The following is a 57,671-nucleotide window of genomic DNA, read 5'->3' as shown; positions in this document are numbered from 1 at the left end:
TGCGGCGAGTCGCCCACATGCGACACCTGGTGCCAGGTGGACAGAAGCCGCGCTTCCCATTCCAGCGTCCCGCGTTCGATAGACCGGCGCAGGCAGCGGGTCTCGATGTCGATGCGGACCTCGGTCAGGTCTGTCAGGTCGTCCTGCGAGATGGGCGCCACCAGAAAGCCCCGCTGCGGCAGGGCTTCGACCAGGCGATCCGAGGTCAGGCGCGACAGCGATTCACGCACCGCGCCAGGCGAGACGCCAAAGCGCAGCGCCAGCGCCTCGATGGCGAGCTTCGATCCCGGCGCGTGGTCGCCGTTCAGAAGCTCTTCCTTCAGCGCCTCGTAGACCTCGGCTGTCCGGCTGCCCGCCATGCTCCCCTCGCGCGACTCGCTTCGGGATCATAGGCGAATCTCTACTTTGAGCAAGAAAAGATATTTTCCAGCCAAAATGGATATTCCGCCCCCATACCCTTCCCTACCGCCCGGGCCCTTTCCGCGATGTGAACATTGCTCCGAAAGCCCCCTTGCCCTTTGGGCGCCCCTGCCGAAGCTGGCCCTTCAAAGGCCCCCGTGGGAGGAAAGATATGACCAGCGCCGACCATCGCGACTATCTGCTGCCGGCGACCGAGCCGCGGATCGCCCGGTCGCACGGGCTGGACCCGCTGAGCTATTCGCAGCCGATCCTGGCCACGGCGCGCGCCACGGCGCTGAAGGCCGAATGGACGCGGCTTTACGAGGAACCCTATCGCGGCATCACCCAGGACGGCACGGTTGAGACCGGGCTTTACCGGCTGGCCGACGAGGGATTTGACGTGGCCCAGGCCGTGGCGGCGGCCGAGACCTTCCTGGCGACCCTGACAGAAGACCAGCGCACCCGCGTCTGCCACCCGGTCGACGCGCCGCAATGGCGCGGCTGGTACAATCCGGAAATCGTCTTCAACACCGAAGGGGTGAGACTTGAAGACATGGCGGAGCAGTCGCGTTCGGCCTTCATGGCGCTTCTGGCGGCCTGCACCTCGGACCGTGGGTTCCGGAAGCTGCGGCAGCTGATGCTGGCCAACCTGTACCTGGGCGAGCTGTACGACCTTCGCAACATCATGAACGAATGGTCATATCACGTCCTCGTCTACGGCACGCCCTCGCTGACGGCGCCCTGGGGCTTCAACCTTTACGGCCATCACATCGGCTACAACTGCCTGATCGTCGGTCGGCAAATGGTGATCTCGCCCACCTTCATGGGGACCGAGCCGAACGAGATCGCGCTGCAAAGCGGAGAGCGTTTCGCGCTGTTCAAGGAGGAAGAGCGCAAGGGCCTGGCGCTGATGCAATCGCTGCCAGAAGCGCTGCAGGACAGGGCCACGATCTTCAAGCTGATGGAAGACCCGGCCATGCCGGCCTGGCGCTTCAACTTTGCGGACCAGCGACACTTGGGCGGAGCCTTCCAGGACAACCGCGTGATCCCCCTGGAAGGGGTTTGCGTGGCCGAGTTTTCCAAAGCGCAGAAGGCCGCTCTGCTGGACCTGTGCGAGACCTTCCACGAACACTGGCCCGATGGCCCGCGCGCCGCGCATATGGCCCGGATCTCGGCTCATTTGGACCGCACCTGGTTCAGCTGGATCGGCGGGCATGGCGACGACGATCCGTTCTACTTCCACATCCACTCGCCCGTAGTGATGATCGAGTTTGACCATCATTCGGGGATGTGGCTGTCGAACACCGACCCGGCCAAGTTCCACATCCACATCATCACCCGCCTGCCGAACGGCAACGATTACGGCAAGGCGCTGGTGGCCGAGTGGATGGCACGCCAAGCCGGTTGACCCCTGCCGATACGGATCCTTCCATGACCGAGCTTCACCGTTTCGACCTGCGCGCCCGCCTGTCCGATGCCTCGCTGTTGCGCGAGGCCGCGCTGGTCGGTTCGCGGTGGATCGCGGCCAGCAAGAGCGGCCTTGCCGTGACCAACCCCTCGACCGGCGCCGTGATCGGCCATGTGCCCGACCTGACGCCGGCCGATGCGGAAGAGGCGATTGCCGCCGCGGCACTGGCGCAAAAGGCTTGGGCTGCGCGAACGGCCAAGGATCGCGGGCAGGTGCTGCGGCGCTGGTACGATCTGATGATGGCGCATCAGGACGACCTCGCCGCCATCCTGACCGCCGAACAGGGCAAGCCGCTGCCCGAGGCGAAGGGCGAGATTGCCTATGGAGCCAGCTTCATCGACTGGTTCGCCGAAGAGGCGCGCCGCGCCTATGGCGACATCGTGCCGGGCCATGCGCCCGACAAGCGCATCCTTGTGCTGAAACAGCCGATCGGTGTGGTGGCCGCCATCACACCCTGGAACTTTCCCAATGCGATGATCACCCGCAAGGCAGGCCCGGCCTTCGCGGCGGGCTGCGCAATGGTGCTGAAACCCGCCTCGCAGACCCCGTTCTCGGCCATCGCGCTGGCGGTGCTGGCCGAACGCGCGGGCCTGCCCGCCGGGCTGTTTTCGGTGCTGACGGGCTCGGCCCGCGTGCTTGGGGCGGTGCTGACCGCCAGCCCGGTGGTGCGCAAACTGACCTTCACAGGCAGCACCGAGGTGGGCGCGCAGCTTTACGCGCAATGCGCACCGACGATCAAGAGACTGGGGCTGGAACTGGGCGGCAACGCGCCCTTCATCGTGTTTGACGATGCCGATGTGGATGCCGCCGTCGAAGGCGCGATCATAGCCAAGTTCCGCAACAACGGCCAGACCTGCGTCTGCGCCAACCGCATCTATGTGCAGGCCGGGGTCTATGACGTCTTTGCCGAAAAGCTGGCGGCGCGTCTTTCCACGCTGCAAACCGGGGACGGTTTTGCCCCCGGCGTGACCTTCGGCCCGCTGATCGACGGCAAGGCGGTTCAGAAGGTCGCCGAACACATCGCGGATGCCACGGCCAAAGGGGCCAGTGTCAGGCTTGGCGGCCGCCCCCATGCCCTTGGCGGCACCTTCTGGGAGCCCACCGTCTTGACCGGCGTCACCGCCGACATGGCGGTGGCCCGCGAGGAAACCTTCGGCCCGGTCGCGCCGCTCTTCCGGTTCGAAACGGAGGCCGAGGTCGTGGCCGCCGCCAATGATACCGAATTCGGTCTGGCTTCATACCTCTACACCCGCGATCTGGCCTGCAGCTTCCGTGTGTCCGAGGCGCTGGAGTACGGCATGGTCGGGGTGAACACCGGCCTTGTCAGCACCGCCGAGGCACCCTTCGGCGGCGTCAAGTCCTCGGGCCTCGGGCGCGAAGGGTCGCGCCACGGGCTCGATGACTTCCTGGAACTGAAATACCTTTGCCTTGGGGGCATCGAATGAACCTCGTGACCTTCACCGCCGCGGGTGCCCAATTCTGGGGCGTCGGCGCGCGAGGCGGCGTGATCGCGCTTTCGCCCGGGTTTCCGCAGTGGAAGACCCTGCGCGACGTGATCGCCGCTCAGGCGATCCCGCAGGTTCTGGACGCAGCCGCCGGGCGGGACGTGACCCATGCCGAAGGATCGTTCACATATGAGATCCCGGTGCCCGACCCGGAAAAGATCATCTGCGTCGGCGTGAACTTCCCCGACCGCAACGCTGAATACAAGGACGGTCAGGAAGCCCCGGCCAACATGTCGCTGTTCCCGCGCTTTGCGCGCAGCTTCACGGGCGCGGGCCAGCCGTTGATCCGCCCGCCGGAAAGCCGGCAGCTGGATTATGAAGGCGAAATCGCCATTGTCATCGGCAAAGGCGGCCGCCGCATCCTCGAGGCCGAGGCTTTGGGTCATATCGCCGGGCTGACACTCTGCAACGAAGGCACAATCCGCGATTGGGTGCGCCACGCGAAATTCAACGTCACGCAAGGCAAGAACTGGGATACCTCCGGCTCCATCGGCCCCTGGCTCGTGCCCTTCACCGACCCGGCGCAGATCATGGATGTGGAGCTGACCACGCGCGTGAATGGTGAAGTCCGCCAGCACGACCGCACCGGGCGCATGCTGTTCCCGGTGGCGCGGCAGATCGCCTATATCTCCACCTTCACCACGCTGGTTCCGGGCGACATCATCGTGACCGGCACCCCCACCGGCGCCGGCGCGAGGTTCGATCCGCCGATCTGGCTGAAACCCGGCGATGTGATCGAGGTCGAAGTGCCGGGCATCGGCATCCTGCGCAACGGGGTAGCCGACGAATGACCCCGGACCAGATCGAAGCCGCCGCCGAAACGCTGTTTCAGGCCGAACGGACTGGCCGGCAATGCGGGCTGCTCAGCCTGCAGTATCCTGGCATGACACTGGACGATGCCTATGCGGTGCAGGCCGCATTGGTGGCGAAAAAGCAGGCGCAGGGTGTGGGGGTGATCGGCTGGAAGATCGGCCTGACCAGCCGGGCCATGCAGCAGGCACTGAACATCACCACGCCGGATTCAGGGGTGCTGCTGGAGGATATGCTCTTCGCCGACGGGTCAACGATCCCTGCGGGCCGCTTCATCCAGCCTCGGATCGAGGCCGAGATTGCCTTTGTGATGAGGGCGCCGCTGCAGGGGGCCTCGGTCACACGGGAAGAGGTTCTGGCCGCCACCGATTACGTCGCGCCCAGTCTGGAAATCCTCGACACCCGCATCCTCCGCGCCGATCCGGCCACCGGCAAGGCGCGGGTGATCTATGACACCGTGTCAGACAACGCCGCCAACGCGGGCATCGTGCTTGGGGCGCAGCGGCACGCAGCGGATGCCTTCGATCTGCGCTGGATCGGGGCGATCGTGGCGCGGGACGGGGTGGTTGAGGAAACCGGGCTCGGGGCGGGAGTTCTGAACGATCCTGTCACCGGCATTCTGTGGCTCGTGCATCGGCTGGCCCAATATGGGCAGGGAATCGAGGCCGGGCAGGTGCTGCTCTCGGGCAGCTTCATCCGCCCCGTCGAGGCCCCGCCGGGCAGCCGGTTCGATGCCGACTTCGGTGCCTTCGGGCGCGTCACCTTGAACTTCTGAGGTTCCCATGCCCGCCCCCATCAACACCCTGAAACAGCGGCTGGCCCGGGAAGAGGTGCTGCACGGCATCTGGCTTGGGCTGGCCGACCCTTACGCCGCCGAAATTGCGGCGACGGCGGGGTTTGACTGGCTGTTGATCGATGGAGAGCATGCGCCCAATGATATCCGGTCGATTTCGGCGCAGCTGGCGGTGATCGCGGGGAAGGGGCCGGCGCCGGTGGTGCGGCTGCGGAACGATGATCCGGCCGGGATCAAGCAGGCGCTGGATATCGGGGCGCAGACACTTCTCATCCCGATGATCGAGGATGCCGGCCAAGCAGAGCGGGCGTTGCGGGCGACGCGGTACCCGCCTGAGGGGATCCGCGGGGTGGGGTCTGCGCTGGCACGGGCTTCGGGCTTTGCGGCGATCCCGGATTACCTGACCACGGCAAACGACCAGATCAGCCTGATCCTGCAAGTCGAGAGCCGGGCGGGGATGGCAGCCTTGGACGATATCCTGGCGGTAGAGGGGGTGGACGGGGTGTTCATCGGGCCGTCTGACCTGGCGGCCGACATGGGCTTTCTTGGGCAGGCCGGGCATCCGGAGGTGAAGGCCGCGGTGCTGGACGGGCTGCGCCGCATCCGGGCGGCAGGTCGCGCGGCGGGCGTTCTGGTCATCGACCCGGCCTTTCTGGCCGAGTGCCGGGCCGCGGGGGCCAATTTTCTGGGGGTCGGGATCGACGTCACGCTGTACGCCCAAGCCCTGCGGCGGCTGGCGTCCGAGGTCGGACGCCAGATCGGGGCCATATAAAACAATAGCTTGCAGATGCATCTTTACGATTCGTTCGCCTTATCGTGGGTGTGGCGGGCGCCATGAAACTGGGCATCCTTGTCCACACCCGGAGGGCGGGAATGGCCTCAGAACGGGTTCTCGATGGTCACGCCGGTGGGCCGGAAGTCATCCACCTTGTCGGTGACGAGGGTGGCACCCCGCACCAGCGCACTCGCAGCGATCATCAGATCCGCGCCGCCATGGCCGATCTCCTGCGAGAGGCGCCCCCAGACCCGCGCCTCCTCGGCGCCAAAGGGCAGAAGCCGGTCCGAGAACAGCCGGACGGTCCGGTCAGCCCAGGCCCGCATGTCGGCGGCAAAGGCCGGGTTCTGCCGATCCTCCGCCCGGATGCCGCGCTCGATCGCGCCCAAGGTGATCACGCTCAGGAACAGGGCCGCCTCCAGCTTACCCTGCAGCCAGGCGGCCACCTTCGGGGCGCGATCCGCCCAACGCACCGCCGAAAGGGCATTTGCGCCAAGGACATAGATCACAGGGTCACGTCCCGCGGCCTGGCCTGCAGTCGGTCGAGATCGCCGCCCGGGAAGTGCAGAAGGGGGGTCGGCGAAGCTCTCCCGCTGTGACGCGGCGCCAGCCACCAGCCGTTGGTATCCCTCGACGGCCAGCACCACGACCGCCGGATGCCCGCGCCGCGTCACCTCCTGCGGCCGCCCGGCCAGCGCCGCGTCAACCACCACCGAGACGCGGGACTTGGCGTCCTGCACGGTCCACATCTCTCACAACCTATCTAACCATTTGGCCAGTCATGTCATGTCTCCTCAAGCAGAGGACAATGCTCGCCACCTGCGACGACAGCCATCGCGGCATCCGCGATCGGGCGATGCTGATGCTCGCCTTGGCCTCCGGGGGGACGGCGCCGGTCTGAGGTCTCGCGGCTGAACGTCGAGGACATTTGCAAGGACGGCTTCAAAGCCAATAGGCTCATCTGGGTTCGCCTTCGGGAAACCAAGACCACGAGGAGAGAACAGGCGCTGAAACTGCCCATGAGGGCAACACGCTCAAGCGGCGTGGCAATCTGGTCACACATGTCTATGGATTGGCCTGCGAACGGATGCAACAAGGGCAAGAAAAGGGGCCGCCCGACCAAGCGGGCGGCCAGTGATGTCCTGATCACGAAGGGACGCAGCCAGGACGCAGCCAGCGAGATGTGGGTCCCGCTGGAAGGGGGTCAGCGCTTCGGCGCGCTAGTCATCCGGGCGTCGGACTGCATCTCAAGCCACATGGCGTTGATGACGGCGAACATCGCGGCGACAGGGAGGCCAAGCAGCCAGGCGAAGTACCACATGGGTTTCTCCTCAATAGGCGTTGGGGTTGCTGGTGACTTCGGCGGCATCGACCTTGCCCCAGAGCACTTTGTAGACCCAGGCGGTGTAGCCAAGCACGATGGGCAGGAAGATCACCGTGCAGACCAGCATGATGAACAGGGTCAGGTGCGACGACGATGCGTTCCAGACCGTAAGCGAGGCGCCGGGCTGGACCGACGACGGCAGGATGAAGGGAAACATCGTCAGCCCGACTGTCGAGATCACACCGAAGATGCCCAGCAGGGAGGCCAGAAGCGCCCAGCCGGCACGCTCCTTGCGCAGTCCAAGCGTAGCGAGCGCGATGCCCAGCACGCCCAAGACCGGAGCGATGGCGATCCATGGCCGCAGGCTATAAGCGGTCAGCCATGACCCTTCGCGGACAACCTCGCCGAGAAGCGGGTTGGACGGGCTGCCCGCGGGAAGTTCCGCAACGTAGTGATAGGCCGGGATACCAAAGGCTAGCCAGACCCCCGCCAGAAGGAAGGTCATGATCGCAACCGGTCCCGTAACCGAGCCGATGGCGCGAGCGCGCTCGGCCACGACGCCCTCGGCCTTGAATGACAGCCAGGTCGCACCGTGGGTCAGCAGCATGGTCAGCGACACCACGCCCACCAGCAGTGCGAAAGGGTTCAGAAGGCCAAGAAGCTTCATCACCGCATTGCCCTGATACAGCGGCATCAGGCTGTCGGTGAGCTCGAACGGCACGCCTTGCAGCGCATTTCCGACCGCCACGCCAAACACTAGCGCCGGCACTGCACCGCCGACGAACAGCGCCCAGTCCCACCGTTTGCGCCAGGCAGCGTCAGGTCGCTTGTTGCGATACTTGAAGCCCACGGGCCGCAGGATCAGCGCTGCCAGCACCAGGAACATGGCGAGGTAGAAGCCCGAGAAGCTGACGGCATACAGCGGCGGCCAGGCAGCAAAGATCGCGCCGCCTCCAAGTATCAGCCAGACCTGATTGCCTTCCCAGACCGGCCCGACCGTATTGATGGCGATGCGGCGTTCTTCATCGGTCTTGCCCACGAAGGGCAGAAGCGCGCCCACGCCCATGTCGAAGCCGTCGGTCAGGGCAAAGCCGATCAGAAGCACCCCCAGAAGCACCCACCAGATCAGGCGCAAGAGGTCGTAACTCAGAAGTTCATGCAGGATCATGGCCCGTCACTCCGCAGGTTGGGCAAGGGTTTGGGACGAAGGCGTGGCCAGCCGTGTCACATGCGCAGCCATCCAGGCGTCGGTCAGGTCGACGTCCTGCACCGGTCCCTTGCGGATCGCCGCCAGCATCAGCCGCATCTCGATCACCAGAAGCACAGTGTAGAAGGTTACGAACCCGGCCAGCGTCAACAGAAGGTCCAGGACCGACAGGTGACTTGCCGAGATGACCGTGGGCAGGATGCCATCCACCGTCCACGGCTGACGACCAAATTCGGCCACGAACCAGCCCAGTTCGCAGGCCAGCCACGGCAACGGGATCAGAACGACGGCCAGTTTCAGGAACCAGTCCGGATAGGTGCCGCCGCGGAAGCTGGTGCGCCAGAAGGCGAAGGCCAGGAAAACCAGCATCACGAAGCTCGCGCCCACCATGGCACGGAAGGACCAGAACATGGGCCCGACGCTCGGCACGGTATCCCAGGCCGCCGCTGCGATCTGCGCCTCGGTCGCGGCGCGCGGATCCTCGACATAGCGCATCAGCAACATGGCATAGCCAAGGTTGGCACCATTGCCCTCGAACGCAGCGAGGACCTCTGGCGCTGTTGCGGCGCGGTCCTGCCGGATCGTCTGCAGCGCGTCGTAAGCAATCAGGCCCGACCTGATCCGCTTCTCGGCTTCGGCCACCAGATCGGTGATCCCGGGGATTTCCTCGGTCAGGGATCGGGTGCCGATCAAGCCCATCACGGCCGGAATCCTGATGGCAAAATGCGTCTCGCGCGCTTCGGTATCGGGCAGGCCGAAGAGGGTGAAGGCGGCGGGGGCGGGCTCGGTCTCCCACATCGCTTCCATCGCGGCCAGCTTCATGCGCTGGTTCAGCGTGGCCTCATATCCGGACTCGTCGCCCAGCACGATGACCGACAGCGCCGAAGCAAGACCAAAGGCCGAAGCTACCGCGATCGAGCGCCGCGCCATTTCCGTATGACGACCGCGCAGCAAATACCAGGCCGAGACACCGATCACGAACACCGACGCCGTCACATAGCCGGCACTGACGGTATGGACGAACTTCGCCTGCGCCACCTCGTTGAACAAGACGGCGCTGAAATCCTCCAGCTCCATCCGCATCGTTTCGGGGTTGAACACCGCGCCCACCGGGTTCTGCATCCAGCCATTGGCGATCAGGATCCACAGCGCCGAGAAATTCGACCCAAGCGCCACGCACCAGCCCACGATCAGATGGGCCCGGGCAGAGAGTTTTTCCCAGCCGAAAAACCAAAGTCCGACGAAGGTGGCTTCCAGGAAGAAGGCCATCAGCCCTTCGATGGCCAAGGGGGCGCCGAAGATGTCGCCGACGTAGTGGCTATAGTAGCTCCAGTTCATGCCAAACTGGAATTCCATGGTGATGCCGGTGGCAACACCAAGGACGAAGTTGATCCCGAACAGCGTGCCCCAGAACTTGGTCATCTGCCGCCAGATCGGGCGGCCGGTCATGACGTAGACCGTCTCCATGATCGCGATGAGGATCGACAGACCCAGCGTCAGCGGCACGAAGAGGAAGTGATACATTGCCGTCGCCGCAAACTGCAGGCGCGACAGGTCGACGACGTCGAACTCCATGCGAAAACTCCTTTCCCGCACCCGGTAAGGGACCGGGCTTGCCTTTGGCATGCGGGGAGATGCGGGAATTCGGCTTGATCTGGATCAGGTTGCGCGGCTGGACCCGGGCGAAATCCGCTTGGCTTGGACAATTTGTCCAACCCCGGCGCAATCCTCGGCGCGATGCGACACGATCACGACCGCCGCCTGGGGCAAAGCCGTGCGCAGGCCCGACAGGACGGCGTGGGCGGTCGCGCTGTCCAGCCCTTCGGTCGGTTCGTCCAGAAGAAGGACCGCAGGCCGCCGAAGGATGGCCCGCGCCAGCGCGAGCCGCCGCGCCTCGCCCCCGGATAACCCTGCGCCCTGCGCACCCAAGGGCGCGCGCAGCCCGCCGCGCCCGGACAGGGGGTACCACAAGGCTACGGCCCGCAACGCGGCCTCCATCTCGGCGGAGGTCGTGGCGGTCGCGGCCAGCGCAAGGTTGTCCTCCACCGTCCCGCCGATCAGCGCGGGGCGCTGCGGAACAAGGCACAGCCGAGCGCGCAGCGCATCCTCGGGCCAGTCCTGCAGCCGGTGGCCTAACAGGTAAACCTCCCCGCCTGACGTGGGCAGCAGCCCTGCGATGGTCTGTAGAAGCGTCGATTTGCCCGCGCCTGAAGGCCCGACCAGCGCCGCCCATTCCCCTTGACGCAAGGTCAGGTCGACCGGGCGCAACAGCGCCGCCCGCCCGGCCTGCTGCGCCGAAAGCCCCGCCAGCACCAAGGGCGGCGCATTCAAGTCTGCGACGCAGGCGGAGTTGACTTCCGCGCCCGATGCGCCGCACTCCATGCGCGCTGCTGCAAGCTGCATGCGCCCCAGTTCGGCAAGTCCGCGCCACAAGCCCCTCGCGCCTTCGGCCATCGCAACAGCGACCAGCATCGCGGCAAGCGTGAAGGCTGCATCGGCGCGGCTAAGCACCAGGACGCCCGCCGCCGCCACTCCGGGCAGAAGGGACAGGACAAAGGTGGCGTGCCGTTCGCCCCGGTCCATCGCGGCGCGCGCGTCCTCCATCGCGGTTGCGGCCTCCAGCACCCGTGCCAGCGCCGTGGGAAGCTGCCCGTGAAGCGCCGTATCCGACCGCAGGCGCATCTCTTCGGCCATGCGGCTGCGGATCTGTTGGAATGCCGCTTCCTGCCGCATCGCGCCCCCGCGCCCGGCGGCGGCGATCCATCCAAGCAGGGCCAACACCGCAACATGGCACCCCAGCGCCAAAGCCGCGGCCCGGGGGCCGGCCAAGAGCGCAATCGCCGTGCCGCCAAGGATCAGCGTCACCGGCACCGCCAGCGCGGGCAGCACCAGTCGGATCAGAAGCCCCTCGATGGCATCAAGATCAGCCGTCAGGCGGTTCAGACCCTCGGCTGAGCGCAAGCGCGCCACGTCTGCCGCATTGCGCCGCGACAATGCCGCGAACAGGCGCAGGCGAAGGTCCATCAACGCGCGCAGCGTGGCGTCATGGCCCGTCACCCGTTCGCCATAGCGGGCAAGCGCGCGCAGCGGCGTGGTCAGCCGGATGATGGCCGAGGGGCGGAAGAAATCGAACACCAGCCCCAGCCCGGTCAGCCCCGCAAGGGCCGAAGCCGCGACGAACCAGCCGGACAGGCCCAGAAGCAGAAGCCCCGTCAGATGCACCGCAACCACCAGCGCAGCGGCCATGGCAAAGCGGCGCGGGGCGACCGCCATAAGGTCATGCACCAGCCGGGACAGGGTCATGCGCCTGCCTCCAGCCGGATCGCCCGGTCCATCCGCGCGATCAGTGCGGTGTCGTGCGTCGCCACCAGAAGCGCCGTCCCCTGTCCCCGCAGGGAGAAAAGCGCACCTGTCACGGCTGCGGCTGTGTCCGCGTCCAGATCGGCCGTCGGCTCATCGGCCAGAACGATCGCGGGCTGCGCGATCAGCGCGCGGGCGACAAGCAGCCGCCGCGCTTCTCCGCCCGACACGCCGCCGCCGGTTTCGCCCAGCCGTGTCTGCAATCCATCCGGCAGGGCCGCGACAGCCGCATCGACCCCGAGCATGCACAGCGCCGCCGCCACTGCGGACGGGTCCGCCCGGCCGCCAGGGTCGAGCCATTCAGACAGCGGCAGATCGGGAAAGCGCGGCACCTGCGGGATCAGGCACAAGCCCGCGCGAAAGGTGTCGGCCGTCGCGTCGTCAAGCGACCGGTCGCCTTGGCGAACCTCTCCGCCCGCGCGCAGCAGGCCGGCCAGCGCCAGCAGAAGCGTGGTCTTGCCCGTGCCGCTGGCGCCGGTCAGGGCCACGGCCTCACCCGGGGCAAGGGTGCCGTCCGGAAAGCCGATGCGCTGGTCCGCCCGGGTGACGCCAAGGCCGCGCCAGACCAGACTGCCCGCCACAGGCGCGCCAGCGCCGCCCGCGCCAAGGATCAGATCGCCACGGGCCAGTTCACGGTCCACCGCAGCCGCCGCGGCCTCGGCATTGGCGCGGTCGTGCCAGGTGGCGGCGAGGTCGCGCAGCGGCTGATAGAAATCCGGTGCGATCAGCAGGACGAAGATGCCGCCAAAGGGCGAAAGCCCCGCCCCCCAGGCGCCCCAGTCGATCAGCCCCAGCAGCGACAGGCCGACATGCACCGCGACCAGCGCCACACCCAGAGCTGCAAAGAACTCCAGCACCGCCGAGGACAGGAAGGCCAGCCGCAGCACCGCCATGCTGTGCTGGTGCAGATCGGCCGACTGCCGCGCCAGATCATCCCGCGCGCGCGCCACGGCCCCCAGCAGGCGCAGGTCGATCAGCGCGGCGATCCGGTCGAGGAGCAGGCGGTTCAGCGCCCCCTGTTTCACCAGATGGCGGCGCGATGCCGCCTCGGCGGCCCAGCCCACCAGCGCCATGAACACCGGGATCAGCGGGCCCGTCAGCGCCAGCGCCAGCCCCGCCGCCCAGGACTGCGTCAGCGTCAGGACCAGGATCAGAGGCGACAGCACCATGACCCGCAGGCGGGCCGGGCGATAGCGTTCGACCCAGGGGCCGATCTGCGCAATCCCCTCGCCCGCAAGGCTTGCAAGCCCCGCGTGATCCTCGTCCTGTCCGGCAGGCGACAGACGCAGGACATGGGCGGCAAGCCGCGCACGCAAGCCCTGCCCGACCCGCGCCGACAGGGATTGGGTCAGGCGCTGCGCCACAGCCTCGACCCCCGCCCGCAGCGCGGCAAGACCGAACAGCAGGATGGCTGCCGGCAGTGGCGCAAGCCCCCCCTGCCCCATCAGTTGCACGATAGCTGCGGCGATCACCGCCGCCTGCGCGATCCACAGCGCCGATCCTGCGACCGAAAGGACCGCCGCCCCCCGCGACAGCCGGGCCTCGCGCGACAGGATCAGGGCAAGCGCCCCCTGCGCCTCAGCTGCCCGCATGAATGACCCGGGGCAGCAGGACGCTGACCTCGGCCCCGCCTTCGGGCCGGTTCGACAGCCGCAAGGCGCCGCCCATCCGACGCAGGGCCGAGCGGACGAGGAACAGCCCCAACCCGTGCGACCCGTCCGGCGCGGCCCTGTCAGGCACCGGCGGGACGATGCCTTGCAAGACCGTGTCGGGAAAGCCCGACCCGTCATCGCGGATGCGCAGCACGATGCCTGCTCCGTCATCCTCGGCAATCAGCGTGATGGTGCGGGCCCCTGCCTCGCGCGCGTTGTCCAGAAGGTTCGCGAGCGACCTTGTCAACAGAAGGTCGGCAAGAATCATGCCCGATCCCGTCCTCTGGTTGCGGTAGGTGATGCCGATCTCGGGGTAGCGGGCCTGCCAGGCGCCGCCCACCTCGCGGACAAGCGCCATTGGATCGGCCGCATGGGCAGCCTCGATCCGGCCGCGTCCTCCCATCGCCAGCATCTGCGTCAGGCTTTCGCGGCAGGTCGAGACGGCCTCTTGCATCAGCGCGATCTGGCGCCTTTGCTCGGCTTCATCGGGCAGGCCAAGGTCCAGCCAGTCGTCAAGGATCACCGCCAGATTGGTCAGCGGCGTGCTGATGTCATGCGCGGCCGTTCCGGCCAGAAGGCCAAGCCGCATCACGACCTTTTCCTCCTCGATCTGCCGGGCAATCCGGTCCAGCCGCGCGTCCCGCTGGCGCAGGTTGTCGCGGATGCCAAGGATGAACAGCACCGCCAGCGCCGCACTGAAGAAGAAGCTGAGGAACATCCCCTGCAAGTGGATGTCGGACATGGTCGGCCCGGCATGGCTGTGCGACATGGGGATGTCGATGGGCAGGCCGTGGCCCAGAAGCCAAAGCTGCGCCGCGACCGTTGCGACGAAGATGATCCCGGCCTGCAGGGGCGGCAACAGGAAGGCCGCGACGATGGCCTGCAGGATGAACATGCCCGTAAACGGGTTCTGCGCACCTCCGGTCAGATAGAGAAGGATGGTCAAGGCGCCGACATCGACCAGAAGATCTGCCAGCACCGCCCGTGCCAGACCACCCCGCGGCCGACGGAGACGCCACGCCGCAACCAGATTCAGCGCGACCAGAAAGGCAAGCAGGACGCCGATCTCCCAAAGGGGAAGCGTGATCTTCAACAGGACATGCGCGAAGAAGACCGCCGTCAGCATGCCCGCAACGGCAAACCATCGCAGCCAGACCAAGAGTTGAAGGTTCAGAACCTCGGCGCGTCTGCGGATGGATTGGGTCTGGCTTTCGGGCATAAAGCGGTCCTTCTCACCGTGCAGCGCGCGGGGGCTGCACCCGGCCATTCCTGCCGTCCGCACCTCGCACCGCCATGATCGGGATCAAGCTGCCCCGCGCGCCAGATCCGCCGCGCCTCGCGGCCATGCGAACAACCCCGCTCATCGGATAGGCTGCTTGGCCAGCTTGCGCGCAAGGGTCCGGCGGTGCATGCCCAGCCTGCGGGCTGCCTCCGAGATGTTGAAATCCGTCGCGGCCAGCGTCTGCTGGATCATCTCCCATTCCTGGGTCTTCAGCGCCGAGACACGCGGCCCTCCATCGATCTGCGGCATCTCGCGCCCGGCGACATGGTCGAATGCGGCCTCGATCTCACGCACGGTGGCGGGTTTGGCGAGGTAATGAACCGCCCCTAGCTTGATCGCCTCGACCGTGGTGGCGATCGAGGCAAAGCCCGTCAGCACCACGATCCGGGGGGGCGGTTGCAGGGCCGCCAGATGCGCCACCACATCCAGCCCACTGCCCTCGGCCAGTTTCAGATCGACCACCGCATGGCTGGGCATGGCGCCGCGCGCGCGGCGCAGCGCCTCGTCCACGCTGGCCGCCGTGGTGACCCGATGGCCGCGCCGGGCAAAGCTTTCGGCCAGCGTCTGAAGAAGCCTCGGGTCGTCCTCGACGATCAGGATATGTCGGGCCTCAGTCATGCGGTGGACCCGACGGCAAAGCCGGGCGGCAGGTCGACCCCGGGCAGCCAGGGTTTGATGTCGATCAGCGGCGTGCCGTCGAAGGCATCGCAGGAGTCGATCGTCAGGACACCCGCCGCCGCATCGATGGCCAAAAGCCTGACAACCGCCAGGGCAATCGGGTTCGGCCGGGCGGGCGAGCGCAGCGCGAAGGTTCCCGTCGGGGCGGGCTTGTGCGCGGGGGCCTGCAGGATCAGGTCCCGCCGCGCCGATCCCATCCAGTAAAGAAGGATGACCGGCGCCCCCACGCCAAGCCCCGCCAGCCCGTCGCGATAGGCTTGCTTGACATGAGCATGGAACGGCCCGCCCAGACTGCGCGCCTCGGTCAGGTTCTTGGGGCAGTGCCCTTGCTGCCAGGGTGTCGACAGATGGCCGATGAAGGCGACGGTCCCGTCCAAGACATGGCCCGGGTCGAAGGTCAGGGCGACGTCGCCCTCGCGTTTGCGTTCATCTGTCATGGGCTTTGCTCAGGCGGGGCGGGCAAGGTGCCCGTCAAACGGAACTGCTCGAAATCAGTGACCAGAAGCGTGATCCGCACCTCCCACGGGCCGGGCGTCGGCAGTGTCATCGGTTCAACCTCCCACAGCCCCGGACCCATCCGGACAGCCGGGGCAGACAGCGGTCCGATCCCAGCCTCCTTATCCGTCAGGCTGAGGGTGACTTCCTGCGGATCGAAAGGGATGAAATCGGCATCAGCGATGCCAAGGCGGAACCCCGTCGTGCCGGGAAAGGGTGCGGTCGCGGCCAGATCCACCATCGCCTGGACAGTGTGGATGTGGATCGCCACCGGATCGGGCAAGGTCGCGGCTGCCGACGGCGGGGGCGCAAGGCGGAAGCCCATGGCCAGCATCAGGACGGCCATCCCCAACCCCGCCTCGACCGCCACGCTGCGCCGCACGGGAACCTCGGTTCCCGACGCAAGGCGCGGCATCGCGCGCAGGCGGTGCCACAGCGCTAGCGCCAGCATCCCCGCCACCAGCGCAAGCTTTACCGCCAGAAGCCGCGCCCAGTCAGACGACAGAAGCCCCGCACTGCCCCGATGCAGCAGCGCCAGCGCAACGCCGGACCCGATCAGGACCACCACGGCCGGGAGGGCCACGCCCGAGAACCGGCGCAGAACCATCAGGCGATCCGCTCCCTGCACTGCAAAAGCCAGAGGCCAAAGGCCCCCCACCCACAGGATGATCGCGCCAGCATGCAGGGCCGTCAGCAACGGCGCCACCCCGCCCGGGGCGGAAAGGGCATGGCCCGAGACGGCGAAAGACAGGGCCGCAAGTCCCAGCGCCAAGGCGGCGGCCCATTGCGATCCGGCCTGCAGCGCCCCGTAGACAAGAGGGGCTGCAAGGGCCGCAAGAATGACCGTGAAGAGGACAGGGCTTTGCAACCCTGCCGTCATCGCAGCTGCAGAAAAGATGGCTTCAGTCCCTCTCCCCAACCGCTCTGCCCCCTCGACAGCGATCCAGAGCCCACCCAGCGGCAATACGAGACCTGCGATCAAGGACTGCAGATGCGCGAACCGTGCAGAAAGCGGTGCCACCGCATGATGAAACACCGCCGCCCCGACCGACAGCACAAGCGCCAGCACAAAGGCCGCACGCGCCAGAACCGCCGGGACCGACCCCGGCTCTGACTGCACGTCCGGCGCAGCGCCTGTGACCTCGCCGACCGAGAAGACAAGCGACCCGCCCACCGGATGCCCGTCGGCCGAGGCGACGCGCCAGCGCAGCACATAGGTGCCGCGCCCCGCGTCCTGCGGCGGCTGAACCGTCAGCACGTCGGCGCCCGCCTCGCCTGTGGCGGGGTGCAGGCTGCCATCCGGCAGACGCCATTCCAGCACCAGAACCCCGACCTGTTCCGAAAATCGCAGGCTGACCGCGGCAGGCATGGCGACCAGCACACTGTCCTGCGCCGGCTCACTGCCGCGAAACTCGGCATGGGCAAGCGCTGGCATGCTGAAGAGAAGGGACAAAAGGAACGCGGCCAAGGCGAGACGACCGACAGATCGGATCATCGTGGACATGCGAGCCCTTCCCACATCACTTTCTTTCAAAAGGGCTCCTGCCGGTAGGTAAGCCCGGCAGGAGGAGTCAACCTAAACCCCCCGGAATGAAGGGCCAAGGCGCGGCCTTGCAGGATAGCAGGACGCCTCTCCACTCAAGGCCGCGGGAAACCTCAATGCTCGTGGCCAGCCTCGATGACCTTCACGCCCGGAGCGGGGCCTTCCAGTTCATCAGGGTCCTGACCTTCGGCCGGAATCTCGATCCAGCGCTCGGCACCACTGGCGCATTCCTGCACGGTCGGGAAATAGACCATCGAGCCCACGGCAAAGGCGTCGGTGATATTGGCACGGAAGACGAACTCGTCATAGAACTCGTCGGGCAGCTCGCCCGTCCAGACGATCTCCTTGACGCCTTCCTTCAGCTTCGAGCCGTAGTAGTCGTATTCCTTCTCGTAGGGACCCTTCACGGTTTCCAGCGTCCAGCCCGCCTTGGGCATCGGCTTCACCGCGATCACGCCTTCGGGGATCTGGATCCGGACCTTCAGCGTAGCCTCGCCGTTGCAGCCGTGCGGCACGCGGAGGACGGCCTTGTAGGCCGCGCCCTGCTGCGCTTCGCCCTTCTCGAACGTGGCATGGGCGAAGGCCCCGGTCGTGGTCATGGACAGCACGGCCGCAGTGATAAGTGAGAGTTTCATTCGCGTTCCCTTTCCTGTGGGTCTTCAGGGCATCTGTCGTGGTGCCCGGGCCGGGTGCCCTTCCGGCCAGGGGTCTGAAAGGCTGGGATCGGTGAGGAACCCCTCATCCGTCGGGCCTTCCAGAAAGGCGATCAGGTCGGCGATTTCGGCATCGCTGACGCGAAAGCCCTGAATCATGCCGTCCTTCATGGGATGGTCCGCGCGGCCCGCGCTGGCGTAATGCCCGATCGCGCCGCTCAGATCGGGGATCGACCCGTCATGCATGCAGGGGGCCGTCACCGCCACATTGCGCAGATCGGGTGTGCGGAAGTGGCCCGCGTCCTGAGGCCGCCCGGTGATCCCGATCAGCCCCGGCGCGCTGGCGGAATAGTCGGCATGAAGCCCGGTGTTGTGATAGCCGACCTCACCCTCGGGCATCAGGGCCGTCTGGATGGTGTCGGTGAATTGCACGCCGGAATGGCAGTGACAACATTCGAACCGGTGGCGGCCACGCTCCACTTTCTCCGCCGACATCGGGTTGTCGGCGGGCACGGGCGGGCGCGGCATCCAGTCGGGCAGCGGCCAGATGTAACTGGCATCAAGGGCAAAGTCCGCCCCGGCCGGCAGGCAGGCCGCCGCCCTGATCACGGAGCATCGCATGGCCTAGCGCATCGCGACGAGGGGCTGCGTCCCTGCGGGCAGGTCCATCATGGCGCTCGGCACCAGATCGATGCTCGTGAACGTGTAGCCGTTCTGCCAGTTCCAGAGCATCGCAGTGATATTCAGGGGCGAGGGCAGAACGGTCGGGTCGCCATGGTTCTGAGCAAAGGGCTCACCGATGGTGAATACAAGCCTGGTATAGTCGCCATCAGGCACCGCGCCGCGCAGCGCGGTGTTGATGCCCGCTGTGCCGTTGACGCAGTTGCCGCTGGCGTCCTCGAACTCCAGTAGGGTGAGGCCTTCAAGCTGCCACTGCCCATCCTGCTCCAGCGCGATCGGCTGCAGGGTACCGTCAGCCTTTACCAGCGCGGCTTCGGAAACGAACAGGCGGAAGTCGACCGCCTGTGCCTTGGCGGCCGTGCTGCCGAGATCGGCAAAGGTTTCGGCGCAGGAAAACGGCTTGCCTCCGATCTCCGCCGCGAAGGGGATGGTCACAGCCATATCGGCCGGCGCCGGTGTGGCGACATGTGCGGAGACGGCCGCGATTGCGAAACGGGCCATGATTTGCCTCTGAGCTATGGCGCGGTCACGCGCCGGGATTGATCGGTTTGAAGAACGCGATCAGGTCAGAGGGGGCGCGCGCATCCCGCGCGCAGGATCAAGAACCGTCCGCAAGGCACGGCTCTCGCCTGGGGCGATGACCTTGGCAACAAATGCCAGGTCCACATCATTTAGGGTCAGGTTAGCGTCCGGCAATTCAGCCGAAGCGACAATGTGACAGGCCGGGCAGTCACCGTGGTCGGGCAAGCCGTTGCCGTCGGTATCACCGCAAAGATCGGCGAGTGATCCGCCGGACAACAGAAAAGCGTCAATCATGCTGTCGTTCGCCGAAGGCATGCGGTGCCCAAAACCCGTCGCAATCAGTGCAGCGGTCAGGATAAACATCAGCACCAGCCGACGAAAAAGGGGGGCGGCGTTTCGCATGGCCATCACGTTATGCTGTAACAGCGCCGAAGACTCAAGCTCGTGTAGGACGGAGCCGTGCGACGGATCGCGCGATGTCCCTTCGGGCAAACCCTCTGGGTGAACCGTGTCTTCGGGGTGGCTTGTCGTCAGCGCGACGCAGGAAAGAGTTGCGTTGCTTGGCGCTCGACGGCCCCACCAAGGTCGAACGTCATATCTTGTCGCTTCCCTTCAGCCGAAGAGAGACGCGGCTTTCCTGGCTGAACCGATCAGTGGCGCTGTATCCGCTGGCATTCGGGCAGCCGCGTCAGGATGATCTTCTCGCTTTGCTGGATCAGGTTCGGGACGAGATCGCGCCTGAAGCGCTTGCCCAACTGCAGATCAGCCTTCCTTCCGAGTGAGCGCGCTTTTCTGCGGTTTTCGCGCGTTCGCGATCCCGTCGACCTACTATGCCCCTGATTTTGCACGCGGAATTCGTCCGTTTGTTGACCTATTGTTGACCCGCGGTTCGGACAGCAAAAAGCCGCCCGAGAAGGCGTCTGCTAACGTCTTGATCTAGCTAGGTATTTTTGGTTGCGGGGGCGCGCAACCGCCGTCAGTTGCCTGCACCTCGATGCGAAATCTAAGGTGCGTCGAAGCGAATTGAACCGCTTCTTGTCGAATTGTAAGGGGCTTAACCACCCTGACTAACCGGCTGGATTCGTGGGATGAATCCTATTTGGCCTTTGCGCGATAACGCGGCGTCGAACGACTTTAAGGCACAGGCAGCCCTGATCGGGAGGCTGCGCAAGCAGTTGGCCGGGCCTCGCCCATATCGTCCGCCGCCGCGCCCGGGACGGCGAAACCACTCCAGTTGGTGCTGGAGACCAACGAGATCGCCACCGTCGCTATGACGGTACGGATGACGCGACCGCAAATGGAGGAGCAAAACACGCTAAGTCGCCGTCCAATCCCGGAACACATTCCGCGGATGGAAGTCGAACTGACCTCGGGTATCTAGAGCTCTGCTTGTCTCGGGCGCCTGCGCCAAAACAGGGGGGCGTCACTGAAGAGTTCGTGGATGTCCACGGGCGCCTCAGCTTGAACCGCAGTGTCTGCCCGAATCTGGGCCGCGCCAGCCGCCGACACTTCGTGCAGGCCGCCACAGCCCTCGCATCCCATCGAAGGCGGCCACTTTGGGTCGGGTCTCGCGGCCGAAATGCTGATCAGCATATGAGTTGACCATTCTCCGATAGAACAAAGGAGAAAGATCCGCCCGGGCTTACCGCGTCTCCACCGCTAGCCGCTCGGCCACCAGTTCGTTGACGATCAGCACCGTCGGGCGCAGCAGCTTCAGCGCGGCGCGGATCACGGTCAGCTTGTGCCAGCCGCCCGAGGCCAGCACGATCTGTCGCGTGCCGCGCAAGGAGAGAGGGTTCAGCGCCAGCACCCGCTCGTTCACCGGGTGGTCGATGACGTTGCCCTCGGCGTCGATGAAATGGCAGAGCAGGTCGCCCACCGCGCCAGCGGCTTCCAGCGAGGCGATCTCGTCGCGGGTGAGAAGGCCGTATTCGGAAAAGACCGAATGGGGCGTCAGGTCGCCCACCGAGACCACGGCCATATCGAGCGATTGCGCGCGGGCGAAGACCTCGGCGATGCCGGGATGGCCCATCAGCGCGTCGCGGGTGCGCTTGTCGGGGGCATAGACCGGCGCGGCCAGCATGTAGCATTCGGCGGACAGCCGGTCAGCCACACGCCAGGCGAATTCCGACGGGTTTATCGAGGAGACGCGGGTCAGGCCGCCCAGCATAGCCAGCACCTTCACGCCATCGGCGGCGCGCGGTTCGATGGCCGGCACGCCCGAGGTGAGCGTCTTGCCCCAGCCAAGGCCGATGGTCATGTTCGCGGCCACGGTCTGCGACATGTAGGCGCCGACCTCGGCCCCGATGATGGCGCGCAGGGCGTTCGGGTCTTGCGGTTCCGGCACCACGATGGCGCGGGTCAGGTTCCAGCGGTCTTCCAGCATCCGCTCCAGTTCCACGCAGCGCGACATGCGCGTGGTCACGCGGATCTGCACCGTGCCGTCCTGGCGCGCAGCAGCGAGGATGCGCAGCACGCGCGAGCGGTTCATGCCGACGAGGTTCGCCACCTCGTCCTGCGTCATGCCCTCGACATAATAGAGCCAGGCGATCCGGGTCTTCACATCGTCGTTCACGTCAACAACCGTCACTCGTGCCCCCATGCGTCACGGTTAGCCGGGTCGGGCCCGACATTTGTGGCAGAATGGGTGGATATGTGCTGCGCTTCAAGCCCTGGACGGGCGGATCAGGCCGCCTTGACCGAGCAGGCACGCATGAACGCCAGCGTATCGGGCAGCGAGACGACACCTGCCTGGCTGCCAAGCCCGGTGGCGTTTAGCGCCGAGGAGGCCTGGGCAAGGCGCACCGAATCCTGCGGCGACATGCCGTTCAGAAGGCCAGCGGCAAAGCCCGCGTTGAACACGTCGCCGCAGCCGCAGGTGCAGACCACGTCGATCGAGAAGGCGGGGATGCGGAAGGTCAGCCCGTTGCGGTCGCGGTAATAGGCACCGTCGCCCCCCAAAGTGAAGACGCAGGCCTGTGCGCCGCGGTTCATGAAGAAGGCGGCCATGTCGTCAAGATCGGTCATGCCGGTCAGGGCATGGGCTTCCTCGACCGATGGGATGAAGTAATCGGTGTAGGGTAGCACGGCATCCACATCCGGCAGGTCGGCGGCAGAGCCGGCGAAGATGTCGACGGTGGTGATGCATCCGCGCTTCTTCGCATGGGCCATCAGCGCTGCGTTGCGCGGGCCATCCATCGCGTCCATCAGCCCAACACCGCCCAGGTGGAACACGCGGGTGTCCGTCACGGCGTCGAAATCCTCGGGCTTCACCACGAAATGCCCGGTCGCCCCCTTCAAGTGCAGCGCGGGGCGCGAGCCGTCGGCACGGGTCAGCACTATTGAGGACGACGTAGGCACGCCGTTCAGCCGCTGCAGGCCAGAGGTGTCGATGCCAAAGCTTTCCAGCCGGGACACCGCCCAATCGCCCATCATGTCTTGGCCATATCCGCCAACGGCAAGCGTCGTCAGGCCAAGCTTTGCCGCGACGATGGCCGCCGTCCCGGCCGCACCGGAGACTGCCATCGTCAGGTCGTTGATGAACACCGTGCCGCCGCCCGACGGGATCTCCGACACCGGCCAGCCGAGGCAATCGAAGGTGTAGAATCCGACCGAGACATAGTCATAGCGCATGGCATCCTCCCCGTAGCTTGGGGTCAAGTAGAATGAACATTTGATCCACTGTCAACATAAATGTTCGAAGTTGCCCTTGCATCGCCGGCTGGGACCCGTGCCGAGCGTGCAAGCCTCACTCCCCCGCTTCCAGCGCCGCGAGGACCGCGTCTGACGCGTGCGGCGCGGGGGTGTATGGCCCGGCGATCTGCAATTTCATGTTGCGCGAAAGTTTTTTGTCTGTATCTTTTGTTCACGTCGCCAGGGAGGCCAGCGTGAAAGCCGCAATTCTTCAAGCCCCGAATCAGATGCAGCTGGGCCTGACCGCCGATCCGGTGACCGAACCGGGCGACCTGATCCTGCGCGTCAAGGCGGCCACGATCTGCGGCACCGACATACGCGTGTTCCGTGGCCGCAAGACCGCCGGCATCCGCTATCCCTCGATCATCGGGCATGAATTCGCGGGCGAGATCGTCGCGGTGCATGGCCCCTCGCTGTTCAACGTCGGCCAGCGGGTCGGCGTCTGTCCCGCCATTCCCTGCGGCCACTGCCCGCAATGCACCCGGGGGCGCGAGAACCTGTGCCCCGACCTGCAGGCCATCGGATACGAGATCGACGGCGCTTTCGCCGAATTCATCCGCATCCCGGCGCGGGCGGTGGAACTGGGCAACGTGCATCTGCTGCCCGACCATGTAAGCCACGAGGAAGCCAGCCTGGTCGAACCGCTGGCCTGCGTGCTGAACGGGCAGAACAAGGTGGGGCTGCGACAGGGCGACCACGTGGTGATCCTGGGCGCCGGGCCGATCGGCACGCTGCATGTGAAGCTGGCGCGGCTGCGCGGGGCGGCGCGGGTGATCGTGTCGGAACCCAACGCCGCGCGGCGCGAAGCGGCGCTGGCCTTCGGCGCGGATGTGGTGATCGACCCGAACGCGGGCGACCTGCGCGCGGCGGTGCGGGCCCAGACGCGGGGGCTTGGCGCGGACGTGGTGATCTGCGCCATCGGCATCCCGGCCCTGGCGGCGCAGGCGGTGGGGCTGGCGGCCAAGGGTGGACGGGTCAGCCTGTTCGCGGGCTTTTCCAAGGGCGAGACCGGCACTCTGGACGTGAATGCCATCCATTATGAGGAACTCCGCCTGACCGGGGCCTTCGGGCTGTCGCGCAAGGATTACGAAGACGCACTGAACATGGTGGCGGACGGCCGGATCGACCTGACCGGCATGGTCACGCATCGCTATGGCCTGAACGAGGTGGATGCGGCATTCTCGATGGCGGAAAGCGGTTCAGCCATGAAGGTGGCAATCTCCGATGTCTGAGGTCGAGGAAGTCGATGTCCTGATCATCGGCGGCGGCATCAACGGCTGCGGCACCTTCCGTGATCTGGCCCTGCAGGGTGTGTCGGTCCGGCTGCTGGAGCGGGGCGACATCTGCCAGGGCGCCTCGGCCGCCTCGTCCCGCCTGATGCACGGCGGGCTGAAATACCTGGAGACGGGCGAGTTCCGGCTGGTGAAGGAATCGCTGACCGAGCGGAACATGCTGCTGGCCACCGCGCCGCACTATGTGCAGCCGCTGGAATGCGTGGTGCCGGTGCGGTCGACCTGGGGCGGCATTGCCGGGTCGGTGGCGCGGTTCCTGGGTATGAAGGCCAGGCTGGATGACCGGGGCTTCCTGATCACCGCCCTGGGGCTGAAGCTGTACGACATCTATGGCCGGGCGCTGCAATCCATGCCGGGGTCGCGGATGCTGCGGCAGGGTGCGCTGCGGCGGATGCTGCCGGACATGGCCGCGGCGATCCGCGGCGCGGGCATCTACTACGAGGGCCATATCACCCATGCCGAGCGGCTGGGGCTGGAGCTGGTGCTGGACAGCGAGGCCGCGAATCCGAAGGCGTGGGCCGAGACGCATGTGACGGTGACAGGCGCCGAGGACGGGGTCGTGACCTGGCGACGGGCCGGCGGGCAGGTCGCGCGGGTCCGGCCGAAGATGGTGATCAACGCCGGCGGCGCCTGGATCGACGCGGTGAACGGCGCGCTCGGGCTGCAGACGCAGTTGATGGGTGGAAGCCGGGGATCGCATCTGGTGGTGGAGAACCCTGCCCTGTCGCGCGCCCTCGCCGGGCGGATGATCTATTTCGGCACGCCGGACGGGCGGGTGAACCTGCTGTACCCCTTCGCCGGCAAGGTGCTGGTGGGGGCGACCGACATCGCGCAGGTCGAACCGGACAAGGCGCGCTGCACGGACGATGAGGAAGCCTATCTCTGCGCCGCGGTGGCCGAGGTGTTTCCTGACATCCCGATCCGGCCCGACCAGGTGGTGCACCGGTTCTGCGGCGTGCGCCCCCTGCCCCGCGCCGGCAACGAGGTGGGCGCGGTGACGCGGGACCATTCGGTGGCGCGCCTGGCGCTGCCGGGAACCGCGGTTCCAGTGGATTGCCTGATCGGCGGCAAGTGGACAACGTTCCGAGCCTTCTCGGAACTGGCTGCGGACCGGGCGCTGAAGGATCTGGGTCTGGCCCGGCGCGTGTCGACCGCGGGTCTGGCCATCGGCGGCGGGCGCGGCTTTCCGCGCGATGCCGCGGGGCGGCGGGCCCTGGCGCTGCGGCTGGCGAAGGCCGGTGGACTTTCGGCCGAGCGGGCCGACGTGCTGCTGTCACGCTATGGCACGCGGGCCGAAGCCTATTGCACGGCGCTGCGGGGCCGGGGCGAGGCGATGCTGGCCAGCCTGCCGGATTTCGCCCGCGAAGAGATCCGCCACATCGCCGCGACGGAAAAGGTGGGCGGCATCGAGGACATCCTTCATCGCCGCACGCTGATCGGCATGACGGGCCGGGACCGGCCAGAGGTGCGCGCCGAGATCGCCGCGCTGCTGGAGGCGCCGCCGCAGCGCGAAAGCGCATGACCGCGCCGCTGCGCCCGCCCGTCCCGGCCTTCGAGGCCGATGCCGGGAGGCGGCGGTCGTCGCGGCTGCGGCTGCGGGTGGCCTGGATGTACTATGTCGAGGACATGACCCAGGGCGCGATTGCCGACCGGCTGGGCATTGGCCGGGTGACGGTGACGCGGCTTCTGGCCGATGCGCGCGCCCTGCACGAGGTATCGATCACCCTGTCGCGTGAGATTGCCGACCTGCCGCGGCTGGAGATCGGGTTGGAGCGCAGCTTTGGCCTGCGCGAGGCGGTGGTGGCGCCCCTGTCGGCACCCGATGCCAACCCGGCAGGCGCCATCGGCGCGGCGACGGGGGCGTGGCTTTCGGGCTTCATGCAGGCCGAGACCAAGATCGGCGTCGGCTGGGGCCGCACGCTGCACGGGTCGCTGGATTTCCTGGCCGGGGGGCAGGCCGACACCGTGGTCTCGCTTCTGGGCGGGATCTCGGCGGTCGAGCATTACAACCCGGCCGAGTTCGCCTGGGCGTTTTCGCGGCTGTTCAAGGCGCGCTGCTACCTTATCGCGGCGCCCGCCATCGTGGACGATCCCGACACCAAGCAGCGCCTGATCGAGAACTGCGGCATCGGCGAGACCTTTGCACGGACCGAGGCGCTGGATGCCGTGCTGCTGTCGGTGGGCGGGGTGGTGTCGGGCACCGTCACGGGACCGGACGATCCCATCCCGGCAGCGGTTCGGCGGGAGCTGGCGGCGGCGGGCGCGGTGGGCAACGTGCTGTTCAACTTCTTCGACGCCGCAGGCCGGCTGGTGGATCACCCGCTGAACCGCAGGATCATGTGCCCGCCCGTTCCCGCGCTGTGCCGCGCGCCCGAACGCATCCTGGCCTCGGGCGGACCGGACAAGGTGGCGGCATTGCGGGGCGCGCTGGCGCTGATCCGGCCGACCGTGCTGATCACCGACGAGACGACCGCGGAAGCGCTGCTGCACGGCTGAACGGATGAGCTTGCCCTGTGAACGGCCCGGCGCCCCCGCGCCGGGCCGTCTGCATTGTGCCTGACGCATCGCCCCACAATCGACATGAACATTTTTACTTTGTGTTTGACAAAAGATCATTCGCAAGTCTAAATCCCCTTATGCAGACCGGACCCGCCGGAGCGATTCCCAAGGGCGGCCCGGCACCCGGATCACCAGGAGGACATCCCATGCCGATCAACGTCGCCCCCACCGGCCTTGCCCGCGACCTGCGCCAGCGCGCGGCCACCGGACGCCCCGTCCGCATCGGCCTGATCGGATCGGGCGAGATGGGCACCGACATCGTCGCCCGCGTCGCGCATATGGAAGGCATCGAGATCGGCGCGATTTCCGAGCTGAACCCGGTGAACGCCCACAAGGCGGTGGACATCGCCTTCCGCGAGAAGGGCCATGCCCGCGAGGCGACCGGCACCGACAGCGTCAACGCCGCCATCGAGGCCGGCAAGGTGGCCGTCACCTCGGACGCCAATGCCATCCTGAATTCGGGCCTGATCGACGTGGTGGTGGATGCGACCGGGGTTCCCGCGGTGGGGGCCGAGATCGGCCTGCGCGCGATGGAACACGGCAAGCACCTGGTGATGATGAACGTCGAGGCCGACGTGACCATCGGCGCTTACCTGAAGGCCGAGGCCGACCGGCTGGGCGTGACCTACTCGCTGGGCGCGGGCGACGAGCCGTCGTCCTGCATGGAGCTGATCGAGTTCGTTAGCGCGATGGGCCACCGCATCGTCGCGGCCGGCAAGGGCAAGAACAACCCGCTGAACGTCGACGCCACCCCGCCCGCCTATGAGGAAGAGGCGGCGCGCCGGCACATGAACGTACGGATGCTGGTGGAATTCGTGGACGGGTCGAAGACGATGGTGGAAATGGCAGCCATCGCCAATGCCACGGGCCTAGTGCCCGATGTGGCCGGCATGCACGGCCCGGCGGCGACGCTGGACCAACTGAACAAGGTGCTGGTGCCCAAGGCAGATGGCGGCGTGCTGGGCCGGGTTGGCGTGGTGGATTACTCGATCGGCAAGGGCGTGGCGCCCGGCGTGTTCGTCGTGGCCGAGATGGACCACCCCCGCATCTGGGAACGCATGGAAGACCTGAAGATGGGCAAGGGCCCCTACTTCATCTTCCACCGCCCCTATCACCTGACCTCGCTGGAGGTGCCGCTGACCTGCGCTCGCGTGGTGCTGTACGGCAAGCCCGACATGGTGCCGCTGGCGAAGCCGGTGGCCGAGGTCTGCGCCCTGGCCAAGAAGGACATGAAGCCGGGCGAGAAGCTGGACCAGATCGGCGAGTATTGCTACCGCGCCTGGATCATGGAGGCCGGCGCCGCCCGCGAAGGCCGAGCGATCCCAAGCGGCCTGCTGGCCGGCGGTACCGTGACCGCGCCGATCCGCAAGGGCGAGCTGATCACCTATGCCAATGCGAAACCCGCCGAGGGCAGCCGGATCGCCGCGCTGCGCGCCCGGCAGGACGAGTTGGTCTTCGGGCTGGAGTCGGTGTGATGCGCGACACCCAGGAAAACATCCCCTTCGCGATCCGGCAGTTCTCACCGGATCAGCTGAAAGAGGCGCTGCGCAAGATGCACCTGATCCGGCTGTTCGAGGAGGGGGCGGAAGAAAGCTATATGCGCGGGCTGATTCACGGCACGATGCACCTGTCGATCGGGCAGGAAGCATCGGCGGTCGCCACCTGCATGGAACTGACCGACGCCGACAAGATCACCTCCACCCACCGCGGCCACGGCCATTGCATCGCCAAGGGCGCGGATGTGGGGCGGATGTTCGCCGAGTTCTTCGGCAAGGAAACCGGCTATTGCCACGGCCGCGGCGGGTCGATGCACATCGCGGATGTGAAGACCGGCAACCTGGGCGCGAACGGCATCGTCGGCGGCGGCCTGCCCATCGCGGTGGGCGCGGCGCTGACGGCCAAGCGGCTGGGGCGCGATGACGTGACGATCTGCTTCTTCGGCGACGGCGCCAATAACGAGGGCGCCTTCCACGAGGCATTGAACATGGCGGCGATCTGGAAGCTGCCGGTGATCTTCGTCTGCGAGAACAACCGCTACGGCATGTCGACGCCCGCCACCTATGCCACGGCGGTGAAGAACATCGCGGAACGCGCGGCGGCCTATGCCATGCCGGGCATGACGGTGGACGGCAACGATTTCTCGGCGGTGGCCGGGGCGCTGCACGAGGCCATCGCCCGGGCGCGGGCTGGCGACGGGCCGAGCCTGGTGGAGAACCTGACCTACCGCTGGCGCGGCCATTCCAAGTCGGACCGCAACCGCTATCGCACCAAGGACGAGATCGAGGAATGGATGTCGCGCGACCCGATCGCTCGGTTCCGCGACGAGCTGATCGCGCATGGCATCCTGGATGCCGAGGGGGCCGAGGCCATCGAGGCGGCGGCCAAGCAGGCGGTGGCGGATGGCGTGGAGTTTGCCCGGGCAAGCCCGGCCCCGGCCATCACCGATGTCACGAAATTCGTCCATGCGGAGGAAGCGGCATGAACGCCCAGACCCCCATCGCGGAAGTGCAGACCCGCGAGATGAGCTATGCCGAGGCGATCCGCGAGGCGATGGCCCTGGCCCTGCAACGTGATCCCGCGGTCGTGCTGATGGGCGAGGACATCGGCACCTATGGCGGCGCCTTCCAGGTGACCGGCGACCTGATCGACCGCTTCGGCCCGGACCGGGTGATGGACACGCCGATTTCCGAATTGGGCGGCGCGGGTGTCGCCGTGGGCGCGGCGCTGACCGGCCTGAAGCCGATCTTCGAATTCCAGTTCAGCGACTTTGCCGCGCTCGCGATGGAGCAGATCGTCAACCAGGCCGCGAAACTGCGCTACATGCTGGGCGGCGAGGCGCAGGTGCCGGTGGTGTTCCGCATGCCTTCTGGCTCGGGCACCGGGGCGGCGGCACAGCACTCGCAGTCCTTCGAGGCCTGGTTCGGCCATGTGCCGGGGCTGAAGGTGGTGCAACCCTCGACCCCGGCCGAGGCGAAGGGCATGTTGCTGGCGGCGCTGGAAGACCCCGATCCGGTGATCGTGTTCGAACACAAGCTTCTTTACAAGATGAAGGGTCTGGTGCCCGATGGCTGGTACACCACGCCCATCGGCAAGGCCGCCGTGGTGCGGCCGGGCAAGGACCTGACCATCGTGGCCTCAGCCATCATGGTGCACCGCGCGCTGGACGCGGCGGCGAGGCTTGCCAAGGAGGGCATCGAGGCCGAGGTGATCGACCTGCGAACTGTCCGCCCGCTGGACCATGCGACGATCATCGCATCGGTCAAGAAGACCGGACGGCTGCTTTGCGTCTATGAGGGGGTGAAGACTCTGGGCATGGGTGCCGAAATCAGCGCGCTGATCGCGGAAAGCGAGGCCTTCGATTACCTCGACGCCCCGATCCAGCGTCTGGGCGGGGCCGAGGCCCCGATCCCTTACAACCCCGACCTGGAACGCGCCGCCGTGCCGCAATCGCCCGACATCGAGCGGGTGGCCCGGCAACTGGCGAAGGGCGAGGTCTGAGATGCCCGTCGAAGTCATCATGCCCAAGGTCGACATGGACATGGCCAGCGGCAAGCTGGCGGTGTGGCATGTGGCCGAGGGCGAACTGGTGAAGAAGGGCGCGGCGCTCTTCGACATCGAAACCGACAAGGCGGCGATGGAGGTGGAGGCCCCGGCAACAGGGCGGCTGCACCACATCCTCGCGCATCCCGGCGAGACGGTGGCCGTGGGCGCGCCCGTGGCCTTCCTTTACGCCGAGGGCGAGGCGGTCGGCGCCTCGCCGGTGCAGGCGGCCCCGGCCGTCGCGGCCGAGGCGCCTGTGCCGGTGCTGGAAGCCGCAGCCGCCGTAGCGGCCGAAACGGCCGTTCCCGAGGCCCTGCCGGCCGATTACAGCACCCCCCGCGCCACGCCGGTTGCCCGGCGGCTGGCCCGCGAGGGCGGGCTGGACCTGGGCGCCTTAGCCGGAACCGGCCCGCGCGGTCGCATCCAGCGCGCCGATGTCGAGGCCGCGCTGAAGCGCCTGGCCGAAGTGCCGGAACCCCCGGCGATCCTCCCGGCCTCCCCGGCCCCGCAGCCCGCGCCCGAACCTGCCGCGCCCTTCGTCTGGACGGCACAGCCGGGGGATCTGCATGTCACCACCCGCAAGGGCACCGGCACGCCGCTGGTCCTGGTGCATGGCTTTGCCGCCGACGCCACCGGCTGGACGCCGCTGGAACGCGCCCTGCCGCGCGACCTACCGCTGGTCCGCATCGACCTTCCCTCGCACGGACGTTCGCCGCTGCGTCCGGTCGGCAGCTTTGCCGAGCTGGCGAAGGAGCTGCTGCGGGCCTTCGACCGCGTGGCGGAAGGTCCGGTGCATTTGCTGGGCCATTCGCTCGGCGGCGCGCTGGCGCTGGCGCTGGCCGATGTGCGGCCCCGCCAGATCCGCACCCTCAGCCTGATCGCCCCGGCGGGCCTTGGGCCCGAGATCGACGGCGATGCGCTGAACGGCATCGCCCGCGCCTCCAGCGCGGACAGCCTGGCGCCCTGGCTGAAGCGGCTGACGGCGCGGCCCGATGGCATCAGCCACGACTTCGCCAAGGCGGCGATGCTGGCCCGGCTGGACCCCGCGCTGCGCGCCGCGCAGCAGGACCTGGCGCACGCAATCTTCCCCGATGGCGTGCAGGCCTTCGACCTGACCGCCGCGCTGGAGCGCGTCAGCGCCCCCACGATGATGATCTGGGGCCGCGACGACCATATCCTGCCGTGGAAACAGGCGCTTGCCGCGCCGGGCGAGGTGGCGCTGCACCTGATGCGGGGGGTGGGACACATCCCCCACATCGAGGACCCCGAGGCGGTGGCGGCCCTGATCGGGCGCCACGTCAGAACCTGAGACCAGAACCCCCGGGCCGGCCCCGGGGTTTCGCGCTTGCCGGTCCTGACCCTGACGGCAAGCGGTGCTAGACTGGATGCGAGGAGGCCCCCATGCGACCCCGTTCCCCGATTCCCCTGCCCGATGCCGCGCCGTTGCGCGACGTGGCTCGCTCGCTGCGCTTTGTCGCGGAAAGCGGCACGCGGACGCTGCGCCGCAGCCTGCCGCTGGATGCCCTGCCCGATCCCGCCGCAAGGATCGCGGACGGTGCGCTGGCCTCGGTCCTGAAGCTGGGCGAAGAGGCGGGCAAAGGCGTGTCGGCGCTGGCCCACGCCCTCATGGACGACGACGCCCCGCCCGATCTGGCCGCCGGGGATGCCACCGCGGGGGCGCATTTCGCCGCCGCCTGCTATGACGGGCTGCGCGCCGCCCTGGCGCATCTGGGCGCGGAAAGCTGTCTTGTCAGCGAAGCCGCGGCGCGGGCCGCCTGGGCCGACGTGGCGCGCATGGACCATGCCGCCAACGACTGCGCGACGGCCGCCCGCCTGTTCGATGCGGTGCTGGTCCACCGCGTGCTGCGCGATGCGATCTGGCCCGAGGGAAGCGCGCTTCCCGCACCGGAGGCCGGCCGGATCGCGGTGTTCGCCGTGCTGCTGGCGATGCTTTCCGATGCCGCGGGCTTCCGCTTGCTGGTGCCGGCCGCGACCGATCTGGCGCTGGCGCTGCGGGCCGAGCTGGCCGGGGCAACGGATGCCGAGACCATCGCCCGGCTGTTCGACGAGTTCCGGTCCCATGTCTGACGCCCTGCCCCTGCCCGCCACGACCGAGCCCCTGCGCGTGGCGATCCGCCGGCTGCGCTGGTTCCGCGATGCCTTTGCCCGCCAGCTGAACGAGCTGACGGCCGAGACCGGAGTCGCGTTCACCGTGGATGACCGCACGCTGGCGCAGATCTTCGTGGCCTGGTTGCGCGACGTCGAGGCGCAGAAGCCCGCCGATCCCGCGCACCGCCGCGCCTATTTCGATTTCGTCTCGGCCCTGATGCTGCGCAACCTGTTGCGCGACCTGCCGGTCAAGGCCGGTCCCCTGCCGCCCGGTGCCGACACGCACCGGGCCGAATACTTCTGGCCCGAGGGCTTTGCCTGCACACTGTTCTGCCTGAACGTCCGTGCCGCGGTGATCGAGCAGGAGTTCGACGCCGCGACGGAACTGACCCCCGACTTCTTCAGCCTGCGCCAGTGGTGGTCGTTCCGCGAGAACGTGGGGCAGGATGCCGACACGGCGATGGGCTTCTTCGACGTGTTCATCGGAGCGAACCCGGAATGGCAGATGCCGGCCAGCTTTCGCTGCCGGCTGGAACACGCGCTGACCGCCCCGCACCAGGCGCAGAAGCTGGGCTGAAAGCACCTGTCAGAATGCAACAAGGGGGCAGGTCGCACCTGCCCCCCTTGCCATCCCGGTCCGCCGACGCGCGCCGTTGCCGGCGCGCATCCGCCCCTCCTCAGGCGCCCGGCTTCTTGCCGAAGGCCACCGCCAGGATGATGATGCCACCCGCAACCATCATCTGTTCTGACACGTCCAGGCCCATGATGATCAGGCCGTTGTTGATCGTGCCGATCAGAAGCGAACCGGCGAAGGTACCGAGGATCGTGCCCTTGCCACCGAAGAGGCTGGTCCCGCCCAGGATCACCGCGGCGATCGCCATCAGCTCGGCGCCTTCGCCAAAGTTGAAGCGCGCGGTCTGCATCATGCCCGAGTAAAGGAGCCCGGCCAGCGCCGCAGCAGCGCCAGAGAGCAGGAAGACCATGAACTTCACGCGGCGGGTCTTGACGCCCGAGTATTCCGCGGCCTGCCGGTTGCCGCCGGTCGCCAGGATCTCGCGGCCGAAACCGGTGTATTTCAGGACGATATGCCCGATCAGCGCGATGACGACGGACCAGATCAGCAGCGACGGGATGCCGAAGAATTTGCCCGAGCCGAATAGCGCGTTGAAGGTCTTGTCGGCGATCGAGACCGGGTTGGTGTAGGTCACCCGCATGTCGAAACCGCGCACGAATTGCATCATGCCCAGCGTGACCAGGAAGGAGGGGATGCCGATCACCGTCACGAAGAAGCCGTTCAGGCTGCCGACGACGAGCCCCGAGCCGATGGCCGCCACCACTGCGATCGGCCAGGCAAAGCCCGCCTGCATCACCAGCGCCCCGGTCAGTGCCGCCAGAGCCGCGGTGGAGCCGACCGAAAGGTCAAGCTCGCCCGAGGAGATGACGAAGGTCATCGCCACAGCGATCACTGTGATCATCGCCGTGGTGCGGGCGATGTTGAAGAGGTTCATCATCGTCAGGAACCCCTTGTCCCCGATGGTCACGGCAAAGAAGCCAAGGACCGCGACGAAGAAGATGTAGACGACGTAGTTCCGCCACTGGAAGTCAGGCATGAACGACGCGGGACGGCTGGATATGGTGGCCTTGGATTGCATGGTGGAGTTCCTCCTCTGACGCCACGTCGCGGCGGTTCATTTTCTGCGCGATACGGCCCGCATGCAGCACAAGGATGCGGTCGCTGATCGCCATGAGTTCTTCGAGCTCGGAAGAGATCACCAGAACGGCCATGCCGCGGTCGGCCATGGCGCGGATGGTGGCGACGATTTCCGACTTGGCGCCGATGTCGACGCCGATCGTCGGCTCGTCCAGGATGAGGAGGCGCGGGTCACGCGCCAGCCACTTGCCGATGACGATCTTCTGCTGGTTGCCGCCCGACAGGAGGCGGGCGAGCTTGTCGGGGCCGTCCGTCTTGATCGAGAGGTCGCGGATGGTGCGGTTGACGGTCTTCAGCGCCTCGGCGTCCTGCACTAGGAAGTTGCGGGTGAACCGGGCCAGGTTCGGCAAAAGCACGTTATCCTTTACCGAATGTTCGAGGACGAGGCCCATCTTGCGCCGGTCTTCCGGCACCAGCGCGATGCCGCGGTCGATGGCGTCGAACTGGCCGCGGACCGGCTGGCCCGCGAAGATCACCTCGCCCGAAACCGGGGCGCGGCGGCCGAAGATGGTTTCCGCAATCTCGGTGCGGCCCGAACCCATCAGGCCGGCCAGGCCCACGATTTCGCCGGGGCGGATGTCGAAGGTCACATCGTTGACGCGCGTGGGCAGGCGCAGGTTGCGCACCTGAAGGATCGGCGCGGCATCGGGACGGGGCCCGCGGTCATGCCACTCGAAGCTGGCCGTGTTGCCGCGACCCAGCATCGCCTCGACGATCTGCTCGACCGTCATGTCGGCGCAATCATCGGTCAGCACGGTCTGGCCGTCGCGCATGACGGTGACGCGGTCGCAGATCGTCAGGATCTCGGCCATGCGGTGCGAGATGTAGACGATTGAGATGCCGGACCGCTTGAGCTTGGCCACCAGGTCGAACAGCGCCTCGGTCTCGGCCTCGGACAGGGACGAGGTCGGCTCGTCCATCACCAGGATCCGGGCGTTCTTGGACAGCGCCTTGGCGATTTCCACGATCTGCATGAAGCCGACCGACAGGCTGCCGACCGGGGTTTCCGGGTCGATGTCGACGCCCAGTTCTTCCAGCAAGGCGCGAGACCTGCGGACCATCTCGGAATTGTTGATGAAGGGGGTGCCGCTGAGGCGCGGCTCGCGCTTCAGCCAGATGTTCTGGGCGACCGTCAGCGTGGGGACCAGCGAGAATTCCTGGAAGATCATCGCGATCCCGGCGCGCTCGGCGGCGGAGGTGTCATGCAGGTCGATGGGCTGGCCGTCGATGCGGATGGTGCCGCTGTCCTTCGTGTAGACCCCGGTCAGGATCTTCATCAGCGTGGACTTGCCTGCCCCGTTGCCGCCCATCAGGGCATGGACCTCGCCCTTCCGCAGCGAGAAGGACACGCGCTGCAGCACCGGGATCGTGCCGAAGCTCTTCCGGATATCGGACATTTCGAGGAACGCGGGGGCGGACATGGCAGACCTCGGGCGAGTTGAAGAACGGGAAGGTCGGGCGCGCGGCAGGGAGCGGGCCGCGCACCCGGGGAGGCTTCGCTTATTGCGAAAGCGCTTCGGTCATCTCGGTCGGCAGGTCGATCCGGTAGATCGTCTTGTAGGCGTCCGGCAGGTTGGCGCGGGTCACCTTCAGCGGCGGCACCACGACATAGGACGGGGTTTCCTCGCCCAGAAGCGCCAGCGCGCCCACCGTCGCCTCGGCCACGCCCTGGTCATAGGGACGCTGCGAGGAGATGCCGGCGATGAAGCCGTCCTGCGCCATGTTCAGCGCGACGATCTGGTCGAAGTTCTCGTTGACGATCTTGAAGTCGTCCGGAGTGCGGCCCGCGACGGTGGCCGAGGTCACGGCACCCATCGCCGGGATCGACCACGAGGCATACATCCCGTTCAGCGTCGGATAGCGCGCCAGCACGCCGTCGGCGACTTCCTGGCCCTTGTTCGGGTTGTTGTGGCCCACGGCCGCCACGACATTGATGTCGGGGTACTTGGCCATCACGCGGGCGATGAAGCCCTCGTAGCGCAGGTTGGTGACGTAGAAGTCATTGGCGAAGTACATCGCCGCCACGTCGCCCTTGCCGCCCAGCGATTCCGCCAGCGCGTCGGCCAGGTACATGCCAAGTGCCAGGTTGTCGGACGAGATGATCGCGGCGTAGTCTTCGCCGGGGTTCATGCCCTCGACGGCCTGGTCGATGAAGACGACCTTGGTGCCGGCTTCCTCGATCGCCTTGTAGGCCTGGGCCGTGGTCTGGCCGTTCAGCGGGATCGACACCAGCAGGTCGGGCTTCAGCACCGCGATGGTTTCCAGGTCGGCGATCTGCTTGGCGTCATCCCAGTTCGCGTTGGTTTCCGCGACGACCTCGATGCCCAGCTTTTCGAAGGTTTCCTTCAGGCCGATCAGCTGCTGGCTGGCCCAGTCGTCGCCCAGCCACCCCATCGAGATCGCGACGGTGAACTTGCCGGCGCGGACCTTTTCGATCTGCTCGTCCGTCAGCTTGAGGTCGGCAGCGGGGAAGCCCGGCTCGCCGCGCTGGCCGTCCGACACGACCACGCCGTCGATGCTGTCCATCGCGGCAATTTCCATCGTCTTGGCCGAGGGCTCGGTGTACCACAGCGGGTGCTGGATGTCGGCGGCAATCTCGGCCAGCGCCAGGCCGGGCACGAAGGCCACGGACAGGGCAAGCGCGGCGGTGGTTAGCTTCAGGGTCTTCATCTGGGTCTCCTCCTTGGATTTGGTTGTGACGAGACCGCCCGCAGGACGGGCTCGCCAAGGCGTTTTGGTTCAGGGTTCAGGCGGGCAGGATCAGCGGGCCGCGACGGCGGCCGTGCTGCGGTTCAGCATGAATTCGCGGAGCGTCTGCGCCAGGCGCTCGGGGGCTTCTAGGGCCAGGCTATGGCCGCATTCCTGGAAGACTTCCGACCGTTCGACGCCAAGGGCCACCTTCTCCATCTGGCCCTTCACCAGCTCGCCGAAGAATTCCGGCGCGCCGATGGTCAGGATCGGCAGGCTGAGCTTCACCTTCTTCAGCTCGGCATTGATCCGGGCGTTCTTCAGGCCGGCGCGATAGGTTTCCAGACAGCCACGCAGGCCACCAGGGGCCGAGAGCCGGGCGATCCATTCGTCGATCGCCTCGTTGGTGATGGCGTTCGGGTTCCAGGTTTCGGCCTTGATCCAGAATTCCCAGAATTCGCGCTCACGCCTGGTGATCAGCATTTCCGGCAGGTGGGGGATCCAGAAGAATGGAATGTGCCAAACCCAGACGCCGCGCAGGTCGAACTGCGACGAGATGTTGGAGGGCGTGAAGTTCGACCATTCTTCCAGGCCTTCACCCGAAAGTAGCATCTCAGAGAAGGACAGAGTCTGAACGCGGGCGCGTTCGGTCGCGGCCAGGGCATAGGCGAATTCGGCGCCGCGGTCCTCACCATGCAGGTGGAAGGTGTCGTGGCCGAGGTGCGTCATCAGAGCGGCCACATCCTTGGCGTTGGTCAGGCTGTCATAGCCCTCTTCCGCCGGCGGTTTGTCGGTGTCGCCAAAGCCGCGCAGGTCGGGCGCCACCACGGTGAAATGCGGCGTCAGCAGCGGGATCAGCTTGTACCAGTAGAAGTGGGTCTTGGGCGTGCCATGCAGCAGCAGCAGGGGCTCGCCCTGGCCCGCGGTGACGTAATGCATCCGAATGCCGTTGACCCGGGCCCGTCCATGTTTCACCGGCGCACCGGTATGATCGAAGATCTCGGCCATGCAGCACTTCCTCCTGTCTGCACATTTCTTCATTCTCTTTTCACATTGTTCAGCACATTTGTCAACTTCCTTGGTGGTTTGTTCAGTTCCTGCAAGCCTCTGTTTTCGTTACATTCCCGCGAGGTTCTGCGCATGTGTTCAGGAAATGGGCATATCCTCACGCCCCGGTGCGTCGAATCGCGCGCCTGAAGAGGCGATCAGATGCCCGGACGCGATGTCATATGTCCGCCATGCAAAAGGCCCTCCGGATCGCTCCGAAGGGCCTTGCAGATGACAACCTGCGCGAAGGTCAGGTGATGTTCAGGATCCGGCGGGCATCGGCCTGGGTGGCGATGGGGCGGCCCACTTCGCGCGCGATCTCTTGCGCCTCTTGCAGCAGCTCCAGGTTCGTCGGGTTGCGGTGGGGCGAATAATGCAGCTCCAGCCCGGTCTTGATATGGCCGCCCAGTTCAATCGTGCGGCGCATCAGCGGGCGATAGTCATAGTCGCCCTCGCCCCAGATCGAGATGAACCAAGGCAGCTTGTGCTTGGCCTGGGAAATCATGTCCAGGTAGTAGTACAGGCTTTCCAGCGACGGCTCCATGCCGCAGGTGCCGATGGGCTTGGTCGAGGTCAGGCCGTACTTGCCGACGAAGTAGAAGTCCCAGTTGGTGCCGGACGTGAACATGCCACGGTCGACATAGTGCCGCGCCACCCGCAGGTGGCCGGGTTCGTAGACGCCCCAGATCATCGCGATGTCGCGGGCGCGGCAGAACTTCACCTGGGCGGCCACCTGGGTCAGGTCCCAGCCATAGGCGCGACCCTGAGAATAGCCTTCGGCGTCCTCGTCGATGACGAACATGTCGACGCCGGTATCAACCACGGCGATCTGCACATTGGCATGCTTGTTCAGCAGGTCCACATGCTCCAGCCCGCAATGCTCTGGCCGGACCAGGTTGTTGTTGCAGGTGGTAGGGTACCAGATGATGTCGGGCCGGTCCTTCAGGATGCGGTTCCAGACCTTCATGTAGTCGTCGAAGGATTCCTTGCCCTGCAGGTCGAAGTTCGAATTGTGGACATGGATCGCCGTAGCGCCGGCATCCCAGCAGCGGATGGCATCCTCGTACAGCTCGTCATCCGTGATCGGCGTGTTCGGGTTCATCTCCTTGGTGCGCACGCCGTTCTGGTGGCTTTCGATCAGGACGGGTTCGTCCCAATGCGGCTTCATCTCGGCGAAGCGGTCAAGTGCGGTGGCCATGTGGTACTCCTCTCTCGGCCGGGCGCCGGGTCTCCTCCCTCGCGCCCTGGGTTGCAGTCCGCGCTGGGCGGCAGATTACTTCACGATTCCGGTTCTGGAACGGCTCATCGTGGCGGCGACGGCGATGATCAGGACAAGGCCGTACACGATGCTTTGCGCCTGGGGATTGACGCCCACCGCGGCGGAGCCCACGGGGATCAGCGCCACGAACATCGCGCCGAAGACCACGTTCAGCGGGTTGCAGGTGCCTCCGGTGATCGCCGTGCCGCCAACCAGGGCCGCGGCGATGGACGGGACCAGCAGGTCGCTGCCGAGGCCAATGGACGAGGCCGCGCCAGAGATCGAGATCACGCAAAGCCCTGCCAGCCCGGCGAAGAAGCCCGAAAGCCCGAAGGCCAGCACCTTCAGCGCATTCACCGGCTGGCCCGACAGGCCCGCGGCGCGTTCGTTGAAGCCGATCGCGGCCAGCCCCTGCCCCGGCACGGTGAAGCGCAGGAAGGCCCACAGCGCGACCGCCAGCAGCACCGAAATCCAGAAGGCCACCGGAATGGTCAGGAAGGTCACGGTGAACAGCCAGGCCACCACGTCCATGTTGTCCATCACATAGACGACGTTCGACCCCGTCACGACCAGCGAGGCCGCCTGCATAACCCCCAGCGTCCCCAGCGTCAGCGCGAAGGAGGGGATCTGCGTGTAGACGAGGATCAGCCCGTTCGCCACGCCGATCAGGGTGACGACCAGAAGGCAAAAGACTGGCGCGACGGCACCCAATGGGCCAAGCGTCAGCGCCGCGAGAATCGAACAGAAGAGAGCGATCGCCGCGTTCGACAGGTCGATCGATCCGATCTGCAACACGACGCATTGGCCAAGGGCCACCAGAAGGATCGGGGTCGCCTGCTGCGCGATGATCGACGGTCCGCCGCCGCCCAGGAACGTCGGTACGGCGATCGAGATCACCGCCAGAAGCCCGGCAAAGACCGCCAGCGGGCCAAGCGCCTGGCGCAGGGTATCGGTGCGAAGTGCGCTCATACCATGTTCTCCAGCAGGTCCAGAGTGGTGGGGTTGTCGCGGCCCATGTCGAACCGCGCGCTGATCTCGCCGTCGCGCATCACGATGACCTCGTGGCCGAGGTCCAGCGCCTCTTCCAGCGTGTCGGCGAGAAGGATCACGCCCGCGCCCTGCGCCGCCGCCTGGCGGATGCAGGCGTTCACGGTGGCGCCCGCGCCCGGGTCCAGCCCGCGCAGCGGATGGTCCAGGATCAGCACCTTGGGCGACAGGGTCAGCCACTTGGCCAGCACAACCTTCTGCTGGTTGCCGCCGGAAAACCGCTCCAGTTCCTGCCCTAGAAGGCGGGGGCGGATGTCCAGCTTTTCGAACCACTCCGCCGCCAGCGCCTTGCGCCGGGCCGGAGACAGCACCCAGCCGCCGTTGGCACCAAAGGGAACCATTGTCAGGTTTCGGGCCGCCGACAGCCCGCCCACGGCGCTTTCGACGCCGCGCTCGGCCGGCAGATAGGCCACGCCGGCGCGGATCGCCCGGCGCGGCGACCAGCCAGACACCGGGTGACCCGCCACCTCGATCCGGCCCGCGTCATGCGATTCCGCACCGTAAAGCGCCCGTACCAGTTCCTCGCGCCCCGCGCCGAAGGACCCGACAATGGCGGTGATCCGGCCCGCGTGCACATCCAGGTTGATGTCCTTGAAGGCCCCGGCACGCGACAGGCCCGCGACGCGCATCACTGGCGCGCCGGCCGGCACCGGCACGGCACCGCGCGCCTCGGCATGGCGGTCCTTGCCGATCATCAGGCGGAACAGGTCGGCCTCGGTTACGCCCAGGGTGGGCCGATCGGCAACCAGCTCGCCATGGCGCATCACCACGATACGGTCGCAGATCCGCAGCACTTCTTCCAGCCGGTGGCTGACGAAGATCACCGAACCGATCCGCTTCAGCCGGTCAATCTCGGCCTCCAGTACCTCGGTCTCGGCCTTTTCCAGCACTGAGGTCGGCTCGTCCAGGATCACCAGCGGAGCACCGCCCTGCCGCTCGGCGGTCTGGCAGGCGACATGGATCGTCCGGGCAATCTCGACCATCTGGCGTTGGGCAAAGGTCAGCTCGCCGACGATGGCATCGGGCGAGATCGTGCTGCCGATGCGGGCCAGCACCTCCTCGGCCTCGCGCCGCAGGGCCGACCAGCGGTAAAGCCCGCCCTTCGTCGCCGCCGACCCGTGGGGACCCGCTCCCATCACGATGTTCTCGGCCACGGTCAGATTGGTGAACAGCGACTGCTCCTGGTGGACGATCCCCAGCCCCGCCTGCACAGCATCCTGCGGCCCGCGCAGGCGAAGCGCGCGCCCGTTCATCTCGATCGTGCCGGCATCGGGGCGGTGCACGCCTGTCAGCATCTTCAGAAGCGTGGATTTGCCCGCGCCATTCTCGCCGATCAGGCCGACGACCTCGTGGCGACCGATGGCCAGCGACAGGGGCTTCACCGCGGCGACGGGGCCGAAGCTCTTGGTGATGCCGTCCAGCCGCAGGATCGGCAGGGGATTCACGGGAACCGAGGGGGTCATGGCGATACCGGTCTGGATCATTTGAACACCCGCAGCTTTGCCCGTTGCGACCAGCCGGCCGCGATGACGGCGACGACAAGGACCACACCCGAGACGCCCGACTGGATCGAAGGATCAACCCCGGCCAGGATCAGGCCGTTGTAGAGGGTGGACAGGATCAGCACGCCCATCACGGTGCGCAGCGCCCCGCCCTGCCCGCCGCCCAGCGGCGTGCCGCCGATCACGATGGCGGCCAGCGTCAGGAACAGCATGCCGACGCCCACATTCGCGGCGCCCGCCCCCAGGGCCAGGCTGCCCATGATGCCGGCCAGCGCCGAACAGGCCCCGGCGAAGGCGAAGATCAGCACGACATAGGCCGCCACCGGAATGCCGGTCATCCGCGCCACGCCCTCGTTGTTGCCGATGGCGCGGGTATAGCGGCCGAGCCGCGTGTAACGCTCGATCAGCCAGCCGAAGGCCACGATGCAGAGCGCCAGGAGGAAACTGTTGGGAAGGCCGAAGGTCGTGGCGGTGGGCCAGGCGACGGCGGCCTCGTCCGACAGGAAGGGGATCATCTCATAGCCGAAGAGAACGGCTGCAATGCCCAGGCCCACGTACCACATGCCCAGCGAGACGATGAAGGACGGCACCTTGGCGAAGGCATGGACAAGGCCCGTCGCCGCGCCAAGGGCCAGGCCGACGCCGATCGCGACAGGGTAGGCCAGCCAGCCGATGTCGGCCGTCTCGCGGCTGTTGGCGGAGAGAAGCACGAAGACCATGCCCGCCGCCCCCATCACCCCCTCGACCGACAGGTCGATGCGCCCGGTCAGCACCACAAGGCTTGCCCCCACGCCGATCACCACGGGAATGGCCGCCGAGTTCAGGATGGTATTCAGGTTGACCAGGGTCGGGAAATGCGTCGGGTTCAGGATCGAGAAGACGACGATCAGCGCGGCCAGGATGGCGACTTCGGCCAATCCGCTGCGCCAGTTCAGCCGGGCGCAGCCCGAAGCGGCGCCGGTTCCTGTCAGGAAGGTCATGGGTTCGCTCCGTTCCGGAAGGGCTGCCGCCCATGAGGGGCGGCAGCGTGACTAGCAGGTGTCAGCCCTGCGGGCCTTCGACCGGGCCGCCCACCAGATCCATGAAGGGATCCTGGATCAGACGGTCCAGCCAGGTCGGGTCGATACCGCCATTGGCCTGGAAGTCCTTGGCATTGGCCGGGGTGACGCAGTCGATCGCATACTGGCCATGGCGCTGTTCGGGTGTCAGCTTCGAGATGTCGATCTCGCCCACCGCCGCCTTGTAGGCGATCAGCATGCCGGTTGCCGCCGCCTTGTAGCCGCGGTGGAAGGACGAGGCCGCGACGACATCCCCGTCGGGCTGGTTCACCATCAGGTCCACCACCGGCGGATAGGCACCCTCGCCCGAGAAATGCACCTCATCGATCATGTCGGCCTTCTTGATGGCCTCATAGGCGCCCAGCATCATCGCGTCATCCGCGGTCCAGACACCATCGATCTGGTCGCCGTACTTGGCGATCAGCTGCTGCGTGGTCTTCAGCGCGATGGCCTGGTCCCAGTTCGCGGGCTGTTCGTCCAGCAGGGTGATGTCCGGGTAATCCTTGATCACGTTCTTCAGGCCGGCGACGCGCTCTTGGCTGACGGTGCTGTCCAGCACCCCCGGCAGGGCGATGATGCCGCCCTTGCCGCCCATCGCCGCGACCAGCGCCTTGGCGCCGCATTCGCCGGCGGTGTAGCCGTTGTAGGTGCCGAAGGCGACGAAATGGTCACCCACATCGGCCGGCTCCATGTTCGGCGGCATGTTCCACCAGACGGCCATGTAGCCGCCGTTCTGCTTGATCGTGTTGGCGATGGCCGGCACGTCCGAGGCCGCCAGCGGGTTCGTCACCAGAACGATCTTCTTGCCCTTCGCGGCCAGCGCCTGGATTCCGGCGATCTGGGTCTGCGAGGACCCGTTGGACTGCACGATCTCGACCGGCAGGCCGAGCTTTTCGCCCAGGGCCTTCGAGCCTTCGATCCATGACGCCATGTAGGGGTTCGTGGCGTTGATCACCGTGGTGACGAGGACGATGTCCTCTTTCGCAACGGTCGGCTGGGACACTTCGGCCAGCGCCGCCGCGGCGGTCACGGACAGCCCGAAGGCAGCAATCGTCAAAGCACGCAGGCTGGTCATCATCGAATGGGACATGGCTCTCCTCCTCCAGTGGATGCACATATGTATCGCATGTTTTACGGATGTTCAACTATATTTGTGCACCTGGATGCAAGATTGTTCAGGCTGTCACAGTGGTCTGCTGCCCGAGCCTGCGGCTCCCGGCGGCCATGCGATCGAACTCTCTGGCGAGCTCGGCGCGATATTGTCGCTGCGTGGGGAGGGCCCAAATGGGTAATGCTCGCCATGGTTAAGGTGCTGCATAAGTAGAATTTTCTCGGCAAAATGCATGAGGAGATTCCGAATGAAGACAAGCAGATACACTGAGGCACATATCCTCGCGATCCTGCGGCAGGCCGAAGGCGGGATGCCGGTGGCCGAGTGTGCCGGGCTCATGGCATGAGCTGCGCATCGCTTTGCAAGTGGCGGGCGAAGTATGGCGGCATGGACACATCCTTGATCAGCCAGATGATGGCGATTGAAGACGAGAACCGGCGGTTGAAGCGGATGTATGCTGACCCCAGCATGCAGGCCGATTTGCTCAAGGAGGCCTTGAGAGAAAAGTGATGCGGCCATCTCAACGCCGCCAGATGGCCGAGAAAACGGTGGCGCGACACGGGGTCAGCATTGCGCTGGTCTGCCTTGCTCTTGGCCTCAGCGAGACTTGTTATCGCTACAGCCCGAAGCTGCGAGACGAGAACGAGTAGATCGCCGACCTTCTGGTGGGGCTGACCGATGCCCGCAAGACCTGGGGTTTTGGCTTGTGTTTGCTGCACTTGCGCAACGTCAAAGGCCATCCTTGGAACCACAAGCGGGTCTACCGCATCTACTGCGCCCTGGAGCTGAACCTGCGGCTCAAGCCCCGCAGACGGCTGAAGCGCGAGAAGCCTGAGGCCTTGGTGGTGCCGGACGCGCCGAACCTCGTCTGGTCGATGGACTTCATGGCGGATCGGCTGGCGGATGGGCGGCAGTTCCGGCTGCTGAACGTGCTGGATGACTTCAACCGCGAAGGCTTGGGTATCGAGGTCGACTTCTCGTTGCCAGCAGAGCGGGTTGTCCGGTCCCTGAACCAGATTGTCGAGTGGCGCGGCAAGCCCCTCGCCATAAGGGTCGACAACGGCCCGGAATACGTCAGTTCAACCCTCATGACCTGGGCCGAGAAGCAGGGCATCGTCCTGACCTACATCCAGCCCGGAAAGCCACAGCAGAACGCCTATATTGAGCGCTACAACCGGACAGTTCGCCATGAATGGCTGGACCTCCACATTCTTGAAACCATTGAGGAGATGCAGCAGATCGCCACCGAATGGCTCTGGACCTACAACAACGAACGACCCAAGATGGGCATCGGCGGGGTCACACCTGCCATGAAGCTAAAGATGGCCGCGTAGTTCTACGGTCGCGCCCCGTTAAAGCGGGGAGGATTGCCCCAACAGGGCAACAACCGTATCGTCGAGCGATACAATAACACCCCAAGGCAATGCCTCGGATACAAGACCCCAAACGAAGTCTTCAACCAAGCCGTTGCACTTCAATCGTGACTGGACGGACCCTGCGCGGCGGGCGCAGCATAACGGATACCGCGACAGCCCTTTGACCTATTGTTGACCCGCAAACTCCGCCCTCGCCGCCCGTTCGCTATTTCTCCCTGCGCTTCAGACTACCGACGATCGTGCGTATCTCGTCCTCGAGATGCTGGCCGCGGTAGACAAATGACGTCTCGTGCCTCGCATACTTACCCTGCCGATCGGCGCTAAGCCAGTTGTAGGACCCGATGCACAGAACGTCGCTGTCGATCGCCACGATCTTGCTGTGCAGCTTCGGCAACTTGTGGAGACGGACCCCGACCCCTGCAAGAACCTTCTCGACCGCCTTCATCTGGGTCAAGCCACTGGCGGCCGGACCCTCGTTGAGCAACGGATCGGCGAAGACGTCGATCTCGGCACCCCGTCGGATGGCCGCTTCAAAGGCGGTGATCAGTCCGACGCGTTCCATCGTGCCCGCGATCACCCAAGGGCTGACGATGGTATAACGCCGCCCACCCGCCGAAAGTGCGTCCAGCAAGAAAGCATCGTGCCCGGCGGCATCCCGCAGCATCTGGATCTGGCCGCTTCCTTGTTTCAGGTCCGTCCGGGGCTCGGCCGCGAACTCGAGCGCATTGGTCTCTGAGGCGAACAGGAACTCCGACAAGATCGAACGGGGCGAACCGGTCTGGGCCGCGGCCATGACATCCATGTCGCCGAAGACAAGGCAACTGTCTTTGGCCCGAGAGACGGTGACATTCAGCATGCTGGGCGATGCATCGATGAAGCCGCCGTCGGCATGCTTGGAATAGACGGGGGAGAAGATCACGACCGGCCGTTCAGCGCCCTGGAGGGCGTGGACCGTGCCAATGGTCATGCCTTCGCGCCCATCAACCGAAATCCTCCGGCTGGCACAGGCGTCGCGGATTTCGCGCACCTGACGGCCAAAGGGCGTAACGATCCCGACGATCTGCTCCAACGGCCTGCGATACCGGGCTTCCAGCCCAGCGCGGTTTTCGTCAAGCCAGGCGGCGATTGTCTGGGCCTCAAGTAGGTTGGCCCGACTGCTGCCCGAGGTCACCGCCCGACCATCGATATGGAGATACCCAAGCGCCGGAAGTCCTGCGTCTGCGGGGGCCTTTCCCCTCAGTGGCCGGAGCTTTCCCTTATAGCACAAGGCGTTGCTGAAGCTGATGATTTCGTCGTAGCACCGCCGGTGCTCGAAGAGGTAGAGTCCCTTCTCAAGATCAGGATACGGCGACACACGGCAAGCCTCTTGCGCGAGGCGCATGGCACTTCCGCTTGTGCTGCAAATCCCGCGTGCCGCAAGCGCCTCAATGTCGGTCTCGCCGCCCAGAAGGCCGCAGTTTCGCAGGTTACCGACGTCGACGGGTCGCGGCACCGAGGAGATTGGTTCGATCTGCCGCGTATCGCCGATGACAAGGGCGCGTTTCGCTAGGGCGAACGATGCTCCGGCAACCTCGGGCAGGACCTGACCGGCTTCATCGACGATCAAGAGGTCGATGAAGCCGAACAGGTATTCGGTCGCCCACTTCCCGCCGTCGCGCCGCGTGTAGGTCATCTTGCCGGGCAGGCTGGCGAAGGTGGCCACGGCGCAAGGCGTCAACATCATCCGACGATGCCACCGGGGAATGACGGTCGACTTCCCGTTCTTACCCTTCGCAGCAACAATAGCTGCGAGGTCGGCCTCCATCGCCAGCAGCCACCGTCCTTCCCAATAGTGCGTCGCCAGCAGGAACAACGGGAAGCGAGTTTCGAGGTCTGCACAGCGTTCTAGTTCGGCGATGTCATCACCACCGCCGAAGGCAGACGCCGCGGCTTCCCAGCCCCTTTCCGCTTCAAGGAACTCGCGCCGCAGGACCCTCGTCCGTGCCAGTGTCTGTTCTGCCGTCTTCAGCGCGTCCTCTGCTGATCCCAGTTCGGTCCTGACCCGCTCCTCGATCTCGCTCACGCGCTTTGCGCCCTCCAAGCCCGGCAACAGATCGCCGATCGCCAGCCGGGCACGGAGGGCGCGCTTTTCCTTGACCGACGAAAGGAACCCAAAGACCGAGGTTAGCCAGGACTCCTTGGCCAGATGCCGATCGAGCGCCGCCCTCGCCTCCCGCCGCTTCTCAAGCGCGGCAGTGCGCTGAGCAACGTCTTCTGCCCGTATAGCCTCGACTGCTTCCGGGTCGGGGCCAAGTTGCGCGTTGAGAGCTTCGGTTGCAGCGCGGCGCGAGTTGGCTGCGCTATCGATGCGAGAAAGCTTCTCGACCTCGGATGCCATCCGCTTTTGAAGGGCCGACACCACAGTTGCGACGTCAGGGTTCGGCAGGTCAGGAAAGGCTTCCCTGGCGGCCTGAAGGTACGCTTCCTTTGCCCGCTGGACATAGGCAACCGTTTCTCGCTCCGTCTGGAACTCTTCGGTCTGGTAGCGGCGCGCCGCTTCCAGTCGCCGCGAATACGACGCGAGGAACATCCCGAAACTTTCCACCTCAGGTAGCCAGCGCCCGGCAAAAGGCCCCTCCCCTTTGCCGAAGTCCTTCCCAAAGGCGTCGATGATATTCGTGACTGCTTGGTTGTTCGAGGAAGCGGCCACAATCACCGGCGGATCATCGCCGCGCAACGCAGCACGCACCCAGAGCCCGGCAACCGCCGACAGCAGCATGGTCGTCTTGCCCGTACCCGGCGGGCCGTTTACGGCAATGACCTCGCCCGGCGAGGACGCGTCCAGCCAAGCCAAGACCTGTCTCTGGTGCTCTGCCAAAGGGAAGCTCGCGTTCGAATGACCGAGGCGGCGTGCGAATTCCCGCTCGATCCGGTGGTCTAGGCCGCTAGTGGTCTTCCTAGGCTGCGCGATCTGCCCAAGCAACGGGGCATCGGGCTTTTCAGCAAGGAGCTTGTCGTAAAGATCAAGAATGCCGCGCACCGTTGCATTGGCATCTTCGGCGAGTTCGAGGAACCCAGCCCCGACTGGCTGGTAATCCGCATCACCACGCGGCCATCCCTGTGAGACAGCGTCCACCATCTTCCGACAGTGCCCGAGGTATTCCTGCCAGGAGTCGTCTAACATCATTTCTGGCAGCGGGTTCTCGGTCAGAAACGAGTCCAGCGCGTCCACAGACCCGATGGCAAACTCGCCAGAGGGCAAAGGCGTCAGCAGGTCGCGCGCCAAGGCATTTCGGGTGGGAGTGATCCGCCCGGCTCGATCAACGGTCGCCTCGGTCACCACAGGCGCGACGATTTCCGGCAGCCCGCCCGCCCGAGCAGCCCCATGCGACGATTTCCGCGCCATCACCAGCGGCCAGAACCGAACGCCCATCGCCTTCACCGAAGCTTGGCCGCGAAACACACGCTCCACGGCCTCATCCGGCAGAACGCCAGTCTTCAGCGCCTCGCCTGGCACGTCGACAAACCGCTTTCGGTCGGCTTGCGTGAACTTCCCCTCGCCCAGCGCCCCGTCAGCAAGCGATGTGCGCCAGTACGTTAGGACCCTGTTGACATCGCCCTTCATGTTACTCGCGACATTCGACCAAGAAAACCGGCCCACGATTTAGCCTGCTTCGGCGTCATTCGCTGCCCCCAGATTTCAACCCGTAGAACAGAGCGACCTGATCTCCCACCGCTTTGCGTAGAGCATTTGTATCGCTCAGGCGCAATTGCTTTGACCTGCCCTGGCACGACGCATCAGCGTGCTCCTTCACCGGATGTGTCAATGACACTAACTTCCGGTCAGACATTCCGGTCCCGCATACAGCCTGACACCCGAACTAGCACCCGTTGCCTGCCTGATCGCAGGCCGTCGGGTCCCCTCAGGGACGCGGTTCCGATGATGCCGTGGTCAGGACTGTTGCCGCCCGATATCGAGCACGCCAATGACATGGGCACATCGGAATTGCATTGAACCAGTATCATGTTGGCGGCCAATGCGCCGACCACGGATCGAGGCATACACCCGCGGTCGATCTCACAAGAAGGCGGCACCGAAGGCAGGGCGGAACAAACGACCAAACCGCACACTGGAGGCCAACCTCGTATGCCCAGAAACACTTGACTGTAGCGGCCTCGTTACCGAAGTCCTGACTCTAAGGTGAAGTACCAGCTTGAACGACCCAATGCAGGGGGGGTATCTGACCATGTCAGGCAAGAAGACCGCGAAGCCCCATAGAACGCGATCCACCGCCCGAGATCCCTTTGCGTGCTTTTCGGAGCCGCACTTAGCTCTAATCGTCGTCGAAGACCTGCTCGATGGAACGGGGTGGTCAGCGCCAAACCATGAGGAGACAGTTAATTGGCGGGCGTATCTATCTGACACCGATGTGCTCTTGCACAGCATGGCTATGGCTATAGCCATTTCAAACCGCGATGTGCAATTTCCCCAACTTTCAATCGTGGTGGGCGTGGCAGGCAATTGTTTCAAGGCCTTGCGCTCTTTTCAGAATGCGCCGACCGCTCAAGAAGGTTTTGCTCGCATCGAAGAGATGAGGCATGCCGCCCTGACGCTTTCGCGTCTGGCGAAAGGCGGGCAAGAGCGGCAGTGCCAGCAGGATGAGGATGCTTCCTTTATGGAGGCCATGCTGAAGACGGGTTCGCCGGGTCTCCATCCCTTTCTCAAGGACCTAATTTGCCTTGCCCATGACGCACCAGACCTCAAAGATGCTTCGCCAGAAGAGTGTGAACAGGCGAGGAAGAAGGCCATCCGCCGAGAACGTCGATTGGTCCTGTTCTTTGACCTTCTGGAGGAGGTCATAGGGCAGCTGACCATACCCGCTGCAGCTGCCGCGAAGACTGGCGAGATTGATTCTCGAACTCGACAGCGGGGTGCGCCGGCCGACAAGGCCAGGGACTGGCTGTTAATCCGCCTCATGTGGATCTGGCGCGACTTCATGGGGAAAGAGATCTCAGTCTACCTTAAGCGAACAAGCGCGCGGGGCGCCAATCTCGATCCAAGAGCTCCCGAAGGCAGCCTGTTGCAGTTCGTCTCCGACGTCCTGGACCACCTGAAGGAGCCGGTATTGCCTCACCAGCTCTCTGGGCTTGAGAAGAAGCTGATCGAGCTTCGGCCGCTTGTGCCAAAGACCAGTCTGTTCACGAGCTAATTGCAGAAGTCTCTGCAATTCCCGGAATAGTCAGGCGGTCACCAGGTCAGGCAATGTCCTGGGATGACCCATCGTGCCCCGTCATCCCGCCCTTTCTCCACTTCGTCGCAACAAACGATCGAGGGCCTGAAGGCTCTGGTCCGGCTGCTTGCGCAGCAAGTCGCCAGGGACTGCATGGGGCGCGCCAGCCAGGAGAATGACGATGCCCACTCAGAAGAACCCGAAGTTGCGGCACGCCAAAGTGACGCTAGGTGAGGAGTTGCTGACGATCAAGGAGATCGCCGCGCTCGACCGATGCAGCGAGAGGACGGTTCGCCGTGCGATCGACGCAGGGCTGCTGAAGGCGATCCGGGTTGGCCCCGGTGGGCGCCTCCTGCGCATCACCCGTGCTGCCCATCAGGCCTACCGGATGGGCCTCTCCGGGTGAGCCCAAATGCCCACAAATGTCCATTAGTGTCAATGTGTTATTGGGGATTCGGGAAGAGGCTCTCCCCATATTCGTTCCAGATTCCGTGCTATCCTCTTCCCGAATGTCCCGACCTGTCACCTCAAGTTCACCCGAGTTCCTCGCTGACCACAGCCAAGGAGACCACATGAAGTCCATCGACCCCAAGGCGATCGAGATGGCGGCCCTGCCCAAGGGACCGCTGACCTTCGCCGACATCATCATGAAGCTTCACGGGGACGCGAGCCTATCCGACTTGCGCCGCCGCGACCTCGTTTCCGGCCTGCGCCGTGTGGCCAAAGCACTGGGGCGAGCACCCGAAGAGACCGTTGCAAACACCAGATGGCTCCAACCGCGCCTTTCGCAGGTCGCGCCGGCGGCCATCGGGCTGACAGAGAAGAGCTGGCAAAATGCCGTCAGCGACGCCCGCTCGGCACTCATGCATGTCGGCATCGTGGGGCCGCGCAGGCGCCACACCGATGTTCTTCAGGAACCGTGGCGCGAACTCTGGCAGAAGGTCCACGCCCTGCAGGACCGCCACTTAACTGCGGGCCTCGGCCGGTTCATCCACTTTCTGAACAACCTCGGGGTCCTGCCAGGGGATGTGACCCAGGCCCACGCAGATGCCTTTCTTCAGGCCATCAGGGCCGAGGAGATCGTCAGGCGCCCAGAGGTTAGCTGGCGCAATGCCGTGAACGCCTGGAACACTGCCGTGTCACGGATCGATGGTTTTCCTGGGCCGCGTCTGGCGCTGCCCAAGCGCGCCAATGTGATCAAGCTACCGGATAACGAGCTGCCGCCGGCGTTCCTTGCGGACCTGGACGCCCTGATGCAGCGCCTTGCCGCGCCTGACCCGTTCGCAGACGATGCGCCCATGCCCGCTCTGGCCGCCTCGACCATCAAGCAACGGACCCGCATGCTGAAGCGCTTTGCCTCTGAACTGCTGGTAGCCGGTGTGCCGAAGGCGGAGATCGACTCCGTTGCGGCGCTCTGCGCGCCCGATCTCGCCAGGAAGGGCCTGCAAGCGATGGTCGCCCGCAACGACAACAGGTCCAGTGTCGTCATCGACAACATGGCCGAGATCCTTCTCGCCTGTGCCCGCCGTCTCAACCTGACGTCTGACATACAGGATGGTCTTGGCGGCTTGGCACGCCGAGTCGCCCTGCCCACGCAGCGCGGCATGACGCGCAAGAACCGCGACCGGCTGCGGGTGCTGCGCGACCATGCCACCCTGCTTCGCCTGCTCGAACTCCCGGAGAAGCTGTGTGCAGCGGGCCGCAAACTGAAGCCTTCCGAGGCGGCCCTGGCTCGGGAGGACGCGCTCGCCATCGCCATTCTGCTCGTCTGCCCGCTGCGCATCGGCAATATCGCCGGGATCCACATCGAGCGGCACATCCAGCGCCCTGGGGACGGACGCGCCTTCCTCGTCTTCGCGGAGGATGAAGTGAAGAATGGCCGCCCGATGGAGTTCGAACTGCCGCCCGACGTTCGCCGGATGCTGGACAAGCACCTCGCTCATCGGTCGCCGATGCTGTGCCCCGCGGGCACGCCCTGGCTCTTCCCTCGGCGCGACGGCACGGGTTCCGTCGACCCCAGTACATTGTCCACGCGTCTCAAGGAGCGGATTCGCAAGGAGACGGGCATCGCGGCGAACGCCCACCTGTTCCGCCACCTGGCCGCGATGCTGTACCTGGAGGACAACCCTGGCGCCTACGAAGCGGTGCGACGGCTCCTCGGCCATTCTGCCGTCAGCAACACGATCAGCCTCTACACGGGCCTGGAAACGCGAGCCGTGTTCGATGTCTACGGCGATGTCCTCACGGCCAGGAAGGGGAACAAGTGATGGGAAGGTCCCTGCCCTTTCCCGAATGGCCCGCGGCTGACCAGCAGATGTGGCACGCTCTGACCCGGCAGGGCGGTCCCTTCGACGAGCGTGGCGCATTTGCGGGCCTGCGCCTGACGTCTGCGCGCATGTACCAGGGACCCTACGGCCGCTGGCTCGACTGGCTTCGACGGGTCGATCCTGCAGTCCTGACCGAACCGCCGGCCGTCCGGGCCACGCTCGCCCGCCTCAAGATGTGGCTGGACGCTTCTCCCGGACTTAGCCTGACGATCCGCAAGATGTACTTCACGGGAGCGCTGCGGGTGTTGCGGGCGGCAGATCCAAAGCGGGACTGGTCTGCCCATCTTCGCGTTGAGCGTGGTCTTGAACGCAGCGCGGGCCGCGGTGACCCTGCGCGCAAGCACGGCAGGATCTTGTCCGGCCGAGTTCTGCTGGACGCTGGTCTCCGCCTCGCCGGCCCGGAAGCCGACGCTGCAACCACCCCGCTCGGTCGCGCCAAGGCGCAGCGGGACGGCGCAATGGTGGCCCTTCTCGCCATGATGCCGACCATCCGTCACCGCGCCTTTTCCTGCCTGACCATCGGCCAGTCCCTGCTCGTCGACGATCGCGCGCTGACGGTGGTGCTGACAGAGGAGCTGACCAAGTCCGGCGTGGCCTGGGAGGCCGAGGTGCCGGAACCGGCGGCGACTGCGCTGCGTCGATACGTTTCGGAGGCCCGCCCTTTCCTGCTTTCCCGAGGCTCGCGTGTTCACGACGCGCTCTGGGTTTGCAATCGCGGGGATCCGATGAGCTATTCCTACATCGGTCAGAAGATACCAGATGTGACCGGGCGCTTGACCGGGACACAGGTTCCACCCCACTTTTTTCGGGACGCCGCCGCAACGACCTTGGCTCGGGAATCGCCCCAAGCCGCTCTGGTGATCGCCCCGATCCTCGGACATGCCCGTGCTCGAACCTCGGAGCGACATTACATTCAGGCCGGCAGCATTGAGGTCGGGCGTGACCTGGCGAAGCTGCTCAAGAGACTAAAGGAGAAGGCCTGATGCGAGCAGTGATCTACGCCCGGTACTCAACAGAGCTGCAACGTGACGCGTCGATCGAGGATCAGGTGCGCATCTGCCGTCGGCTGGCCGAGGATCGGGGCTGGGTCGTGAACGAAGTGATCGCGGATCGCGGGGTTTCGGGGGCGTCGCATCTGCGGGCGGGCTACCAGCGGCTCCTGGAGGAAGCGCGGCGCCAGCGGTTCGACGTGGTGGTTGCGGAGAGCCTGGACCGGATCAGTCGGGACCAGGAACACATCGCGGCGTTCCACAAGGCGATGCGGTTCCAAAGCATCTCGGTTGTTACGGTCGCGGAGGGCCTGATCAGCGAGCTTCATGTCGGGCTCAAGGGGACGATGTCGGCGCTCTACCTCAAGGATCTTGCACAAAAGACACACAGGGGCTCGAAGGCCGGGTCCGGGCCGGCAAGTCGGCGGGTGGTTTGAGCTACGGCTACTGTCTTGATCGCCACGCCCTGCCGGATGGCACGGTCTCGACAGGCGAGCGCCGGATCAATCCGGGCGAGGCCGCGGTGGTCCAACGCATCTTTGCTGCCTACGACGCGGGCAAGAGCGCACGCACGATTGCGATCGAGTTGAACCGCGAAGGCATCCCTGCCCCCCGCAGCACCGGCCACGGAGCGCCGGGCACCTGGTCCTTCTCGACGATTTCCGGGAATTGGAAGCGCGGCACCGGCATCCTGAACAACGAACTCTACATCGGCCGGATGGTCTGGAACCGCCAGAGTTTCGTGAAGGATCCTGAGACCGGCAAGCGCCAGTCGCGACCGAACCCGCCGGAGGCCTGGGTGACCGAGGACGTCCCACATCTACGGATCATCGAGGACGGGCTCTGGGAGCGGGTGAAGCGGCGGCAGGGCGCAATCCGGGACGATATCCTCGCTGCACGGGCCGAAGCGCCCGAGGCCACCGGAGCAGAACGCGGCCACCGGGCACGCTACCTGTTCTCGGGCCTTCTGACCTGCGGCTGCTGCGGGTCGGGCTACATCATGATCAGCGCGACGCGCTACGGATGCGCCGCGGCCCGCAACAGCGGCATCTGCACCAACCGCAAGACGATCGCCCGGAGCGAGGTCGAGACGCGGGTACTGGAGGGGCTGAAGCACCACCTTCTGCGGCCGGACATGATCGCGACGTTTCTGGCGGAAGTGCGTGAGGAACTGCAGAAGGAGCGCCTCGCCATGTTGCAGGCCAGGTCCGGATCGGAACGCCGGCTCCACGAGGTCAACCGGTCCATTGCCGCAGTCGTGGACGCCATTGCCGCCGGCATGTTCCACCCGAGCATGAAGGCAAAGATGGACACCCTCGAAGACGAGCGCGCAAGGCTGGAGGCCGAGCTGAGCGCCCTGCCCGCGGCGGACCCTGTGGCCCTTCATCCGGGTCTCGTCGACATCTATGCTCGCAAGGTGGAGCGGCTGGCCGACACGCTGAATGCTCCCGGGACCCGAACCGAGGCGACGGAGGTGCTGCGAAGCCTGATCGAGAGGATCGTGCTGCACCCGGAACCCGGGGCGCCCGGCGGGCATGCGATCGAGTTGTTCGGCGAACTCGGCGCAATCCTGTCACTTTGCGGGGAGGGCACAAATGCAAGAGCCCGCACGGGAGGTGCGGGCGTGAGGCAAGTGGCGATGGTTGCGGGGGCAGGATTTGAACCTGCGGCCTTCAGGTTATGAGCCTGACGAGCTACCGGGCTGCTCCACCCCGCGTCCGTTGTTTGCCCCGTGGGCTTATGGCGCTCGGGGTTGGTTTGAGATCGTTCGAGAGAGTTCTGTCCCTGGTCAGGTCTGGCGGCGACCTACTCTCCCACGTCTTGAGACGCAGTACCATTGGCGCGGCAGCACTTATCGGCCGAGTTCGGGATGGGATCGGGAGTTTTGCTTGCGCTATGACCACCAGACCGGATCAGGGACATGCCCTGCGGTAATGCAGGGCGAACATCAGTGTTGTTCCAGGTCTTGTTTGTGCTTTTGACGATCCAGGGGTCGTATGACCTTGCTGTTTCTGGATCAAATCAAGCCAATCGAGCAATTAGTACCGGTCAGCTGAACGCATTGCTGCGCTTACACCTCCGGCCTATCGACGTGGTGGTCTTCCACGGCTCTCAAGGGAGACCTTGTTTTGAAGGGGGCTTCCCGCTTAGATGCCTTCAGCGGTTATCCTGTCCGGACATAGCTACCCTGCACTGCCGTTGGCACGACAACAGGTCCACCAGTGGTCCGTTCAACCCGGTCCTCTCGTACTAGGGTCAACTCTTCTCAAGTCTCCTGCACCCACGGCAGATAGGGACCGAACTGTCTCACGACGTTCTAAACCCAGCTCACGTACCTCTTTAAATGGCGAACAGCCATACCCTTGGGACCTGCTCCAGCCCCAGGATGAGATGAGCCGACATCGAGGTGCCAAACGATGCCGTCGATATGGACTCTTGGGCATCATCAGCCTGTTATCCCCAGAGTACCTTTTATCCGTTGAGCGATGGCCCTCCCACTTGGGACCACCGGATCACTATGACCGACTTTCGTCTCTGCTCGTCTTGTCAGACTTGCAGTCAGGCTGGCTTCTGCCATTGCACTCGACGACCGATTTCCGACCGGTCTGAGCCAACCTTCGCGCGCCTCCGTTACGATTTGGGAGGCGACCGCCCCAGTCAAACTCCCCACCATGCAGGGTCCCGGACCCGGATAACGGGCCGCGGTTAGACATCAAGAAGGCGAAGGGTGGTATCTCAAGGGAGGCTCCACGGGAACTGGCGTCCCCGCTTCGATGCCTACCACCTATCCTGCACATCACATTCCTGATGCCAATGCAAAGCTAGAGTAAAGGTTCATGGGGTCTTTCCGTCTAACCGCGGGTAGTGTGCATCTTGACACACAGTTCAATTTCGCTGAGTCCACGTTAGAGACAGCGGGGAGATCGTTACGCCATTCGTGCAGGTCGGAACTTACCCGACAAGGAATTTCGCTACCTTAGGACCGTTATAGTTACGGCCGCCGTTTACTGGGGCTTCAATTCGGAGCTTGCACCCCTCCTTTTAACCTTCCAGCACCGGGCAGGCGTCAGACTGTATACGTCGCCTTACGGCTTCGCACAGCCCTGTGTTTTAAGTAAACAGTCGCCACCCCCTGGTCTGTGCCCCCCGCCCATAGTTGCCTACAGACGGGGCTCCCTTCTCGCGAACTTACGGGAGCATTTTGCCGAGTTCCTTTAACGTGGTTCTCTCAAGCGCCTTGGTATACTCTACCAGCCCACCTGTGTCGGTTTGGGGTACGGTCTGATGTGGGGCTATTTCCAGGGACACCGCAGCAGCCCGGTCAATCCGATAAGACCGAACTACAGTAAGCATCCGTCACATCCCACTGGCCACGGAATATTAACCGTGTTCCCATCGACTACGCCTTTCGGCCTCGCCTTAGGGGCCGGCTTACCCTGCTCAGATTAGCTTTAAGCAGGAACCCTTGGGCTTTCGGCGACAGGGTCTCTCACCCTGTTTGTCGCTACTCATGTCAACATTCTCGCTTCTGATCTCTCCACCGGTTGCCTCACGGCCCGGCTTCACAGAAAGCTCTCCATGTCCATGGCCTGCCCGAGAGCAAGACAAGACATGATGAGCTATATCACAGAACGCTCCGCTACCACGCACATTGCTGTGCATCCTGAGCTTCGGCTCGTGGCTTGAGCCCCGTTACATCTTCGCCGCAGGACAGCTTATCTAGACCAGTGAGCTGTTACGCTATCTTTAAATGATGGCTGCTTCTAAGCCAACATCCTGGTTGTTTTGGCCGTCCCACATGCTTTCCCACTTAGCCACGAATTAGGGGCCTTAGCTGCAGGTCAGGGTTGTTTCCCTCTTCACACCGGACGTTAGCACCCGATGTGTGTCTCCCGGATAGTACTCCACGGTATTCGGAGTTTGCTTAGGCTCAGTAAGTCTGTGGGACCCCATCACCCATGCAGTGCTCTACCCCCGTGGGTATTCGTCCGAGGCGCTACCTAAAT

The 57,671-nt window shown here is 65.6% G+C and carries 48 protein-coding genes, 1 tRNA gene, 2 rRNA genes and 1 pseudogene (2 of these 52 only partly in view); 22 read left to right on the top strand and 30 right to left on the bottom strand.

Annotation, left to right across the window (positions count from 1 at the left end):
• A protein-coding gene (locus tag JO391_RS17935) for a GntR family transcriptional regulator (protein ID WP_220661791.1) crosses the window boundary here: on the bottom strand, nt 1-359 show its 5' portion. The gene continues 355 nt to the left of window position 1, outside the view; 359 of the gene's 714 nt are visible here — the first part of the coding sequence; it begins with the start codon at nt 357-359; its stop codon lies beyond the left edge, outside the window.
• Nucleotides 360-571: 212 nt separating this feature from the next.
• On the opposite strand from JO391_RS17935, the gene JO391_RS17930 reads away from it, so the two are divergent.
• The 5 genes from JO391_RS17930 to JO391_RS17910 are packed head-to-tail and all read left to right on the top strand — an operon-like array spanning nt 572 to nt 5,747.
• Entirely contained in the window at nt 572-1,807 is a 1,236-nt protein-coding gene (locus JO391_RS17930; RefSeq protein ID WP_220661790.1) for a DUF3500 domain-containing protein, read from the top strand.
• Nucleotides 1,808-1,830: 23 nt separating this feature from the next.
• Nucleotides 1,831-3,312 (top strand): NAD-dependent succinate-semialdehyde dehydrogenase, encoded by a 1,482-nt coding sequence (locus JO391_RS17925; protein ID WP_220661789.1) that lies wholly within the window; start codon nt 1,831-1,833, stop codon nt 3,310-3,312.
• On the top strand, nt 3,309-4,163 hold the full coding sequence (locus tag JO391_RS17920; protein ID WP_220661788.1) for a fumarylacetoacetate hydrolase family protein: 855 nt from the start codon (nt 3,309-3,311) through the stop codon (nt 4,161-4,163). Before JO391_RS17925 ends, JO391_RS17920 begins: the two co-directional genes overlap by 4 nt.
• Nucleotides 4,160-4,957 (top strand): 2-oxo-hept-4-ene-1,7-dioate hydratase, encoded by a 798-nt coding sequence (gene hpaH / locus JO391_RS17915; protein WP_220661787.1) that lies wholly within the window; start codon nt 4,160-4,162, stop codon nt 4,955-4,957. The genes JO391_RS17920 and hpaH overlap by 4 nt, the downstream gene beginning before the upstream one ends.
• A gap of 7 nt (nt 4,958-4,964) precedes the next feature.
• The gene (locus JO391_RS17910; RefSeq protein ID WP_220661786.1) at nt 4,965-5,747 is read left to right on the top strand and encodes an aldolase/citrate lyase family protein; all 783 of its coding nucleotides are present in this window, start codon (nt 4,965-4,967) and stop codon (nt 5,745-5,747) included.
• A gap of 107 nt (nt 5,748-5,854) precedes the next feature.
• On the opposite strand, the gene JO391_RS21765 is transcribed toward JO391_RS17910, so the two are convergent.
• From JO391_RS21765 to JO391_RS17835, 14 genes are all read right to left on the bottom strand, one after another.
• Entirely contained in the window at nt 5,855-6,499 is a 645-nt protein-coding gene (locus JO391_RS21765; protein WP_310795046.1) for a type II toxin-antitoxin system prevent-host-death family antitoxin, read from the bottom strand.
• Nucleotides 6,500-6,954: 455 nt separating this feature from the next.
• Nucleotides 6,955-7,071 carry a cytochrome bd-I oxidase subunit CydX gene (gene cydX / locus JO391_RS17895; protein WP_220661784.1) on the bottom strand — a complete coding sequence of 39 codons (117 nt, stop codon included), beginning with the start codon at nt 7,069-7,071 and terminating at the stop codon, nt 6,955-6,957.
• Nucleotides 7,072-7,081: 10 nt separating this feature from the next.
• Nucleotides 7,082-8,242, bottom strand: a complete 1,161-nt coding sequence (cydB, locus tag JO391_RS17890) for a cytochrome d ubiquinol oxidase subunit II (RefSeq protein WP_220661783.1) — start codon at nt 8,240-8,242, stop codon at nt 7,082-7,084.
• Nucleotides 8,243-8,248: 6 nt separating this feature from the next.
• Complete coding sequence (locus tag JO391_RS17885; RefSeq protein ID WP_220661782.1) at nt 8,249-9,856, bottom strand: cytochrome ubiquinol oxidase subunit I; 1,608 nt, start codon at nt 9,854-9,856, stop codon at nt 8,249-8,251.
• An 84-nt stretch (nt 9,857-9,940) separates the two neighbouring features.
• A complete protein-coding gene (locus tag JO391_RS17880) occupies nt 9,941-11,584 on the bottom strand; it encodes an amino acid ABC transporter ATP-binding/permease protein (RefSeq protein WP_220661781.1) in 1,644 nt (547 codons plus the stop codon).
• On the bottom strand, nt 11,581-13,233 hold the full coding sequence (locus tag JO391_RS17875) for an ATP-binding cassette domain-containing protein (RefSeq protein WP_220661780.1): 1,653 nt from the start codon (nt 13,231-13,233) through the stop codon (nt 11,581-11,583). The genes JO391_RS17880 and JO391_RS17875 overlap by 4 nt, the downstream gene beginning before the upstream one ends.
• The gene (locus JO391_RS17870) at nt 13,220-14,560 is read right to left on the bottom strand and encodes an ATP-binding protein (RefSeq protein WP_220661779.1); all 1,341 of its coding nucleotides are present in this window, start codon (nt 14,558-14,560) and stop codon (nt 13,220-13,222) included. The genes JO391_RS17875 and JO391_RS17870 overlap by 14 nt, the downstream gene beginning before the upstream one ends.
• A 93-nt stretch (nt 14,561-14,653) precedes the next feature.
• Nucleotides 14,654-15,193 (bottom strand): response regulator transcription factor, encoded by a 540-nt coding sequence (locus JO391_RS17865; RefSeq protein ID WP_220661778.1) that lies wholly within the window; start codon nt 15,191-15,193, stop codon nt 14,654-14,656.
• A complete protein-coding gene (locus JO391_RS17860; protein ID WP_220661777.1) occupies nt 15,190-15,690 on the bottom strand; it encodes a TrmO family methyltransferase domain-containing protein in 501 nt (166 codons plus the stop codon). Before JO391_RS17860 ends, JO391_RS17865 begins: the two co-directional genes overlap by 4 nt.
• Entirely contained in the window at nt 15,687-17,252 is a 1,566-nt protein-coding gene (locus JO391_RS17855) for a copper resistance CopC/CopD family protein (RefSeq protein WP_220661776.1), read from the bottom strand. The genes JO391_RS17860 and JO391_RS17855 overlap by 4 nt, the downstream gene beginning before the upstream one ends.
• 152 nt (nt 17,253-17,404) lie before the next feature.
• Entirely contained in the window at nt 17,405-17,926 is a 522-nt protein-coding gene (locus JO391_RS17850; protein WP_220661775.1) for a YcnI family copper-binding membrane protein, read from the bottom strand.
• Between the two features lie 24 nt (nt 17,927-17,950).
• The gene (locus JO391_RS17845) at nt 17,951-18,553 is read right to left on the bottom strand and encodes a cytochrome-c peroxidase (protein WP_220661774.1); all 603 of its coding nucleotides are present in this window, start codon (nt 18,551-18,553) and stop codon (nt 17,951-17,953) included.
• A gap of 15 nt (nt 18,554-18,568) precedes the next feature.
• Nucleotides 18,569-19,126 (bottom strand): MbnP family copper-binding protein, encoded by a 558-nt coding sequence (locus JO391_RS17840; RefSeq protein ID WP_220661773.1) that lies wholly within the window; start codon nt 19,124-19,126, stop codon nt 18,569-18,571.
• Nucleotides 19,127-19,186: 60 nt separating this feature from the next.
• Nucleotides 19,187-19,555, bottom strand: a complete 369-nt coding sequence (locus JO391_RS17835) for a hypothetical protein (RefSeq protein WP_220661772.1) — start codon at nt 19,553-19,555, stop codon at nt 19,187-19,189.
• 152 nt (nt 19,556-19,707) lie between these two features.
• Here JO391_RS17835 and JO391_RS17830 point away from each other — a divergent pair, with 152 nt between their 5' ends.
• Entirely contained in the window at nt 19,708-19,929 is a 222-nt protein-coding gene (locus JO391_RS17830; protein ID WP_220661771.1) for a hypothetical protein, read from the top strand.
• Between the two features lie 860 nt (nt 19,930-20,789).
• On the opposite strand, the gene JO391_RS17825 is transcribed toward JO391_RS17830, so the two are convergent.
• Both JO391_RS17825 and JO391_RS17820 read right to left on the bottom strand, forming a co-directional pair.
• Entirely contained in the window at nt 20,790-21,737 is a 948-nt protein-coding gene (locus tag JO391_RS17825) for a sugar-binding transcriptional regulator (RefSeq protein ID WP_259444747.1), read from the bottom strand.
• A gap of 95 nt (nt 21,738-21,832) precedes the next feature.
• Nucleotides 21,833-22,780 carry a carbohydrate kinase family protein gene (locus tag JO391_RS17820; protein ID WP_220661769.1) on the bottom strand — a complete coding sequence of 316 codons (948 nt, stop codon included), beginning with the start codon at nt 22,778-22,780 and terminating at the stop codon, nt 21,833-21,835.
• A 287-nt stretch (nt 22,781-23,067) separates the two neighbouring features.
• On the opposite strand from JO391_RS17820, the gene JO391_RS17815 reads away from it, so the two are divergent.
• The 9 genes from JO391_RS17815 to JO391_RS17775 all read left to right on the top strand — a co-directional run bounded on the left by JO391_RS17815 (nt 23,068) and on the right by JO391_RS17775 (nt 32,917).
• Nucleotides 23,068-24,072 (top strand): zinc-dependent dehydrogenase, encoded by a 1,005-nt coding sequence (locus JO391_RS17815; protein ID WP_259444746.1) that lies wholly within the window; start codon nt 23,068-23,070, stop codon nt 24,070-24,072.
• The gene (locus JO391_RS17810; protein ID WP_220661767.1) at nt 24,065-25,654 is read left to right on the top strand and encodes a glycerol-3-phosphate dehydrogenase/oxidase; all 1,590 of its coding nucleotides are present in this window, start codon (nt 24,065-24,067) and stop codon (nt 25,652-25,654) included. The genes JO391_RS17815 and JO391_RS17810 overlap by 8 nt, the downstream gene beginning before the upstream one ends.
• Nucleotides 25,651-26,628 (top strand): sugar-binding transcriptional regulator, encoded by a 978-nt coding sequence (locus tag JO391_RS17805; protein ID WP_220661766.1) that lies wholly within the window; start codon nt 25,651-25,653, stop codon nt 26,626-26,628. Before JO391_RS17810 ends, JO391_RS17805 begins: the two co-directional genes overlap by 4 nt.
• A 209-nt stretch (nt 26,629-26,837) precedes the next feature.
• Nucleotides 26,838-28,166 (top strand): NAD(P)H-dependent oxidoreductase, encoded by a 1,329-nt coding sequence (locus JO391_RS17800; RefSeq protein ID WP_220661765.1) that lies wholly within the window; start codon nt 26,838-26,840, stop codon nt 28,164-28,166.
• Entirely contained in the window at nt 28,166-29,173 is a 1,008-nt protein-coding gene (locus JO391_RS17795) for a thiamine pyrophosphate-dependent dehydrogenase E1 component subunit alpha (RefSeq protein WP_220661764.1), read from the top strand. Before JO391_RS17800 ends, JO391_RS17795 begins: the two co-directional genes overlap by 1 nt.
• The gene (locus JO391_RS17790; protein ID WP_220661763.1) at nt 29,170-30,189 is read left to right on the top strand and encodes an alpha-ketoacid dehydrogenase subunit beta; all 1,020 of its coding nucleotides are present in this window, start codon (nt 29,170-29,172) and stop codon (nt 30,187-30,189) included. The genes JO391_RS17795 and JO391_RS17790 overlap by 4 nt, the downstream gene beginning before the upstream one ends.
• 1 nt (nt 30,190) lies before the next feature.
• Nucleotides 30,191-31,540 (top strand): acetoin dehydrogenase dihydrolipoyllysine-residue acetyltransferase subunit, encoded by a 1,350-nt coding sequence (locus JO391_RS17785; RefSeq protein WP_220661762.1) that lies wholly within the window; start codon nt 30,191-30,193, stop codon nt 31,538-31,540.
• Nucleotides 31,541-31,632: 92 nt separating this feature from the next.
• The gene (locus JO391_RS17780) at nt 31,633-32,319 is read left to right on the top strand and encodes a hypothetical protein (protein WP_220661761.1); all 687 of its coding nucleotides are present in this window, start codon (nt 31,633-31,635) and stop codon (nt 32,317-32,319) included.
• Nucleotides 32,312-32,917 carry a hypothetical protein gene (locus tag JO391_RS17775; RefSeq protein WP_220661760.1) on the top strand — a complete coding sequence of 202 codons (606 nt, stop codon included), beginning with the start codon at nt 32,312-32,314 and terminating at the stop codon, nt 32,915-32,917. Before JO391_RS17780 ends, JO391_RS17775 begins: the two co-directional genes overlap by 8 nt.
• A gap of 100 nt (nt 32,918-33,017) precedes the next feature.
• Here the strand turns inward: JO391_RS17775 and JO391_RS17770 are convergent, their stop codons facing one another.
• The 9 genes from JO391_RS17770 to JO391_RS17730 form a co-directional block, all read right to left on the bottom strand.
• The gene (locus JO391_RS17770) at nt 33,018-33,992 is read right to left on the bottom strand and encodes an ABC transporter permease (RefSeq protein ID WP_220661759.1); all 975 of its coding nucleotides are present in this window, start codon (nt 33,990-33,992) and stop codon (nt 33,018-33,020) included.
• Complete coding sequence (locus JO391_RS17765; RefSeq protein WP_220661758.1) at nt 33,943-35,472, bottom strand: sugar ABC transporter ATP-binding protein; 1,530 nt, start codon at nt 35,470-35,472, stop codon at nt 33,943-33,945. Before JO391_RS17765 ends, JO391_RS17770 begins: the two co-directional genes overlap by 50 nt.
• A gap of 79 nt (nt 35,473-35,551) precedes the next feature.
• Entirely contained in the window at nt 35,552-36,721 is a 1,170-nt protein-coding gene (locus tag JO391_RS17760; RefSeq protein WP_220661757.1) for a substrate-binding domain-containing protein, read from the bottom strand.
• Nucleotides 36,722-36,811: 90 nt separating this feature from the next.
• Entirely contained in the window at nt 36,812-37,747 is a 936-nt protein-coding gene (locus tag JO391_RS17755) for an alpha/beta fold hydrolase (protein WP_220661756.1), read from the bottom strand.
• 289 nt (nt 37,748-38,036) lie between these two features.
• Entirely contained in the window at nt 38,037-38,984 is a 948-nt protein-coding gene (locus JO391_RS17750; protein ID WP_220661755.1) for a beta-keto acid cleavage family enzyme, read from the bottom strand.
• 75 nt (nt 38,985-39,059) lie between these two features.
• Nucleotides 39,060-40,013, bottom strand: coding sequence for an ABC transporter permease (locus tag JO391_RS17745; RefSeq protein WP_220661754.1), 954 nt, complete (start codon nt 40,011-40,013; stop codon nt 39,060-39,062).
• On the bottom strand, nt 40,010-41,575 hold the full coding sequence (locus JO391_RS17740) for a sugar ABC transporter ATP-binding protein (RefSeq protein ID WP_220661753.1): 1,566 nt from the start codon (nt 41,573-41,575) through the stop codon (nt 40,010-40,012). The genes JO391_RS17745 and JO391_RS17740 overlap by 4 nt, the downstream gene beginning before the upstream one ends.
• Entirely contained in the window at nt 41,572-42,573 is a 1,002-nt protein-coding gene (locus JO391_RS17735) for an ABC transporter permease (protein ID WP_220661752.1), read from the bottom strand. Before JO391_RS17735 ends, JO391_RS17740 begins: the two co-directional genes overlap by 4 nt.
• Nucleotides 42,574-42,634: 61 nt before the next feature.
• Nucleotides 42,635-43,741 (bottom strand): sugar ABC transporter substrate-binding protein, encoded by a 1,107-nt coding sequence (locus tag JO391_RS17730; protein ID WP_220661751.1) that lies wholly within the window; start codon nt 43,739-43,741, stop codon nt 42,635-42,637.
• Between the two features lie 268 nt (nt 43,742-44,009).
• Between JO391_RS17730 and JO391_RS17725 the strand changes: the two are divergent.
• Nucleotides 44,010-45,096 (top strand): annotated as a pseudogene (locus JO391_RS17725) (IS3 family transposase).
• A gap of 247 nt (nt 45,097-45,343) precedes the next feature.
• Here the strand turns inward: JO391_RS17725 and JO391_RS17720 are convergent.
• On the bottom strand, nt 45,344-48,742 hold the full coding sequence (locus JO391_RS17720) for an AAA domain-containing protein (protein WP_220661750.1): 3,399 nt from the start codon (nt 48,740-48,742) through the stop codon (nt 45,344-45,346).
• A 622-nt stretch (nt 48,743-49,364) separates the two neighbouring features.
• Between JO391_RS17720 and JO391_RS17715 the strand changes: the two genes are divergently transcribed.
• From JO391_RS17715 to JO391_RS17695, 6 genes are all read left to right on the top strand, one after another.
• Nucleotides 49,365-50,327, top strand: a complete 963-nt coding sequence (locus JO391_RS17715) for a hypothetical protein (protein WP_220661749.1) — start codon at nt 49,365-49,367, stop codon at nt 50,325-50,327.
• Between the two features lie 202 nt (nt 50,328-50,529).
• On the top strand, nt 50,530-50,754 hold the full coding sequence (locus tag JO391_RS17710; RefSeq protein WP_220661748.1) for a helix-turn-helix domain-containing protein: 225 nt from the start codon (nt 50,530-50,532) through the stop codon (nt 50,752-50,754).
• Nucleotides 50,755-50,920: 166 nt separating this feature from the next.
• Nucleotides 50,921-52,615: a tyrosine-type recombinase/integrase gene (locus JO391_RS17705; RefSeq protein WP_220661747.1), complete on the top strand. Its 1,695-nt coding sequence runs from the start codon at nt 50,921-50,923 to the stop codon at nt 52,613-52,615.
• Nucleotides 52,615-53,658: a tyrosine-type recombinase/integrase gene (locus tag JO391_RS17700; RefSeq protein WP_220661746.1), complete on the top strand. Its 1,044-nt coding sequence runs from the start codon at nt 52,615-52,617 to the stop codon at nt 53,656-53,658. Before JO391_RS17705 ends, JO391_RS17700 begins: the two co-directional genes overlap by 1 nt.
• The gene (locus JO391_RS21590) at nt 53,658-54,101 is read left to right on the top strand and encodes a recombinase family protein (RefSeq protein ID WP_259444745.1); all 444 of its coding nucleotides are present in this window, start codon (nt 53,658-53,660) and stop codon (nt 54,099-54,101) included. The genes JO391_RS17700 and JO391_RS21590 overlap by 1 nt, the downstream gene beginning before the upstream one ends.
• An 86-nt stretch (nt 54,102-54,187) precedes the next feature.
• Entirely contained in the window at nt 54,188-55,348 is a 1,161-nt protein-coding gene (locus JO391_RS17695; protein ID WP_259444919.1) for a recombinase family protein, read from the top strand.
• Here the strand turns inward: JO391_RS17695 and JO391_RS17690 are convergent.
• The 3 genes from JO391_RS17690 to JO391_RS17680 all read right to left on the bottom strand — a co-directional run.
• Nucleotides 55,305-55,381: transfer RNA gene (locus tag JO391_RS17690), tRNA-Met, on the bottom strand. The genes JO391_RS17695 and JO391_RS17690 overlap by 44 nt on opposite strands.
• Before the next feature lie 76 nt (nt 55,382-55,457).
• A 5S ribosomal RNA gene (gene rrf / locus JO391_RS17685) occupies nt 55,458-55,572 on the bottom strand.
• Between the two features lie 110 nt (nt 55,573-55,682).
• A 23S ribosomal RNA gene (locus tag JO391_RS17680) occupies nt 55,683-57,671 on the bottom strand; it runs 845 nt beyond the window's last position.

The sequence above is a fragment of the Neotabrizicola shimadae genome, from assembly GCF_019623905.1.
In the GTDB taxonomy this organism is placed as follows: Bacteria; Pseudomonadota; Alphaproteobacteria; order Rhodobacterales; family Rhodobacteraceae; genus Neotabrizicola; species Neotabrizicola shimadae.
The sequence above is the reverse complement of the archived record's forward strand: the minus strand, read 5'-3'. Positions and strand labels throughout refer to the sequence as shown.

Coding starts and splice junctions, on each gene's coding strand:
- JO391_RS17715 (WP_220661749.1), top strand. CDS start 49,365: ATGTCAGGCAAGAAGACCGCGAAGCCCCATAGAACGCGATCCACCGCC.
- JO391_RS17700 (WP_220661746.1), top strand. CDS start 52,615: ATGGGAAGGTCCCTGCCCTTTCCCGAATGGCCCGCGGCTGACCAGCAG.
- JO391_RS17780 (WP_220661761.1), top strand. CDS start 31,633: ATGCGACCCCGTTCCCCGATTCCCCTGCCCGATGCCGCGCCGTTGCGC.
- JO391_RS17765 (WP_220661758.1), bottom strand. CDS start 35,472: ATGTCCGCCCCCGCGTTCCTCGAAATGTCCGATATCCGGAAGAGCTTC.
- JO391_RS17910 (WP_220661786.1), top strand. CDS start 4,965: ATGCCCGCCCCCATCAACACCCTGAAACAGCGGCTGGCCCGGGAAGAG.
- JO391_RS17790 (WP_220661763.1), top strand. CDS start 29,170: ATGAACGCCCAGACCCCCATCGCGGAAGTGCAGACCCGCGAGATGAGC.
- JO391_RS17835 (WP_220661772.1), bottom strand. CDS start 19,555: ATGGCCATGCGAAACGCCGCCCCCCTTTTTCGTCGGCTGGTGCTGATG.
- JO391_RS17860 (WP_220661777.1), bottom strand. CDS start 15,690: ATGACAGATGAACGCAAACGCGAGGGCGACGTCGCCCTGACCTTCGAC.
- JO391_RS17880 (WP_220661781.1), bottom strand. CDS start 11,584: ATGACCCTGTCCCGGCTGGTGCATGACCTTATGGCGGTCGCCCCGCGC.
- JO391_RS17820 (WP_220661769.1), bottom strand. CDS start 22,780: ATGCGCTATGACTATGTCTCGGTCGGATTCTACACCTTCGATTGCCTC.
- JO391_RS17805 (WP_220661766.1), top strand. CDS start 25,651: ATGACCGCGCCGCTGCGCCCGCCCGTCCCGGCCTTCGAGGCCGATGCC.
- JO391_RS17885 (WP_220661782.1), bottom strand. CDS start 9,856: ATGGAGTTCGACGTCGTCGACCTGTCGCGCCTGCAGTTTGCGGCGACG.
- JO391_RS17815 (WP_259444746.1), top strand. CDS start 23,068: ATGCAGCTGGGCCTGACCGCCGATCCGGTGACCGAACCGGGCGACCTG.
- JO391_RS17740 (WP_220661753.1), bottom strand. CDS start 41,575: ATGATCCAGACCGGTATCGCCATGACCCCCTCGGTTCCCGTGAATCCC.
- JO391_RS21765 (WP_310795046.1), bottom strand. CDS start 6,499: ATGTGGACCGTGCAGGACGCCAAGTCCCGCGTCTCGGTGGTGGTTGAC.
- JO391_RS17755 (WP_220661756.1), bottom strand. CDS start 37,747: ATGGCCGAGATCTTCGATCATACCGGTGCGCCGGTGAAACATGGACGG.
- JO391_RS17810 (WP_220661767.1), top strand. CDS start 24,065: ATGTCTGAGGTCGAGGAAGTCGATGTCCTGATCATCGGCGGCGGCATC.
- JO391_RS17750 (WP_220661755.1), bottom strand. CDS start 38,984: ATGGCCACCGCACTTGACCGCTTCGCCGAGATGAAGCCGCATTGGGAC.
- JO391_RS17925 (WP_220661789.1), top strand. CDS start 1,831: ATGACCGAGCTTCACCGTTTCGACCTGCGCGCCCGCCTGTCCGATGCC.
- JO391_RS17730 (WP_220661751.1), bottom strand. CDS start 43,741: ATGTCCCATTCGATGATGACCAGCCTGCGTGCTTTGACGATTGCTGCC.
- JO391_RS17870 (WP_220661779.1), bottom strand. CDS start 14,560: ATGGCCGGGTGCAGCCCCCGCGCGCTGCACGGTGAGAAGGACCGCTTT.
- JO391_RS17785 (WP_220661762.1), top strand. CDS start 30,191: ATGCCCGTCGAAGTCATCATGCCCAAGGTCGACATGGACATGGCCAGC.
- JO391_RS17745 (WP_220661754.1), bottom strand. CDS start 40,013: ATGAGCGCACTTCGCACCGATACCCTGCGCCAGGCGCTTGGCCCGCTG.
- JO391_RS17705 (WP_220661747.1), top strand. CDS start 50,921: ATGAAGTCCATCGACCCCAAGGCGATCGAGATGGCGGCCCTGCCCAAG.
- JO391_RS17800 (WP_220661765.1), top strand. CDS start 26,838: ATGCCGATCAACGTCGCCCCCACCGGCCTTGCCCGCGACCTGCGCCAG.
- JO391_RS17840 (WP_220661773.1), bottom strand. CDS start 19,126: ATGGCCCGTTTCGCAATCGCGGCCGTCTCCGCACATGTCGCCACACCG.
- JO391_RS17775 (WP_220661760.1), top strand. CDS start 32,312: ATGTCTGACGCCCTGCCCCTGCCCGCCACGACCGAGCCCCTGCGCGTG.
- JO391_RS17855 (WP_220661776.1), bottom strand. CDS start 17,252: ATGTCCACGATGATCCGATCTGTCGGTCGTCTCGCCTTGGCCGCGTTC.
- cydX (WP_220661784.1), bottom strand. CDS start 7,071: ATGTGGTACTTCGCCTGGCTGCTTGGCCTCCCTGTCGCCGCGATGTTC.
- JO391_RS17770 (WP_220661759.1), bottom strand. CDS start 33,992: ATGCAATCCAAGGCCACCATATCCAGCCGTCCCGCGTCGTTCATGCCT.
- JO391_RS17795 (WP_220661764.1), top strand. CDS start 28,166: ATGCGCGACACCCAGGAAAACATCCCCTTCGCGATCCGGCAGTTCTCA.
- JO391_RS17930 (WP_220661790.1), top strand. CDS start 572: ATGACCAGCGCCGACCATCGCGACTATCTGCTGCCGGCGACCGAGCCG.
- JO391_RS21590 (WP_259444745.1), top strand. CDS start 53,658: ATGCGAGCAGTGATCTACGCCCGGTACTCAACAGAGCTGCAACGTGAC.
- cydB (WP_220661783.1), bottom strand. CDS start 8,242: ATGATCCTGCATGAACTTCTGAGTTACGACCTCTTGCGCCTGATCTGG.
- JO391_RS17760 (WP_220661757.1), bottom strand. CDS start 36,721: ATGAAGACCCTGAAGCTAACCACCGCCGCGCTTGCCCTGTCCGTGGCC.
- JO391_RS17920 (WP_220661788.1), top strand. CDS start 3,309: ATGAACCTCGTGACCTTCACCGCCGCGGGTGCCCAATTCTGGGGCGTC.
- JO391_RS17850 (WP_220661775.1), bottom strand. CDS start 17,926: ATGAAACTCTCACTTATCACTGCGGCCGTGCTGTCCATGACCACGACC.
- hpaH (WP_220661787.1), top strand. CDS start 4,160: ATGACCCCGGACCAGATCGAAGCCGCCGCCGAAACGCTGTTTCAGGCC.
- JO391_RS17735 (WP_220661752.1), bottom strand. CDS start 42,573: ATGACCTTCCTGACAGGAACCGGCGCCGCTTCGGGCTGCGCCCGGCTG.
- JO391_RS17875 (WP_220661780.1), bottom strand. CDS start 13,233: ATGCGGGCAGCTGAGGCGCAGGGGGCGCTTGCCCTGATCCTGTCGCGC.
- JO391_RS17865 (WP_220661778.1), bottom strand. CDS start 15,193: ATGACTGAGGCCCGACATATCCTGATCGTCGAGGACGACCCGAGGCTT.
- JO391_RS17720 (WP_220661750.1), bottom strand. CDS start 48,742: ATGAAGGGCGATGTCAACAGGGTCCTAACGTACTGGCGCACATCGCTT.
- JO391_RS17710 (WP_220661748.1), top strand. CDS start 50,530: ATGCCCACTCAGAAGAACCCGAAGTTGCGGCACGCCAAAGTGACGCTA.